The sequence below is a fragment of the Dolichospermum sp. UHCC 0352 genome, assembly GCF_009711925.1.
Taxonomy (GTDB): domain Bacteria; phylum Cyanobacteriota; class Cyanobacteriia; order Cyanobacteriales; family Nostocaceae; genus Dolichospermum; species Dolichospermum lemmermannii.
Map to the genome: position 1 here is coordinate 1 of NZ_VIKY01000027.1, position 41,958 is coordinate 41,958.

Below are 41,958 nucleotides of genomic sequence, written 5' to 3' on the forward strand. Positions count from 1 at the left end.
TCTCCAAATGCTTCGCCCGTACAGTTGTTAGTTGTAATAATTTTGCCTGTTCCCTGTTCCCTTTAGATATGAGCAATAGTGACACCACTACCACCATCGGCTTGTGCTGCTGGTTCGTAATGGGTAATTCTGGGATGTTGTTGTAAGAAAGCGTGAACTCCTTGCTTTAGTTTGCCAGTACCGTGTCCATGAATAATCCATAGGGGTCCAGCGGCTTCAGAAATGGCTTTGTCTAAGATATATTCGCCATCAGCTACGCGTTTTCCGCGCAAATCTACAGTATTTTGAGAGGTGCGAATGGCTGGGGCTGGTGGTGGTGTAACTACGGCTGGGGCTGGTTTTGTTTTAACTATGGGTTCGGGTTTTTGTCCATCTAATGATTCTATATCTTGGAGTTGGACTGTCATTTTCATGATGCCAAAACGAATGGCGAAATTGCCGTCAGCATCAGGAATTGTTAAGACTTCGGCGGTTTGCCCTAATTTGGGAATTCGCACGCGATCGCCGACTTTGGGCATAAACCCAGCTTTAGGTTTAGGTGGCGGGGCTGGCTCATATTTTTGAGCAATTTGACTTAGGGATGCGGTAGCTTGTTGGGCATCTTGGGCGTTAGGTGTGCCTTTTTGCAAGCGGCGGATAACTTGGGCAATTTCGCCTTTGGCTTGGGTAATTGCTTGTTGAACGGCAATTTCTTGGGAAGCCCGCAAATCTTTTTCTCTGGCTTCTAAAGCAGCGGCTTTGTCAGAAACTTCTTTATATAATCGTTCGGCTTGACGTAATATTTTTTGGGCTTCTGCGGCTTTGGTTTCTTGGTGGCGACGTTGGGCTTCTAAACCGGCAATGACTTGATTTACCTCGTCTGTGGCTTCTCCAACTTGAGTTTTCGCTTCTGCTACTACTTCTGGTTTTAACCCTAAACGCAAGGCAATACTCAAGGCGTTGGAACGTCCAGGAATCCCCCACAATAGCCGATAAGTGGGTGAAAGGGTGGTTTCGTTAAATTCTACGGAAGCATTTTCAAACTGAGGATTTTCATATTTTAAGGCTTTGAGTTCGCCAAAGTGGGTACTAGCCATTGTTAGCTGGGTATGATTGGCGAGATATTTGAGTAAAGCGATCGCTAATGCACTACCCTCAACCGGATCTGTGCCTGCACCAACTTCATCCAGTAATACGAGGGACTGGGGACTGGGGACTGGGGACTGGGGACTGGGGATTGGTAGTTTTATTTTTTCTTTTTCTTCCTCTTCCTCTTCCTCTTCCTTTCTCCTGACTTCTTCCTCTTCTTCTTTCTTTCTCCTGACTCCGTTCGACTGAGCGAAGTCGAAGTCTGACTCCTGACTCCTGACTCCTTTCTCCTCCAATGCTTCTAATATTCGACTAATGCGGCGAATATGTCCTGAAAACGTGGATAAACTCTGTTGTAAAGATTGTTCATCCCCAATATCAGCTAAAACTTGCGAAAACCACGGCATTTCTACGGGTTCACGGGCAGGAACAAATAAACCCACTTTCGCCATGATAGCCGCTAATCCCAAGGTTTTTAAAGTTACCGTTTTTCCACCTGTATTTGGTCCTGTGATGGTGACTACCCGAATTTGGGGACTGATCAGCAAATCTACCGGAATGACGGGATTTCCTTGTTCGTGCTGCTGTTGCCATACTAATAACGGGTGGCGCAGATTTCGCAAGGTGATAATTTCATTGTCTTGGCGATTGATAAAGCGCGGGGGGTTAGAACCTATCCACAGACTATAACGAGCTTTCGCAACTGCTAGATCTAAGGTAGTGACAATGGCTAATAACCTTTCTAAATCTGGGGTAACTGCGGCTACTTTCTCCGTCAAAGTCCGACGAATGGCTTCGGCTTCGGTTTGCTCTTTTCTGAAGATTTGCCGCAGTTGATTACCCAAGGGAACGACACTGCTAGGCTCTATATACAGGGTTGCGCCACTGGTGGAGGTGTCATGAACAATGCCGGGAATTGCGTCCTTTTGGGGGGCTTTGACGGGGATGACAAAGCGATCGCTTCTTTGGGTAATTAACTGTTCTTGAATTGCTCCCGATTTTGCTTGGATAATATTTTGGAGTTTTTGAGTAATTTGGCTGCGGATTTTCCGCAATTCTACCCGAATTTCCCCCATTTTCTGACTAGCGCGATCAGTTACTTCTCCCCGTTCATCAATACAACGGTGGATTTCCTGTTCTAATTCTGGGTACGTTCGTAATTGGGAAACTAAATCGTTTAAAACTGGGACATTTTCTTGATTATCAATGACACGGCGTAAATTTCTTGTCCCTGCCAGGGTGGTAGCGATCGCTAATAGTTCCTCTCCAGGTAAAATACTTTGAAGTATTGCCCGTTCTAGGGAATCACCGATATCTTGGATTCCTTCAAAGGATAATCCTGGATGTAAACGACTTTCCAGTTCGTAAACTTCTTTGGTTTGCGCTAATAACTGTTCACTTTCTACCTGGGTTTCAGGAATCGGCAAGTCACGCGCAACTATTGCCCCTAGCTTAGTTGCCGCAAAGGTGGAAAGGTGCTGGCACAAGCGAGGCCACTCTAGTAATTCTAAGGTTTCAGATTGAATCAAGGTTTCAACAACTAATCTGAAGTTATCGTAACAATTTTAGCCGCCATCAGACTAAATCTTCAAGGTTAAAATTTTTAGGTTCTTTTGTCACAAAAACGGTGACACTGGCTGAATGCTGCCATCTATCCTAGATAATTTTCTTTAATTGATCATATTTTCAAGTTAAAATCAAGGATTACAGCACCTTTGACACAGATCCAATTTACATAATGAACGCTACACAAGAACAACTAAAACTAAAATTAACACAGGCTTTAGTAGCTGCTTTTGGTACAGATTATACCAATACAGATCCAATTTTAGTTTCTGCCAGTAATCCTAAATTTGGTGATTATCAAGCTAATGTGGCTTTATCTTTAAGTAAAAAGTTAGGAAAGCAACCGAGAATTATCGCTGGGGAAATTGTCAGTAAACTAGATGTATCTGATATTTGTGAACCTCCAGAAATTGCAGGTCCTGGTTTTATTAACCTCAAATTACAAACTTCTTATTTAGAAGCACAACTTAACGCGATTCAGATAGATGCTAGATTGGGAATACCCACAGCAACAAATCCACAAAAGCAAATTGTTGATTTTTCCAGTCCGAATATTGCTAAAGAAATGCACGTCGGACATTTACGTTCGACTATTATTGGTGATTCCATTGCCCGAATTTTAGAATTTTGTGGTCATGATGTTTTGCGGTTAAATCATGTTGGTGATTGGGGTACGCAATTTGGGATGTTAATTACCTATTTGCGGGAAGTTTATCCAGACGCACTTACTACTGCAAATGCTTTAGATATTGGAGATCTAGTCAATTTTTACCGCAAAGCCAAACAGCGATTTGATGAAGATCCAGTTTTTCAAGAAACTTCCCGTCAAGAAGTTGTGAGATTACAAGCTGGTGCGGAAGATACACTTCATGCTTGGAAATTGTTATGTGAACAATCTCGACAAGAATTTCAAATTATTTATGATTTACTCAATGTTGAATTAATAGAAAGAGGTGAATCTTTTTATAATCCATTATTACCAAAAGTTGTGGAAAATTTAGCAACAACGGGATTATTAGAATCAAGCCAAGGGGCAAAATGTGTTTTCTTAGATGGTTTTACAAATAGGGAAGGTAATCCTTTACCTTTAATTGTCCAAAAAACTGACGGTGGTTATAATTATGCAACCACAGATTTAGCAGCTTTAGGTTATCGCATTCAAGAAGATAAAGCCAAGCGGATTGTTTATGTGACAGACGAAGGACAATCTAACCACTTTGCCCAATTTTTCCAAGTCGCAAGAAAAGCAAATTGGATTCCTGAAGATGTGGAATTAGTTCATGTTCCTTTTGGGTTAGTATTAGGAGAAGATGGCAAAAAATTCAAAACTCGTTCTGGGGATACTGTGCGGTTACGAGATTTGTTAGATGAAGCTATTAACCGCGCTCGTGCAGACATAGAAAATAGATTACAAGAAGATGAACGCACAGAAACAGAAGAATTTATGCAAAATGTTGCGGAAGTTGTGGGGATTAGTGCGGTTAAATATGCTGATTTAAGCCAAAATCGCACCAGTAGTTATGTCTTTAGTTATGACAAAATGTTATCTCTCAAAGGCAATACAGCCCCTTATCTTCTTTATGCTTATGTGAGAATTCAAGGAATTAGTCGTCAAGGGAATATTGATTTTACCAACTTAGGAATAAATCGCCAAATCTTGCTGAAAGAAGATGCAGAATTAACTTTAGCTAAACATCTGCTGCAACTTGATGAAGTAATTAAGGAAGTAGAACAGGATTTATTACCAAATCGTTTGTGTGATTATTTGTATCAACTCAGCGATAAGTTTAACAAATTTTATGAAAATTGCCCTGTTCTCAAATCAGAAGAACCTGCAAGAACTTCACGGTTAATGTTATGTGATTTAACTGCAAAAACTCTCAAGTTGGGATTATCTTTGTTAGGAATTAAGGTTTTAGAAAGGATGTAATATTAAGTCCTGACGATTATAAATCTCAGCTACACAGACAAAACCCACTTGAATCATGAAACTCTTGTAGTGCGGGCATCTTGCCCGCTACATAAGTACCTCATTAGAGCGAAATCTGCTGTAAGCATCGTCATACATATCATTAGCCAAAAAAACCAACTCCATAACCAGCAATTATGTCATCACGAAACCTCTACCTTTTCTAAATCTACACCCAGTCCTTGATCTAATTCTGGTAAGTTTTTACCCAAAATCAGAACAGATACCATCATTAATAAACTCGTCACCATAATCACACTGATCACATTCGGATCATCAAAATTACTCGTACCTATTAACAATGCTGCGGCAAAATTGCGTTGTGCAGTTCCTACTCCTAGAACTCTTTGAGTATCAATACCAGGACCACCCAAAAGATAACCCACAGTAAAAGAAAAGATAATAAAAATAGCACAAACAAAGACCACACCATTTGTCATTGACACTCTCAGGTCTAAAGACACTGAGATTCTGCGGACAGAATAGTTTTAGGCAAAACCCAAAGTCTAATTCTCGCTACGATTGTCAAGGATCGTCTACTGAGTTGATTAAGTGAAAGACCTAATCTTCCCGCTACTTTTCGCAAAATATTCGCTGCACCATTTAGATCAGCGTTAACAATTGAACCATTAGCTGACTGATACAATCCACGTTTAACGCGCTAACAGTAATGCTTTCCACCCTTCTGGTTTCTGACCATAAACGGGCAGGGAGTCTCCATCTAAGAAAGATGCTTTTGACGTATAAGATTCTTCAGTTTCTTGAAATCTAATCCCATGTAAATCACATAGTTGCTTTAGTCGGTCTTTAAGCTTTCCTAGAGGCATTTGAACAAACCTCTGATTATTCAATCTACCCATATTAGCGTTAGATTTAAAGCCTTCATTCCAGCCAATGACTAATGTGCCAATACCGTATTTTAGGCAGTGGTCAATAATTAGTTTTGCAGCTTTATTAACGCCATCTTTCATTTGATGGTTGCGTTTACGGGTTACTCGGTCTAACCAGTTATCCCAGTAAGCTTCAGGTTTCCCCTCTTTGCGAGTTGATACTTGTTTATTCCAAAGCTGGTTCATCGCTTTCATTGAACGAGAATCAATCAACAAGGAATTACCCAAAGTATCAACACAAGCTGCTAAATTGTCAGCAGTTCCCAAATCAATTGATAAAGCTTGATTGATGTCTAAATCATGTTTTTGTCTCTTGACTTCATAAGAAATTTCCAAGTAGAAAGCACCATTTTTAGGGAGGATAGTAAATTCTTTAACCTTTGAGTAATCAATGTTTGAAGGCATTGTCAGAAAGAAGTCAGAAATACCAAACCATCGCCTAACAGTTGTTCCTAATGAAAATCTAAGTTGTCCGTTAATTAATGTTGGAGGTTGTCCTCCTGAATTTGGATAAGCAACCTTAAAAAGTTTAGAACCTGTCAAGTAATCTGGTACTTTAGGTTTAAAGTGTAATTGTCCTTCGAGAAACAAAGAGCGCAATTCTTTAAAAGATTTAAAACCTTCTGCCACTGATATTAGAGTTTGCTGCATTGGAACTGATGGCATTGACTGGGCGACAAGTGATTTACTGATGGATTTTTCGTAAATCAAATCAAACTTGTTAGTTAATAACTTTCCAGTTTTGAAAAACGTCTGTCGAGCAAAGTAAACACCACTATTATAAATTTTGCCTGATTGCTGACAAAGATACTCTAATACCGCTTTTGTTTCGTTGTCTGGGGATAACAAAACTTGTTGAACTCCCATTAACTTTTTAGCCTTAGACATTGTTCGACCTGCAATGTTGTAATATTGTTAGTATATCAACATATTTACTAAATAGAAATGCCATTCCAGAAAAATAACAAATTAGGTTTCACAAGTAAACAGCCATTTGATAAAGACCCTGTTTGCTTTAAAGTGTTGCCTGGAGTCAAGGCAAAGTTAAAAGCCGTCCCAGACTGGCAAGAACGATTAAGAGAATTTACCGATAAGCTTATAGAAAAAATGAAGACTGAAGGCGAATAAATTCGTCTGTGTCGCTTATATCTCTCCGGCTAAAGCCACTGAGTTTTACGCTTACCAAGTTATCCTATAAAAAAGGGAAACAGAACTATATTTGTGTAAGTTTCTGCTTTTCTGGCAAGCTCAGTCCTAAAGGGACTGAGTTACTGACTGTGACAGAAGGGTAAATCCAGAAATTATTCCTCGACAATTTCCACTTCCCTTGGTTGTGCTGGTGCTTCAGCAGAAGTATTGGCTTCGGGACTGAGGTGATTTTTCAGTTTGAGTTTTAGGTCGTCTGAAATGGGCAAATCTTTAATTTCTTTGAGCAGAAATCTGACTGATTCGGTTTTGCTACGTTCTGTATATATAGCCTTGAGAATAGCTTCAATTCCATAGCCTGCTACAGTATCCCCTACAACTGTTGTCAGACCAAGCAGACCTATACCTCCGAGGATACCAAACGGTCCTCCCACAGATGTGAGGGTAGCAATAATAGCAGCATTACTACCTGCTGATGAAACTGCTAAAACCACGAGAATTATGCCAGGAAGACCCAGACCAGCCAATTTTTTAACGATTTCGTCCATTGTAATTACCTAAAATTGTGATACTTTTGCTGACAATCTTATCAATCTGTGATTTCAATTAATAACCGTTCGGCTGACGCACCCTAAATATGGGATATTTTTTATTTTGGCAGTCCCTAACTTGACAAGATACTACACAATTCATCGATTTCTTGATTTTTTTCTTGAATCAGTATATTCGCTAAAGTTTGTAATTGGCGCAGATTTTCTGGTTTGGCATTATCTATATCTTCGAGTTCACTTTTTAAGAATGGTTGAAACCGATAATAAGAAGTTTTATGACCTTTATTAGTAGCCTCAAACAACCGTTCTAATTCTCCAGCTACTACTTCACTCCCGCCGTCAAGCACCATATTTAACAGCGGCTTTGTCCATTGCAATAGTCCCCAATTTTTCACTTGGTCATAAGGGTAGACACTGGTCAGGGAACCGGTACCCAAGGATACTACCAAGATATCCTCCATATTCAGGGCTTGTTGATTTTCTTGCCTACTAATTTGCGCTTCTAAAATAGCCAAATTAGCGGGATTATTCGCAACTAATCCCCCATCCACTAATGTATAGAAGCCGTTGGTATTATGGGAACTGGAAACACGATAGGGAGCAAAATAAGTCGGAGTTGCACTAGTTGCCAATGCTGCATCTGTGAGCGTAAAACCTAGGCATAACTTGCGAAACTTTTTCGATTTAGTCTGTTGTTTTTCGAGCTTATTAGTAAAGAATATGGGAATTCGCTGCTCGATATCGTAGCTCGTTACGAAAACTTCTTTGAGATTATTTTCTAAAGGGCTGTCGCCAAAATATTGCTTGATAATTTCTTCTCTCCCCTCTGAAGAATATTTTGGTTGAACGAATATATCCTCTATCTGTCCGAGTAATTGTTCCCAGAATGGCTCGTAAAATATCTCAGCCCCATATTCCAAATATATTTGCAGAAGTTCTTCAGCGCTGTATTGGGCGACGGGTGGGCTATCAGATCCTGCTAAATCTAATCGCGGTTTAGTTAGTCCGAGTGCGAGAATTCCTCCGCTGGAACTACCTGCAATTAAATCGAACAAACTAAAAATCTGTTTTTGTGTCCGCTTTTCAATTTCAGTTAAGATGATTGCGGGGATAATACCCCGAATACCACCGCCATCAATAGCAAGTATTTTATATTTGGGATTTGCTGTATTATTCATAGTTTGTTTCGATTCCTCTTGAGAGGGTGTTTGCGCTTGTTCCTGTTGTTGAATATTGTCTGGGATTGGGTATTCGGTAGTTTGGGCGATTTCGGCTATCTCTGCAGGTGAACTACTTGGTCTGTGTCCCTCGCTGGATGATTGTGCGATCGCAAATAGAACTTGTGCTAAATTCCAACTGGGATCACCATACAAGGTTCCATTATGGGTATTTCCACTCTGGTCTTGGACAGTTGTTCCTTCTCCTTCGTTTAATCTCCAGTAGGCTACTAATCCTGGTTCATTTCCGACTAGAGGACTAGAGCGATGCGTTTGGATTTGGTCTTGAGTGCAGGGATAATTCCAGACGCTAATATTTGCCAACTGTCCTGTAAAGTATACATTATTGTGTAAAGTCGCCCCCATGGTTATAGGACTAGTTGCTTTGTTCAAAGAAGAACCTGTCAAAGACCCAGTATATTCATGGTCATCAAGATATATAGTCAGTTGACCACCATTAAAAACAATGGCAAAGAAGTGCCATTGTCCGATGGTTAATTCTCCATTGCCAAAGGTTTTAATAACATTGTCAATATTTTCATCAATGTATACATCTAAATTACCTTCTTCACTGATGCCAAATTCAAAATTATCACTGTATCGGTCTGAAGAACGGGCAAAAAATACATTGTGTGCCCCGTATGTAGTTGCTTTATTGGTGAGTTGATGCGGATTCACCCATCCGGAAATCGTAAAGGCTGAACTCCCCTGAGCAAACACACCACCAATATCATTTTTGCCAAAATTTATGTAGTCATCTTGACCATCAAATGTCAGAACTGATTGGGTATTTACTTGATTTGTCACAACATTTTCATCTCCAAATCATATAATTTGTAATTAATCAACGAACTATATACATAATTTATTTTTATCTATCAGGCAATATAGCTTGTTGGTAAATATATTGACTGTTGCTGCAATACTCACACTACAAGTGTCGTAGTTTCTAAATGCTGACTGATCATTCTTTCCTATAAGACTTGTACACTGATCCCAATGCTATGGTAGTTTTGTGCCAAAATCCCATAGGAGTCCCATATATTTTTAACTCCAACGCACTTAACCTAGACTTTTAAATAATCTCAGCTTTATCAAAAAAATGCAATAGATAGCAGGTAAGACTTATGCTTATCTATCTAACGGTGCATCTTTATATCCCACATTCCGCACCCTAACTGTCACATTGGTAAGGTGCATCAGACCGCAAAAATCTAGCAAATAAACAGATTGTTGATATCTGATGCACCCTACAATAGATTTTGGTGTGACACTTGCGTAAGTTCTAAGAGTGAGTCATAAATTGAACAAAATATATTTATAACTTACGCATTGACAAATGAGGGAAAATTCTTATACGGTAATCAGTTGTTGAACTCATACGTAAGCATTTTAAATAACTAAAATAGACAAAATAGTTAAAAAACTCGCTATTATGGCTAATCATCAAAATAAATTTAATTGCTTTATTATTGGCGAGGGAACTTTACCGATTCAATGTGCTGAAATACTGATCAATCAAGGTCACGTAATTTACGGCATTATCTCCGCAGATGCATCGATAATTAACTGGGCTGAGGGGAAAAACATACCTTATATTAAGCCAACAGATCATCTCGGAGAATTTTTAAGCCAGCAGCCTTTTGATTACCTGTTCAGTATTGTCAATAGGTATGTTTTACCCCAGGAAATTCTAGAGTTACCACGCCAATTTGCGATCAACTATCATGATGCCCCCCTACCAAGATATGCAGGAGTCAATGTCACTTCCTGGGCGTTGATGAATCAGGAGAAGACTCATGGGGTGACGTGGCATATAATGGCCGCTATGGTTGATGCGGGCGATATCCTGAAGCAGGTAATTATCGATATTGCTGATGACGAGACAGCTTTGACTCTGAATGGGAAATGCTATGAATCTGCTATTAATGCATTTGCTCAACTAGTTGATGAGCTATCCTCTGGTACATTTGTAGCAACCAAAGTAAACCTGAATCAGCGCACCTATTTTTCCCGCTTCAAAAGGCTGAGGGCAGGCGGAATCATCTCATGGAAGCGTTGTGCTTATGAGTTAGATGCCCTGATTAGGGCTTTAGATTTTGGTTCTTATCCCAATCCATTAGGTCGGCCTAAATTGGCTATAGACAGCAATTTGTTTATAGTCTCTAAGCTTGAGGTTCAGGGTAACTTGTCCAACTACCCTCCGGGAACGATCACAAACATTGAACCTACTTATATCACAGTTTCTACAGCAAGTTATGATATTGCACTACGTCAGGTACTGGCTATTAATGGTCAAGCACTATCAATTTCATATCTGGTGGAGAAATTTGGCTTGCAAGTCGGGTATCAGTTTTGTGATCTTGAGCCTAATCAGGTCAAGCAGATTGAGAAGTTTGATCAGTCAATTGTTAAGCATGAAGCTTTTTGGGTAGAAAGGCTAGGAATCTTAGAGTCCATCACTATTCCTGAGGCAAAGCAGACAGCATCATTACACCTGAAAGAACCACAGTATGCCAGTGCCAGGATGTTTGTACCCGATGAGGCAATTACCTTATGGTTACAACGCCATCCCCAATGGCACCGAAGTGATTTTCTCGCAGCTGCTTTTATTACTTATCTGGCTCGAATTGGTGGCAGCGGATGTTTTGATATCGGATTTAAAGATATTGAATTACAACGACAGTTGGTCGGACTCGAAAGCTTGTTTGCGTCAGTTGTTCCTTATCGGGTAAATATAGATTACGAGCAAAGTTTTGCGGCTTTAAAAAAACAGTTCGAATTTACCCAACTTCCCCTAACTTATGTCCGGGATGTGGTGACTAGGTATCCATCTCTTCGTTCGTTGTCCGATCGGGGTAGTGAGCAGTTTTTCCCAGTGGTTGTAGAGCGTGTGGAAAAACTAGAGGACTACCAAAGTCCGTTGGGAAGTGATCTAACTTTCATAATTTCCTCAGATGGGAAGAAATGTTGTTGGTTCTACAACACCGATATATTGAATAATGACAGTATTGCCAGAATGCAAGAGCAGTTTACTGTTTTTCTGCAAGGTATTCTCACCGAACCTGACCAGTGTATTGCTTACCTACCTTTGTTATCTGAGCAGCAGCGGCGGGAAATTTTGCTGGAGTGGAATGATACTCAGGTTGATGATCCCCAGGATAAATGTATCCATCAGTTATTTGAGTCGCAGGTAGAACGGACTCCAGATGCAGTGGCGGTGGTGTTTGAAAATCAACAACTTACATATCATGAATTAAATTGTCGAGCTAATCAGTTGGCGCATTACTTGCAGTCTTTGGGTGTGGGAACAGATGTGCTGGTGGGTATTTGTGTAGAGCGTTCTTTAGAAATGGTGGTGGGATTACTGGGTATTCTCAAGGCGGGTGGGGCTTACGTGCCGCTTGACCCTGAGTATCCAACTGAGCGTTTGACTTTTATGTTGGCAGATGCTCAAGTTTCAGTCTTATTAACCCAACAGCATTTAGTCGAGAAATTACCTGAAAACCAAGAGCCTGTCGTCTGCTTAGATACCGACTGGCTGGTGATCTGTGAATCTAGTCAGGAGAGTCCAATCACTGAGGTACAACCTGGTAACTTAGCTTATGTGATTTATACCTCCGGTTCTACTGGCACACCCAAGGGGGTAATGCTCTCTCACAGTAACCTTTGCAACCATATGTCCTGGATGCAAGCAACATTCCCCCTGACGGAAAAAGACAAAGTATTGCAAAAAACTCCCTTTGGCTTTGATGCGTCAGTTTGGGAATTCTACGCTCCATTATTAGCCGGTGGACAGTTGTTAATAGCTAAACCAGGAGGTCATACTGATAGTGCTTATCTGTTAAGGTTAATTGCCCAACAGCAGGTAACGATTGTTCAACTTGTCCCATCTTTGTTACAAATGCTTTTAGAGCAGGGAGGAATCGAAACTTGTCACTCCCTCAAACACGTCTTCTGTGGAGGTGAAGTCTTACCAGTTGCTCTACTTGAAGGCTTGTTAAGCAAGCTAGATGTGAACTTACACAATCTTTACGGACCGACGGAAACTTGTATCGATGCAACTTTCTGCAATTGTCAGCGAGAGATATATGCACAAATTGTCCCCATTGGTCGCCCAATTTCCAATACCCAAATTTATATCCTTGACCAAAATTTACAAGCATTACCCGTTGGTGTACCAGGCGAATTGCATATAAGTGGAGCCGGATTAGCCAGAGGCTACCTCAATCGCCCCGAATTGACACAAGAGAAATTTATCGCCAATCCCTTTAGCACCTACCCTGGTTCCCGTCTCTACAAAACCGGGGACTTAGCCCGTTATTTGCCCAATGGCAATATAGAATACCTGGGACGCATTGATAATCAAGTAAAAATCCGTGGTTTCCGGATCGAATTAGCAGAAATTGAAGCGGTACTGAACCAAAGAGATGATGTACAGGTAGCTTGTGTGATCGCCCGTGAAGACGACCCTGGGAATAAACGGCTAGTAGGCTACATTGTGCCGTCTTCCCAGATGACTTGTACTGTTAGTGAATTACCGCAATTCCTCAAGACAAAACTGCCAGATTACATGGTTCCCAATATCTTTGTGATGCTGGATTCCCTCCCCTTAACCCCTAACGGTAAGATAAACCGTGGCGCTTTACCTGTTCCCGATTTACAGGGTCAAGGGACGGACAAATACGTAGCTCCACGCACCCCCACCGAAGAAATCCTGTCACTAATTTGGGCACAAGTCCTCAAACTAGAGCAAGTAGGTATTCATGATAACTTCTTTACCTTTGGCGGACACTCCCTACTAGCAACCCAATTGGTTTCCCGTATCCGCACTAGCTTCAAAGTAGAACTACCGTTGCGTAGTTTATTTGCTGCACCGACAGTTGCTCAATTGTCGCCACATATTCAACGGTTGCAGCAACAAGAGTTAGAACTGACTTCCCCACCCATTTTACCAAGGGACGAGAATGCAGAATTACCCTTGTCTTATGCCCAACAGCGGTTGTGGTTTTTAGACCAATTACAACCGAACAGTTCCTTATATAATATCCCCATAGCTTTGCGTCTAGTCGGAACTCTCAATCAAGCAGCCTTAGCACAAAGCTTAGAAGAAATTATTCATCGTCACGAAGCATTACGCACCAATTTCATTACAGTTGATGGTACACCAAGGCAAGTCATTCAAACAGCAACAAATTGGACAGTATCAGTTGTTAACTTCAGGCATTTATCCACCAGCGCACAAGAAATAGCTGCACAGCAATTGGCACAAAAACAAGCTATTCAATCCTTTGACTTGGCAAGTGAAGTATTAATCAGAGTAACATTAGTAGTGCTTTCTGAGACAGAACACCTGTTGAATGTGTGTATGCACCACATTGTCTCTGATGGCTGGTCAATGGGTGTGTTTGTCGCAGAACTGGCAGCATTATACAATGCTTATTCAATAGGTCTACCTTCTCTGCCAGACGCTACGCGAATACCTTTAACTCCACTGCCGATTCAGTACGCAGATTTTGCAATTTGGCAAAGAAACTGGTTAGTCGGAGATGTACTGCAAAGCCAACTGAATTACTGGCAACAACAACTAAAAGATGCCCCAGCCCTGTTAGTGCTGCCCACAGACCGACCCAGACCTGCTGTGCAAACCTTCGTAGGCGCATATCAAGATTTTGCTCTTTCTGTGGAATTAACTCAAGGGTTAATGCAACTGAGTCAGCAACAAGATTGTACTCTGTTTATGACGCTGTTGGCAGCGTTTGATACCCTACTTTATCGCTACACAGGAACAGAAGACATTTTGGTAGGGACTCCAATTGCTAACCGCGATCGCAGTGAAATAGAAGGGTTAATTGGCTTTTTTGTCAATACTTTAGTGATGCGGAGTAATTTATCGGAAAATCCCAGTTTTGCGGAATTACTCACTCGTGTTCGGTCTATGGCTTTATCCGCTTATGCTCATCAGAATTTGCCATTGGAAATGCTGGTGGAAGCATTGCAGCCAGAACGCGACCTTAGTCATACACCCCTATTTCAGGTGATGTTTGCCCTCCAGAATCCTTACCTGTCAGAAGTAGAGTTGAGTGGGTTAAGTATTAGTTCATTGCCAATAGAAGGTGCAACGGCAAAGTTTGATCTTACCTTAGCAATGGAGAACACAGGTAATGGATTGATTGGGGTGTGGGAGTACAATACTGACTTGTTTGATGCCAGCACTATTGAGCGCATGACTGGTCATTTTCTGACACTACTTTCGTCAATTGTGGCTAATCCTCTGGAACAGATTTCCCAATTACCTTTGTTAACAGAACCAGAGAAACAGCAGTTATTAATTGAGTGGAATCATACTCAGGTAGATTATCCTGTTGATCAGTGTATTCATCAGTTATTTGAGCAGCAAGTCCGGCGGACACCGGATGCAGTGGCGGTGGTATTTGAAGAGCAACAACTTACATATCATGAATTAAATTGTCGAGCTAATCAGTTGGCGCATTACTTGCAGTCTTTGGGTGTGGGAGCCGATGTGCTGGTGGGTATTTGTGTGGAGCGCTCTTGGGAGATGATTGTGGGATTACTGGGTATTCTCAAGGCGGGTGGGGCTTATGTGCCCCTTGACCCTGAGTATCCACCTGAACGGTTGAGTTTCATCCTCACAGACACTCAGGTGAAAGTGCTACTGACCCAACAGCAATTAGTCAACAAGCTACCAGCCCATACTGCACAGCTTGTCTGCTTAGATACCGACTTAGAAAAAATTACCCAAAACAGCAACTCCAACCCTGTAAATACTGCCACATCGCCTAATCTGGCATACGTCATCTACACTTCAGGTTCTACAGGTCAGCCTAAAGGTGTTTTAGTCAACCACCATCATGTAACTCGTCTGTTTGCCGCCACAAACTCTTGGTATAAATTTAATTCTCAAGATGTGTGGACAATGTTCCACTCCTATGCCTTCGACTTCTCTGTTTGGGAAATTTGGGGTGCATTGCTTTATGGTGGACGACTGGTAGTAGTGCCGTATTTATTGACGCGATCGCCTGAATCGTTCTATAAATTATTATCTCAAGAGCAGGTCACAATTCTCAATCAAACGCCTTCAGCTTTCCGCCAGTTAATTCAAGCAGAACAGTCAATCGGAATGAGCAATTTGAACCTCCGTCTCGTAATTTTTGGTGGAGAAGCTCTGGAACTCGAGAGTTTGCAACCCTGGTTTGAGCGCCACGGCGACCAGAAACCGCAGTTAGTGAATATGTACGGGATTACGGAAACTACTGTACACGTAACCTATCGTCCATTGAGCCTTGACGATTTAAATCGCACAGCTAGTGTTATTGGTCGCCCGATTCCCGACTTACAAGTGTATGTGCTAGACCAGCATTTACAACCAGTACCGATTGGAGTTCCAGGGGAGATGTACGTTGGTGGTGAGGGGGTGACTCGTGGCTATCTTCATCGTGACGAACTCACAGGACAACGGTTTATCTCCAACCCCTTCCAAAGAAGTAAGGGAGGAGAACGCCTTTATAGAACAGGAGACTTAGCCCGTTATTTGCCCAATGGCGAGTTAGAGTATTTAGGGCGAATTGACCAGCAAGTAAAGATTCGCGGCTTCCGCATTGAGTTGGGCGAAATTGAAGGATTACTGGCACAACATCCAGCCGTTTGGGAAAGTGTGGTGGTAGTCAGGGAGGATGAACCGAGCAACAAACGTCTGGTAGCTTACGTAGTACCGCAAGTGGCACAAGCTCCCACAACAGCAGAACTGCGTAGCTTCCTCAAGAAAAAGTTACCAGATTACATGATACCAAATGCAATAGTCATCTTGGAGTCTTTACCCCTCACGTCCAATGGCAAAATAGACCGTCGCTCCCTACCGGTTCCAGAATCACGCGCAGGAATAGAAGAGAGTTTAGTAGCACCCCGCACTCCCGTTGAAGAAAAATTGGCACAAATTTGGGCAAAAGTCCTGAGAGTAGAGCAAGTGGGGATTCATGACAACTTCTTTGAACTTGGCGGACACTCGCTACTAGCAACCCAATTGGTTTCACGCATCCGCACTAGCTTCAAAGTAGAACTACCGTTGCGTAGTTTATTTGCGGCACCGACAGTTGCCGAATTAGCACCATTGATTCAGCAGTTACAGCAACAAAACATAGAAATAAAAGTACCACCCATCTTACCAAGGAAAAAGAATGCAAAATCATAATGAAGAATTACCACTATCTTATGCTCAACAGCGTTTGTGGTTTTTAGACCAGTTACAGCCGAACAGTCCCTTATACAACATACCTTTAGCTTTGCGTCTAGTAGGAACTCTCAATCGAGCAGCCTTGGCACAAAGCTTAAAAGAAATTATTGATCGTCACGAAGCCTTACGCACCAATTTCATGACAATTGATGGACAACCAGCACAAATCATTCAAACAGAAATAAATTGGACAGTATCAGTTGTTGACTTGCAGCATTTATCTACACTTGTACTGAGCGAAGTCGAAGTAACCGAACAAGAAAGTGCTTCACAGCAATTGGCACAAAAACAAGCAATTCAACCCTTTGATTTAGCAAGTGAATCGTTAGTCAGAGCGACATTAGTCGTACTATCCGAGACAGAACACTTACTATTAGTGTGTATGCACCACATTGTCAGTGATGGCTGGTCTATGGGTGTGTTTGCTCATGAACTAGCGGCACTGTATAATGCTTATACTCAAGGTCAGCGAACACCGTTAGAGCCATTACCAATTCAATACGCAGATTTTGCAATTTGGCAAAGAGAGTTGTTGCAAGGGGATTTGCTGCAAAGCCAATTGAGTTACTGGCAACAACAACTAAAAGAGGCACCAGCGTTATTATCCCTACCCACAGACAGACCCAGACCTGCTGTGCAAACCTTCGTTGGCGCACATCAAAAGTTTGCACTTTCAGTTGAGTTAACTCAAAAGTTGACAAAACTGAGTCAGGAGCAGGAAGTAACACTATTCATGACATTGTTGGCAGCATTTGATACCCTACTTTACCGCTACACAGGACAATCAGACATTGTGGTAGGGGCTCCTATAGCCAACCGCAATTACGGTGAAATAGAAGCATTAATTGGCTTTTTTGTCAATACATTGGTGATGCGTACCAACTTGGAAGGGAATCCTCGATTTAGTGAATTACTGACTCGTGTTCGGTTAATGGCAATGGATGCATACTCTCATCAGGATTTACCTTTTGAAATGCTAGTTGAGGCATTGCAGCTAGAACGGGATCTCAGCTATACACCGCTGTTTCAGGTAGTGTTTGGCCTTCAGAATGCTCCTAACTCTCAAGTAGAGTTGACTGGATTAACTGTTAGTCCATTGGTAGTAGAAAGTGTAACTGCCAAGTGTGATCTTACCTTAGCAATGGAGAACACAGGTACTGGACTAATTGGTGTGTGGGAGTATAACACTGACTTGTTTGATACAGGCACTATTGAGCGGATGACTGGTCATTTTGTCACCTTACTTGAGGGAATTGTGGCGAATCCCCTTGAGCGAATTTCCCAATTACCTCTGCTGACAGAAGTTGAGCAGCAGCAGTTATTGGTAGAGTGGAATGATACACAAGTAGACTATCCCCAAGATAAGTGTATCCATCAGTTATTTGAGGAGCAGTGTTTGAGGACACCCGATGCTGTGGCGGTGGTGTTTGAGAATCAACAACTTACATATCACGAGTTGAATTGTCGCGCTAACCAGTTGGCACATTACTTGCGCTCTCATGGAGTGGGAGCAGATGTATTGGTGGGTATTTGTGTAGAGCGATCGCTAGAGATGATCGTGGGACTATTAGCCATTTTCAAGGCGGGCGGTGCTTATGTGCCACTTGACCCAGAGTATCCACAAAAGCGGATTCAGTTCATGCTAAAAGATTCTGGGACATCGGTGTTACTCACCCAAAGTTTCCTCCTAGACCAATTACCTATAGCTGAACAGCAAAATCCCTACCAAGTAATTTGTTTAGATCAGGAAAGTTTTAGTTCGGAGTTAACCGATAATCCCAATCCTCAAAGTACACCTAATAATTTAGCTTACGTCATCTACACCTCTGGTTCGACAGGACGACCTAAAGGTGTAATGATTGAACATCAGGCACTGGTAAATTTAAGCTTGGCTTGGTGCAAAACTTTTCAAGTTCAATCCCAAAGCCGTTTGCTTCAGTTTGGGTCTTTTAGCTTTGATCTATCTGTGGCTGAAATTGCTACTACCTTCGTCAGTGGTGCTTGCTTGTATCTTCCAAACATTGAAACCTTGTTACCAAGTCAAGTCTTGGTTGACTTTTTAGCTGATCACAAGATTTCCCATAGTTTTTTATCTCCTTCGGCGTTGTCTGTCTTACCTCAAGCGACCTTACCCGATTTGCAATATCTAAGCGTTGGTGGTGAAGCTTCCTCAGCAGAATTAGTAGAACGGTGGGGAACGGGACGGCGTTTTTTCAACGCCTACGGACCTACGGAGTCTACGGTTGCAGCGACGATAGCAATTTGTCAACCCAATGGAAGAAAACCGCCCATCGGTCGTCCAATCGCCAACGCGCAAATCTACATTTTAGACGAATATCTGCAACTAGTTCCCGTTGGTGTACCAGGAGAATTGCACATCGGTGGTGCGGGGTTAGCACGAGGCTACCTCAACCGACCTGAATTGACACAAGAGAAATTTATCCCCAATCCCTTTGACAATTCAAAATTTAAAATACCCTACAGAAACGCCAAAGACGTACAAAATTCAAAATTATATAAAACTGGGGACTTAGCCCGTTATCTACCAGATGGCAACATTGAATACCTGGGACGCATCGACAATCAGGTAAAAATTCGTGGCTTCCGCATTGAATTGGGAGAAATTGAAGCAGTACTAAGTCAACTAGGCGATGTCCAAGCATCTTGCGTCATTGTTCGCGAAGATATAACCGGGGATAAACGCCTAGTTGCTTACATCGTGCCACAAAAAGAGGTGACACCGACAGTTACTGAACTGCGACAATTCCTAAAAGCCAAGCTACCAGAATATATGGTACCTAATGCTTTCGTCATTTTAGAATCTCTGCCACTAACTCCCAATGGTAAAATCGACCACCGCGCTTTACCCACACCAGATTTACACAGCGAACTCAAACACAAATATGTAGCCCCGCGCACTCCAGTTGAGGAAATACTGGCACAAATTTGGGCGCAAGTGCTGAAAGTAGAGCAAGTGGGGATAGAAGATAACTTCTTTACCTCCGGAGGACACTCACTCCTAGCAACACAACTGGTTTCACACATCCGCAACATTTTCCAAGTGGAACTACCATTGCGGGAGTTATTTGCTGCACCGACAATAGCCGAATTGATGCCATTGATTCAGCATTTACAACAACAAGACTTAGAACTAACTTCCCCACCCATCTTACCAAGGGCAGAGAATGCAGAATTACTATTATCATTTGCTCAAAATCGGCTGTGGTTTTTAGACCAGTTCGAGCCGAACAGTGCCTTATACAACATACCCATAGCTTTACGTCTAGTCGGAACTCTCAATCAAGCAGCCTTAGAACAAAGCTTACAAGAAATTATTCATCGCCACGAAGCCTTACGCACCAATTTAATTACAGTTGATGGACAACCAAGACAAATCATTCAAACAGCAACAAATTGGACACTAGCAGTTGTTGACTTGAAGCATTTATCGACAACTGCACAAGAAATAGCTGCACAGCAATTAGTACAACAACAAGCTCTGCAACCCTTTGACCTAGAAAAACAGGCATTAGTGAGAGCGACATTAGTAGTGCTGTCTGTGACAGAGCATCTATTTTTAGTGTGTATGCACCATATTGTCTCTGATGGCTGGTCTATGGGGGTGTTTGTCCAAGAACTAGCGACCCTGTACAATGCTTATTCAATAGGTCAACCTGCCAATCTCGCACCACTGCCGATTCAGTACGCAGATTTCGCCTTATGGCAGAGACAGTGGTTAGCCGGGGATGTATTACAAAACCAATTGAATTATTGGCAACAACAACTAAAAGATGCACCAGCCCTATTATCACTCCCCACAGACCGACCCAGACCTGCGGTGCAAACCTTCGCCGGCGCATATCATGAGTTTGCACTCTCTGTTGAGTTAACTCAAAAACTGACAAAACTGAGTCAGGAACAAGGGGTGACGTTGTTCCTGATGTTGTTGGCAGCCTTTGATACCCTACTTTATCGCTACACAGAACAATCAGATATTTTAGTGGGGACACCAATTGCTAACCGCAATCGCAGTGAAATAGAAGGGTTAATTGGCTTTTTTGTCAATACTTTAGTTTTACGGACTGATTTATCAGGTAATCCCAGTTTTGCGGAATTACTCACTCGTGTTCGGTTGATGGCGATGGATGCTTATGCTCATCAGGATTTACCCTTTGAAATGTTGGTGGAAGTATTGCAGCCAGAACGAGACCTCAGCCATGCACCACTGTTTCAGGTAGATTTTCTCCTCCAAAATGATCCCCTATCGACCGTAGAGTTGACTGGGTTAACTGTCAGTCCATTGCCAATAGAAAGCGCAACGGCAAAATTTGATCTTACATTAGGAATGCAGAACACAGGTAATGGACTAGTGGGAGTGTGGGAGTACAACACCGACTTGTTTGACCATAGCACCATCGAGCGCATGAAGGGTCATTTTGTCACAATGCTGGAAGCAATTGTAGCGAATCCCCAAGAGCGAATTGACCAATTGCCAATGCTAACAGCAGTTGAGCAACAGCAGTTATTTGTAGAATGGAACGATACTCAAGCCGATTATCCCGAAGATAAATGTATTCATCAGTTGTTTGAAGAGCAGGTTAAGTTTAGCCCAGATGCAGTAGCAGTAATATTTGAAAATCAACAATTAACTTATGGTGAGTTGAACACCCAAGCCAATCAATTAGCACACCACCTACAATCTTTAGGTGTCAGACCAGAGGTTTTGGTGGGGATTTATTTAGAGCGATCGCTATCCATCATCGTCACATTGTTAGCCGTCCTCAAAGCCGGTGGCGGTTATGTCCCCCTCGACCCTGATTATCCCCAGCAGCGTTTAGCTGACATATCTGAGGATTCACAATTTTCTGTGCTGATCACACAGCAAAAATTGCTCAATTCTCTACCAGTACAAGGAGTAAAAGTCATTGTCTTAGATACAGAATCTGAGATGCTGACGAATCAAAGTCTAGCAAATCCGGTCAGTGAGGTCAAACCAGAAAACTTAACTTGTCTATTGTACACTTCTGGGTCTACCGGCAAACCCAAAGGCGTGATGCTGACTCATGCTGCTTTAGTTAACCATAGCAGTGCAATTAGTGAAGTATTTGCCCTAACTAGCGCAGATCGTGTGTTGCAATTTGCGTCCTTCAGCTTTGATGTAGCGGCGGAAGAAATCTTCCCCACTTGGTACAAAGGCGCAACGGTGGTATTAAGACCCACACAAATGTTCCCTGACTTTGCCAGTTTTGCCCAATTTATTGCCCAAGAAAGTCTCAGCGTCTTAAATATTACTCCAGCCTATTGGCATGAATGGGCAGTAGCTGTATCTCAAGACAATGCAACTGTACCGCCAAGTCTGAGGTTAGTGGCGGTGGGTGGGGATGCAGTTCTCCTGGAAACAGTGACAATATGGCGACAAGTAGTAGGCGATCGCGTCAATTGTCTAAATGTCTACGGTCCAACCGAAGCATCTGTAACAGCCATAGTCCATGACCTACTCCATCCTCAATCAGAAACAGCCAACTCAGTGCTGATTGGTCGTCCCATTGCCAATACACAAGCCTACATCCTTGACCGTCATCTGCAACCCGTACCAGTGGGAGTCAAAGGTGAACTGCACCTGTGTGGTGTTCGTTTAGCAAGAGGTTATCTCAACCGCCCAGAACTGACGGAGGAAAAATTTATTCCCAACCCCTTCAGTGGCAGCAGAGGGGCAGAAATTCTAGCTAATTCCCAGTCCCCAGTCCCCAGTTCCCGACTTTATAAAACCGGGGACTTAGCCCGCTATTTGCCAGATGGTAACATTGAGTGCTTTGGACGCATCGACAATCAAGTAAAAATTCGGGGATTCCGCATCGAGTTGGGAGAAATTGAAGCGGTACTAAACCAATATATTGATGTGCAAACATCTTGTGTGATCATCCGCGAAGATACCCCAGGGGATAAATATTTAGTTGCCTACGTAGTACCATATCCCGAAAAAATACCCACAATTAGCGAACTGCGTCAATTCCTCTCTAGGAATCTGCCTCTTTACATGGTGCCCCAGGCTTTCGTATTTCTGGACTTTCTCCCACTAACACCAAACCGCAAAGTAGACCGTCGCGCCCTACCAGCACCAGATTTATCCAGCAACAGAACAGACAAATATGTTCCCCCACGCACCCCCACCGAAGAAATGCTGGCACAGATTTGGGCGCAAGTGTTGAAAGTGGAGCAAGTCGGCATTCATGATAACTTCTTTGAACTTGGGGGACACTCCCTACTGGCAACGCAATTGGTATCCCGCATCCGTTCCCACTTCCAAGTAGAACTACCATTGCGAAGCCTGTTTGCAGCAGCAACAGTTGCCCAATTAGCTGATCTGATTGGGCAGTCACAGCGACAAAACTTAGAAATAACAGTACCACCAATTTTACCAAGGGCAGAGAATGCAGAATTATCATTGTCTTATGCCCAACAACGGTTATGGTTTTTAGACCAGTTACAGCCCAACAGTTCCTTATACAACATACCCTTAGCTTTGCGTCTAGCAGGATTTCTCGAAGTTGCAGCCCTAGAACAAAGCTTAGAAGAAATTATTTATCGCCATGAAGCGTTACGCACCAACTTCATCACCATTGATGGAAAACCCACTCAAATCATTCAAACAGTCAGGAATTGGCAACTATCAGTAATTGAATTGCAACATCTGCCAAGATTGGAGCAAGAAACATCTGCACAGGAATTGGCAATTACACAGGCTATTCAACCCTTTGACTTGGCCAGCGGTTCCCTACTGAGAGCAACATTAGTCGTACTGTCCGAGACAGAACACATATTGTTAATTTGTATGCACCACATTGTCAGTGATGAATGGTCTATGGGGGTGTTTATTCAGGAACTGGCAACATCTTATAATGCTTATGCTCAAGGTCAGTCTGCCAATACCGCACCACTACCGATTCAGTACGCCGATTTTGCAATTTGGCAAAGACAGTGGTTAGTCGGGGAGGTACTACAAAGCCAATTGAGTTACTGGAAACAACAACTAAAAGATGCACCAGCTTTATTGTCCCTTCCCACCGACAGGCCCAGACCTGCTGTGCAAAAATTCCTGGGCGCGTATCAAGAGTTTGCACTTTCTCTGGAATTAACTCAAGGCTTAATGCAACTGAGTCAGCAACAAGGGGTAACTTTGTTCATGACGCTGTTGGCAGGGTTTGATACATTACTTTACCGCTATACCGGACAATCAGATATTTTGGTGGGGACACCAATTGCTAACCGCAATCACAGCGAAATAGAAGGGTTAATTGGCTTTTTTGTGAATACTTTAGTGATGCGGACTGATTTATCGGCAGATCCTAGTTTCTCATCATTACTGGGGCGTGTTCGGGAAATGGCGCTGTCCGCCTACGCTCATCAGGATTTGCCGTTTGAAATGCTGGTGGAAGCATTACAGCCCCAAAGAAACCTCAGCCATACACCCCTGTTCCAGGTGGCATTTGTGTTCCAGAATGCGCCTAACTCTCAAGTAGAACTGACTGGGTTAACTGTTAGTCCACTGGTTGTAGAAAGCACAACTGCCAAGTTTGATCTTACCTTAGCAATGGAGAACACAGGGACTGGACTGGTGGGAGTGTGGGAATATAACACTGATTTGTTTGATAGCAGCACCATCGAGCGGATGGCGAGTCATTTTGTGACACTACTTGAGGGAATTGTAGCGAATCCCTTTGAGCGAATTTCCCAATTACCTCTGTTGACAGCAGTTGAGCAGCAGCAGTTATTAATTGAGTGGAATGATACACAAGTAGACTATCCCCAAGATAAGTGTATCCATCAGTTATTTGAGGAGCAGTGTTTGAGGACACCCGATGCTGTGGCTGTGGTGTTTGAGAATCAACAACTTACATATCACGAGTTGAATTGTCGAGCTAATCAGTTAGCGCATTACTTGCAGTCTTTGGGTGTGGGTGCGGATGTACTGGTAGGGTTGTGTGTAGAGCGATCGCTAGAAATGATCGTGGGACTACTTGCAATTCTCAAAGCCGGGGGCGCTTATGTTCCCCTTGATCCAGATTATCCAACTGAGCGTTTGAACTTTATTAAAGAAGATGCTCAAGTTTCAGTCTTATTGACTCAACAGCATCTAGTTGAGAAATTACAACAGCATCAGGCGCATATCGTCTGCTTAGATAGCGATGGAGAAAAAATTGCTCAACACAGCAACTCAAATCCTCTCAATATCTCCACACCAAGTAACCTAGCTTATGTCATCTACACTTCAGGTTCTACAGGTAAGCCCAAAGGCGTTTTAGTCAACCACTCTCATGTAGTGCGTCTGTTTGCAGCTACAGACTCTTGGTATAACTTTAACTCTGAAGATGTGTGGACAATGTTCCACTCTTATGCATTTGATTTCTCTGTCTGGGAAGTTTGGGGTGCATTGCTATATGGTGGACGACTGGTAGTAGTGGGATATTTAGTAACGCGATCGCCCAAATCCTTCTATGAATTACTATGTCAAGAGAAAGTTACAATTCTCAATCAAACACCATCAGCTTTCCGTCAGTTGATTCCAGCAGAACAGTCAATTGCAACTGTTGGAGATTTGAACTTGCGCCTGGTAATTTTCGGAGGAGAGACTTTAGAACTCAATAGTTTGCAGCCTTGGTTTGACCGACACGGCGACCAGTCGCCCCAGTTAGTGAATATGTACGGGATTACAGAAACCACTGTACATGTAACTTATCGTCCATTGAGCAAAGCCGATTTGCATGGTAAAGCAAGTGTAATTGGTCGTCCGATTGGGGACTTACAGGTGTATGTGCTGGATGAACATTTACAGCCAGTGCCGATTGGGGTTGCGGGTGAGATGTACGTTGGTGGTGCTGGGGTGACTCGTGGCTATCTCAATCGCGCCGAACTGACAGCACAACGGTTTATCTCTAATCCCTTTAATGGCAACTCCGAGCAGCTACTATATAAATCCGGTGACTTAGCTCGTTATCTGCCGAATGGCGAATTGGAGTATTTAGGGCGAATTGACAATCAAGTAAAAATTCGTGGCTTCCGCATTGAGTTGGGCGAAATTGAAGCTGCGCTGTCCCAGCTAAGAGAAGTACGGGAAGTAGTGGTCGTAGCACGGTCAGACCAACCGGATAACAAACGCCTGGTAGCTTATGTTGTACCGCAACAGAAAAACCTCGAATCATCAAAGAAACCAGAAAAATTATCAACAGACAAAGTAGAGCTATGGCCATCTATAGCTGAATACTATGTCTATGACGACTTGCTGTATTACGCTATGACCAATGACCATCGACGTAACGATAGTTATAAAGTCGCTATTAATCAATTGGTCAAAGATAAAATAGTCGTTGAAATTGGCACAGGTAAAGATGCAATCTTATCCAGATTTTGTGTCCAAGGGGGTGCCAATAAAATTTATGCAATTGAAAGAAATGAGGAAACCTGCCGCCAAGCAAGAGCTTGTATTGAAAAGTTAGGTTTAGCAGACAAAATCACAGTCATTCATGGAGATGCAACTTTAGTTGATATCCCAGAACTCGCTGATGTCTGCGTTTCCGAAATCGTGGGAGCAATTGGTGGCTCTGAAGGAGCAGCAGTAATTATTAATAACGCGAGAAGATTTCTCAAGCCTGATGGTTTGATGATTCCTGAAAGAAGCATTACTAAGATGGCGGCTGTCACTCTCCCAGATGAAATATTACACAATCCTAAATTTGCTGAAATTCCGGCATATTACACCAAAAAAATCTTTGAGGAAGTCGGATATCCATTTGACTTAAGGGTATGTATTAAGAAATTTTCCCAAGCAAATGTTCTATCCACTGTGGATGTTTTGGAAGACTTGAACTTCAATGAATATATTAGCCCAGAATTTTCCCATGAAGTTCAATTGGAAATTCACAAAAATGGGCGAATGAATGGATTTTTGGTATGGCTGAATTTGCATACTATTGCCGGAGAAGAAATAGATATTCTCGAACATGAATATTGCTGGCTTCCTGTTTATTTACCATTATTTGAACCGGGGATTGAGGTTGAGTACGGTGATGTCATTCAAGCAGTTTGTTCCAGGACACTTTGCGAAAATAATCTCAACCCAGATTATGCAATTAAAGGTCGTCTGCTGAAAAAGAATGGAGAAAATATTAACTTTGAATATGTCTCCTATCACTATAAAAATAATTTCCGGCAAACACGTTTCTATCAACGATTATTTGCTGATTATGGCAATGTAAAAAATAATTACCCCGATAATTTAGCTCGATATTTGAGAGCTAATCTTAAGAAACTCTTGCCCGACTACATGATACCCTCCAGCTTTGTGGTGCTAGAGAACTTGCCCTTAACACCAAACGGCAAGATAGACCACCTTGCCCTGCCAAAACCAGAGCTAACTGTTCTAAGTGAAGCTGATTATGTCATGCCAAATACAGAAGCAGAAAAAATCATTGCTGCTATTTGGCAAAAAATACTACAAATAGAAAAGGTGGGTCTTGAGGATAATTTCTTTGAACTTGGAGGACATTCTCTACTAGCAACTCAGGTAATCTCTCGCTTGCAGGAAGCTTTTGGAATTTCGTTGCCGTTACGCTATATCTTTGAATCACCGACAGTTGCCCAGTTAAGTGAGGTGATATTAAGTCAGCTAGAAACTGGTTCAGGTTTGACGGTGCCAGCCATCGCACCTGTTGACCGAGACAGAGACATACCTCTATCGTGGGCGCAGGAACGCCTGTGGTTTGTAAATCAGTTGGAAGGTGAAAGTAGTGCTTACACAATAGATTTCACCATGCGGCTGGTGGGGAATCTCAATGTCAAAGCTTTAGAGCAAGCTTTTGCGGCGATCGGGCAACGTCATGAACCGCTGCGGACTCAGTTTAAGATTAAGGATAATAAGCCGGTGCAGGCGATCGCACCCAGTATGACCATCACCCTACCAGTGGTGGATTTACAAAATCTCCAAGACCCCACCAAACAAGTAGAGGAACTGGCGACAGCAGAAGCCTGTAAACCCTTCGATTTGGCTAATGGTTCAGTGCTGCGAGTCAAGCTTTGGCAAGTTGCGCCCGACGAGTATGTATTGCTACTAGCGATTCACCATATTGCAGCTGATGGTTGGTCAATGGGCATTTTGATCGATGAACTCTCAGCCTATTACCGCAGCTTTTCAACGGGTAGTTCTGTTGAATTACCAGAATTATCCATACAGTATGCCGACTTCGCTGTCTGGCAGCGTCAGTGGCTGACAAATCAAGTATTAGAGTGTCAATTAAGCTACTGGAAGCAACAGTTAACAGGTGCGCCACCTCTATTAGAATTACCCACAGACCGCCCCCGCCCAGCTATACAAACTTTCCGAGGCGGTACAGAGCAACTGCAACTAGATAGCCAGCTAACCCAGCAGCTGAAAAAGCTCTCTCAAAAGTCTGGAAGCACTCTGTTTATGACACTGTTGGCGGGTTTTGTAGTGTTACTGTCTCGTTACAGTGGACAAACAGATTTGGTGGTTGGCTCACCGATCGCTAATCGCAATCGCCAAGAAATCGAACCATTAATTGGCTTTTTTGTCAATACATTGGCGCTAAGATTCGATCTTTCCCCAGAACCGAGCTTTGAAGCCTTACTAGCGCAGGTGCGAAAAGTTACTCAAAACGCCTACGAGCATCAGGATTTACCCTTTGAAATGTTAGTGGAAGAGTTGCAACTGGAGCGGAACTTGGATCGCAATCCCTTGACGCAGGTGGTATTTGCCCTCCAGAATGCGCCAACTGCGCCTTGGGATTTTCCTGGTGTCAGGGTCCAGGATATGCCTTCAGGACTGGACTCGGTTCGAGTTGACCTAGAACTTTACTTGTGGGACGTACCAGAAGGTCTGGGAGGCTTTTGCTCGTATAACAGGGATTTGTTTGATGGGACAACTATTGCCCGGATGATGCAAAATTTTGTAACTTTATTAGGGGCAATTGTTGACAATTCCCAACAATCGGTGGCTTTACTACCCTTGCTAACAGAGGGCGATCGCCATCAACTATTAAAGGAATGGAATGATACCCAAACCGATGATCCCTACCACAAGTGTATTCATCAATTAGTAGAAGAAAAGGCAGAACAGACTCCCGATGCAATCGCAGTAGTCTGTGGAAATCAACAACTGACCTATGCACAGTTGAACAATCGCGCTAATCAGTTAGCTCATTACCTGCGGTCTTTGGGGCTAGAAACCGAGCAGTTGGTGGGGATTTGTGTAGAGCGATCGCCCTTAATGCTCGTGGGAATTTTAGGAATTCTCAAAGCAGGCGGTGCTTACGTGCCGCTTGACCCTGAGTATCCCCAAGAACGTCTGAGCTTGATGTTAGAGGACAGTCAAGTTTCGTTACTGCTGACCCAATGGACACTCATTGAAAAATTACCCCAACATCCAGCCAAACCTGTATTTTTAGATGAAATTTGGCAACAAATTGCCCAAAACAGCCAAGAAAATCTCACGGGAATCGTCACTGCTGCTAACTTAGCCAATGTAATTTATACTTCTGGGTCTACAGGTAAACCGAAAGGGGTAATGGTTGAGCATCAAGGATTGTGCAACCTAGCTCAAGCTCAGATTCAGGCTTTTGGTTTGCATTCTGATAGTCGAATTCTCCAGTTTGCTTCCTTGAGTTTTGATGCTTGTATATCAGAAATTTTGATGTCCTTGGGATCGGGAGGGACACTTTATCTAGGAAGCAAAGATTCTCTAATGCCCGGTACGCCCTTAATTGAGCGATTACGAGATTATGCCATTACCCATATCACCCTACCACCATCGGCATTAGCTGTTCTGCATAAAGTCGAACTGACTACCCTGCAAACCATAATTGTCGCGGGAGAAGCCTGTGCGGTTGAACTTATCAAACAATGGTCAGCGGGGCGCAATTTCTTTAATGCTTATGGACCGACAGAAGGAAGCGTCTGTGCAACTCTGGCAAAATGCACCCCTTTCGACCCAAAAGTTACCATTGGTCGTCCCATTGCCAACGTCCAAGTTTACATTTTAGACTCCCAGTTACAGCCTGTACCGATTGGTGTACCAGGAGAATTACATATTGCTGGCGTTGGGGTAGCCAGAGGCTATCTCAACCGACCAGAATTAACCCAAGAGAAATTTATCTCCAATCCCTTTGGCCCATCAAAATTGTATAAAACCGGGGATTTAGGTCGTTATTTAGCGGATGGGACGATTGAATACCTGGGACGCATCGACAATCAAGTGAAGATTCGGGGTTTTCGCATAGAACTGGGTGAAATTGAAGCAGTTGCAAGCCAACACCCCTTAGTACAGGAAAGTGTCGTCATAGCAAGAGAAGACATCCCTGGTGATAAACGTCTGGTGGCTTATTTAGTTCCGGCTCTCCAGGGTCAAGTTTTACCAGAACAGTTGGCGCAATGGCAAGGCGAGTATGTTAGTGATTGGCAAAAACTCTATGAACAATCCTATAGCCAACAGCAAACCCCAACAGATGACCCCACCTTCAATATTAGTGGTTGGAACAGTAGTTATACTGGCAAAGCCATTCCCGATTCAGAAATGCGGGAGTGGGTTGAGAGTACGGTGAGCCGAATTTTGCTAGGGAAACCGCAGCGAGTGTTAGAAATTGGTTGCGGTAGTGGGTTATTGCTATTTCGCGTTGCTCCCCATTGTCAAGAATATTGGGGAGCGGATTATTCCTCAGCAACTATTCGCAATCTGGAGCGATTATGTGGGGAGATCCAGGGTCTAGAAAATGTCCGCCTGCTACACAAAACAGCAGATAACTTTGAAGGTATCCCCCAAGGAGCCTTTGATACGGTGGTTGTGAACTCAGTAGTACAGTATTTTCCCAGTGTGGACTATCTGTTACAGGTTTTAGAAGGGGCAATGACAGCGATCGCCTCTCAAGGTAAGATATTCGTGGGGGATGTCCGTAGTTTACCCTTGCTCTTGCCATACCATGCCGCCGTACAGTTAGCCCGCGCCGAGTCTGACAAAACCGTTGAACAATGGCAACAGCAGGTACATCAGACTGTGGCTGCCGAAGAAGAACTACTCATTGATCCCAGATTTTTCATTGCTCTACAACAACGTTTTCCCCAGATTACTTGGGTAGAGATTCAACCTAAGCGCGGTCATGCTCAAAATGAGTTAACCCAATTCCGCTATGATGTCACTCTGCATCTAAGTACTAATGTGGAGAAAAGGGCAGTTCCTTGGTTAAATTGGCAACTTGACCAACTTTCGTGGACACAATTACAAGATCAGCTCAAGTTGGTTCAGCCAGAATGGTTAGGAATCAGAGATGTACCTAATCAACGGCTACAACAGGCGCGGCAGGTTTTAGGCTGGTGGGAAAATCCTCCTGCCGCCTCTACGGTGGGAGAACTGCGACAACGGTTAGCCGCACAGCCAATGGTGGGGATCAATCCTGAGCAAATTTGGCAGATAGGAGAGGAGTTAGGCTACACAGTCCACCTCAGTTGGTGGGAAAGTAGTCAGGATGGTTGTTTTGATGTGGTATTGAGCCGTAACAGTTCAACGCCAGTTTCTGATATACAATCATACCCAAGTTTTTGGGAGCATGAGACAATTACAACTAAACCCTGGACTGACTATACGAACAATCCCCTCTATGGTAAGTTAGTCCAGAAGCTTGTGCCGCAAGTGCGGGAATTTATCCAACAAAAGCTACCCAATTACATGATTCCTCAAGCTTTTGTCCTGCTAAATGCTTTACCCTTAACTCCCAATGGTAAAGTAGATCGTCGCGCATTACCTACACCTGATACAGCTTCCAGAAATCTGGGAACGGGTTTTGTCTCACCTCGCACTCCTATTGAAGCTCAAATGGCACAAATCTGGAGTGAAGTTTTGGGATTGGAACGCATTGGGGTTAAGGATAATTTCTTTGAACTAGGCGGACATTCTCTATTAGCCACTCAGGTGATCTCTCGTTCCCGCGATATTTTCTCGGTGGAATTGTCCTTACAAAATTTGCTGGAGTATCCAACTATCGTCAATTTAGCCCAAATGATTGAGGTACTTGGGGTTAGTCAAATATCTATTACCGAAACCCCAGAAGATTACGAAGAGGGAGAATTATAGAAAAATTTCCCCGCTTTCAAAGTAGGTAGCTCATCACTTTGTTGCGAAAATCAAAGCCCAAAAAGCTGATAATTTCGTAGGGTGGGCACTCAGGGGGAACGGTAGAGGGCAATACGGCTCAGATAGGGTTGGGGAATGTGGGGGGTGTGAAAGAATAATTGTTGGTGCGATTCGTTGTTATATTTTTATAAAATTTAAACCGATGAAAACAGTTAATTTTTTGTCTCATCTCAATGATTTAGGAATAAATGTCTGGGTGGAAAATGATAAGCTGCGTTATCGTTCACCCAAGGGAGTAATAATTCCAGAATTACTGCAAGAGTTAAAAGAGCGTAAAGAGGAATTAATCGCTTTCTTGCGCCAACAAGCGGAGGATTTAAATCAAGCAGAAACCTATGATGTCGTAATTTGTGGTGGTGGATTAGCGGGTTTAACTTTAGCAAGACAGTTAAAATTGCAAAAGCCTAATATGGCGATCGCCGTGCTTGATAAAATGTCTGGTCTTTCACCAGAAGCTAGTTTTAAGGTGGGAGAGTCAACGGTTGAAGTGGGAGCTTTTTATTTAGCGAATACTCTGCAATTAACCGATTACTTTGAAGAACAACATTTAGTTAAACTGGGATTACGATATTTCTTTAACAATAGTGCTACCAATTTCCAAGAAAGACCAGAACTAGGACTATCAGAGTTTCATGCTCCCAATTCTTATCAAATAGATCGGGGAAAATTGGAAAATGATTTGCGCCAGTTTAATATGGAAGCGGGAGTAGAATTACGGGAAGGTTGTTTAGTTAATGAAATTGCTCTCGCGGAAGGATTACAGCAACATCATAAAGTTGTTTATACCCAAGGTGATGGAGATAATAGAAAAAACAAAATCATTAAAGCAAGGTGGGTAGTTGATGCAATGGGTCGCCGTCGATTTCTGCAAAGGAAACTGGGTTTAGATAAACCTAATAATGATAACTTTGGTGCTGTTTGGTTTCGGGTTAATGGTCGCTTTGATATCGGCGATTTTGTCCCTAGCAGTGAAGAAAAATGGCATAATCGTGTTCCCAACAAAAATCGTTATTATTCTACGAATCATTTATGCGGTGAAGGCTACTGGGTTTGGACAATTCCTTTATCTACTGGTCATACCAGTATCGGGATTGTGGCTCGTCAAGACATTCATCCTTTGAAGAATTATTATAACTACGAATTGGCTTACCAATGGTTACAGAAAAACGAACCTGTTTTGGCTTGTCACTTAAAAGATAAAGAGCCTGAAGACTTTAGGAAAATGCCCAAATATAGCTACTCATCTAAACAAGTATTTTCCTCGAATCGTTGGGCTTGTGTGGGTGAAGCTGGAACATTTCCCGATCCATTTTATTCTCCAGGTACAGATAATATTGGATTTGGTAATTCATTAACGACCCAGTTAATCGCACTCGATTTGGAAGATAAACTTACCAAAGAAAAGGTTGAAGATGCTAATTATTTTTACATAAGCTATAGCGATGGGGTCACGTTAAATATTCAAAATGCCTATAACTGTCTGGGAAATGGGATAGTAATGGCGACAAAATTCATCTGGGATACTTTGTCAGGATGGACATTTAGTGGTTTGATGATGTTTAATTCTATCTTCCTTGATCAGGATTTTAGAACAAGAGTTCAAGAGATAAATAGCAAATTTTTCCCCCTTTCCTATCGGATGCAACAGTTATTTAGAGATTGGGCGAATAAATCTTTAAATCGGGTTAACTTTGAATTTATTGATTATTTAGCGATTCCTTTTGTTGATGAACTGCGAACCCGTAATTTAAAATCTAACAAAACTAAGTCGGAAATCATTGAAAATTATCTCAGTAGCCTCAAATTATTGGAGGAAGTGGCGCAAGTTATGTTTCACTTAGCCCTAGAAGATACCATGCCAGATATGTTATCTAAAGTTAACTCTAATTCATGGTTAAATGCCTGGGCAATTAGTCTAGATATTAGTAAATGGGAGGCGGATGGACTTTTTACTCCTAAGAGCGAACCGCGCAATTTAAACTTGATTAAACAACAGCTTTGGGAGGCAATTGGCAAGTGAAAGTAGTAGAGTTTTTATCTTATTTAAATAGTTTAGATATCAAAGTTTGGCTGGAGGAGCAGAAGCTACGATATCAGGCTCCCAAGGGAGTAATGACATCAGAAATTAAGCAAGCAATCGGGACTAGAAAATCTGAAATTCTGGACTTTTTAAAACAAGCAAAAACGCCGACGAATACTGCTGAATTAGCGATTATTCCTGTCTCACGGGATGAAGATTTACCCCTATCTTTTGCCCAACAGCGGCTCTGGTTTCTGCACCAGCTATCACCGGACAGCACTGCTTACAATCTGTTGGAGGCGTTGCGGCTAGAAGGTGCGCTAAATTTAGTGGCTCTGGAACAGAGTTTGACTGAACTGATTCGTCGTCACGAGATATTAAGAACTACTTTTCCCATGGTAGACGGAAAACCTATCCAGCGAATTGCTCCGCCCTCAACAGTAACCTGGCAAATCGAGGATTTACAGGGGTTATCTACAGAAGAACAAACGGCGCAATTTCGACAGATGGCGATCGCTGCTGCATTAAAACCCTTCGATTTGGCAGGAGAACCCCTAGTACAGTTTACGTTACTGAAACTGAGTCCCTATTCGTATATACTGCTGTTGAAGATGCACCACATTATCTACGATGGTTGGTCATTGAGTATTTTCTTCGGTGAATTATCTCAGTTATATGAAGCTTTCACTCAAGGTTTACCCTCCCCTCTAGCTGAATTACCGATCCAGTACGCGGATTTTGCCGTTTGGCAACGTCAGTGGCTCACAGGTGAAGTCCTAGATCGCCAACTGAATTACTGGCGAGAACAATTAGCAGGGTTAACTCCCATCTTGGAACTGTCAACGGATTATCCCCGTCCCCCAGTTCAGACTTTTCAAGGTGGGGTTGAGTGTTTTCAACTGGATCGCCACCTGACGCAACGCCTCAAGCAGTTGAGCCAGGAGTCAGACGCTACGCTGTTTATGACCCTACTAGCAGCTTTTTTGGTCTTAATTTCTCGTTATAGTGGTCAGTTGGATCTGGTGGTTGGCTCCCCCATTGCCAACCGCAACAGCAAGAGTGTCGAGCCGCTCATGGGGTTTTTTGCTAATACCCTAGCATTCAGGGGTAATCTCTCTGGAAACCCCAGCTTTCGAGAATTCCACGAGCAAGTGCGACAAACAACATTGTCCGCCTATGCTCACCAGGATTTACCCTTTGAAATGTTGGTGGAAAAGTTGCAGCTAGACCGCGATTTGAGTCGTAATCCCCTGGTACAGGTGCTGTTTTCTCTCCAGAATACCCCCCAATCTTCTAGCAATTTGTCAGGTTTAATTATCGAAAATATGCCCTTACCACTTGATGTCAGGGCCAGATTTGACTTGGAAGTGAACTACTGGGAAATTCCAGGAGGTCTGGAGGGTGTTTGGTGCTATAACTCTGATTTATTTGATGCAACCACAATTACTCGTATAGGGGAACATTTTCAAACTTTACTCCAAGCAATTGTGGCAAATCAAGAAATGCGAATTTCGGAATTACCACTGTTAAGTCCAGCCCAGCGTCATCAATTATTGGTGGAGTGGAATGATACACAAGTAGACTATCCCCATGATTTGTGCATTCATCAGTTGTTTGCGGAGCAGGTAGAGCGCAACCCGGATGCTGTGGCGGTGGTATTTGAAGAGCAACAACTTACATATCATGAATTAAATTGTCGAGCTAATCAGTTAGCGCATTACTTGCAGTCTTTGGGTGTGGGTGCGGATGTACTGGTGGGTATTTGTGTGGAGCGCTCTTGGGAGATGATTGTGGGATTACTTGGTATTCTCAAGGCGGGTGGTGCTTATGTGCCCCTTGACCCTGAGTATCCAACTGAGCGGTTGCGCTTTATGTGGGCAGATGCTCAAGTTTCAGTCTTATTAACCCAACAGCATTTAGTTGAGAAATTACCTGAACATCAAGTGCCTGTCGTTTGCTTAGATACCGACTGGCTGGTGATCTGTGAATCTAGTCCGGAGAGTCCAATCACTGAGGTGCAACCTGGTAACTTAGCTTATGTGATTTATACCTCCGGTTCTACTGGCACACCCAAGGGAGTAGTCGTCAATCATCAGGCTGTAAATCGACTCGTCAAAAACACTAACTATGTACAGTTAACACCTGATGACTGCGTTGCTCAAGCGGCAAATATTGCTTTTGACGCCGCAACCTTTGAAATTTGGGGAGCATTGCTCAACGGAGCAAAGTTAGTGATGATCACTAAATCTGTCTTACTTTCCCCTCAAGAATTTGCTGCCAATATCCGCGATCGCGAAGTCAGCGTCTTATTTTTAACCACAGCTTTATTCAATCAGTTAGCTAGTTTTGTACCACAAGCATTTAGTTCTCTTAGATATCTACTATTTGGTGGTGAAGCGGTTGACCCCCAATGGGTGCAAGAAGTCTTAGAAAAAGGCGCTCCAAAACAACTGCTCCATGTCTATGGTCCTACAGAAAATACCACTTTTTCTTCTTGGTATTTGGTAGAGGAATTAACAACGATCGCCACAACAATCCCCATTGGTCGGGCAATTTCTAATACACAAATCTATTTGTTAGACCAAAACTTACAACCAGTTCCCGTAGGTGTACCAGGAGAGTTACACGTTGGTGGAGCAGGTTTAGCACGGGGCTATCTCAACCGACCAGAGTTAACACAGGAGAAATTTATCCCCAACCCTTTTGATAATTCAAAATTATATAAAACCGGGGACTTGGCACGCTATTTACCTGATGGCAATATCGAATACTTGGGACGCATTGATCATCAAGTTAAAATTCGTGGCTTCCGCATTGAATTAGGCGAAATTGAAGCCGTACTTAGTCAACATGAGGATGTTCAAATATCTTGCGTCATTGTCCGCGAAGATACCCCAGGTGAGACTTGTACTGAGCGTAGCCGAAGTAAGCAGTTAGTCGCCTATATTGTGCCGCAAAAAGATGTCACACTCACAACTAGCGAACTGCGTCAGTTTCTTGGCAATAAACTACCTGGATACATGATACCAAGTGCTTTTGTGATGTTGGACTCTTTACCACTTACTCCTAATGGTAAAATAGACCGCCACGCCTTGAAAGCACCTGCTCACACCAGTAACTCCGATAGATTTATCGAAGTGCGTAATCAATTGGAATTGAAACTGCTGCAAATCTGGTCGAATATTCTTAAAGTTGACAAAATTGGGGTACAGGATAACTTTTTTGATTTGGGTGGTCATTCTCTTTTAGCTCCCTATTTAATGACTCAAATTAAGCAGCAGATTGGTAAAGATATTCCTGTAAAAGACCTGTTTCAAAACCCCACAATAGAACAGTTAGCAGCAATTATCCAAAAAGAATCCGATGATTCTTCTCCATCTTGTTTAGTAGCAATTCAGCCCAATGGTTCAAACTTACCTTTCTTCTGTGTTCCCGGTGCAGGGGGTAGACCTTTTTACTTCTATCACTTAGGACGTTGTTTAGGAGATGATCAACCGTTATACAGTTTTGAAAATAATCTGTATCAGGAATTAGGTGCGATTACTCATATTGAGGATATGGCTAGTATTTACATTGAAGCCATGCAAGCTGTTCAGCCACAGGGACCATACTTTTTAGGCGGACATTCTTATGGGGGAAATGTAGCTTTTGAAATGGCTCAACAGTTGCGTAACCAGGGACAGGAAGTTGCTTTGTTGGCAATAGTTGATTCTTCAGCACCAACCTATAAAGATAAACAAATGCTGATTGATTATATTAATTGGGATCATGCGAGGTGGTTAGTTGAAGTGAGCAAAGGCATAGAAGTTTATTTAGAAAAGAATGTGGATATTTCTTATGATACTCTGCAATCTTTGACTGTGGATGAGCAACTAAAATACGTTTTACAGTATTTCAAAATGGCTAATATGCTGCCTCCAAATGCTGAAATTACCCAGTTGACAAATATCGTCCAAGCTTATAAAAATAGTTGTTTATGTCTAGTTGATTATGTACCAAAACAGCCTTATTCAGGTAAATTGACAATTCTCCGCGCTAATGAGGATCTACCAGAAGACCCTAATGGTTATTTAAATGCTGAGGTTTCACAGGATTTATCCTTGGGCTGGAGTGAGTTTTCTAGCGAGCCAGTGGATATTCATTTTGTCCTCGGAAACCATATCACAATTATGGTTGAACCCCATGTCCAGGTTTTAGCCGAAAAGTTGAAAGCTTGTATTCAGCAAGCACAAACAAACATCTAAATGATGAGTGGGGTTGATCACAATGAAAACCAATATAAACAAGTGTGAGTAAAAATGGATAAAAACGAATTTATCAGTATATTTGACAGTTTAATTTTCAATACCTCGACTAGAGATTACTATGGTGAAAAAGAGTTTTTCAATGTGGGTTATTGGCACTCTGATACTCAAAATCAGCATGAAGCCTGTTTTAATCTGATGGAAAAGCTGTTAGAATTTATTCCAAGAAAGCAGGGAAATATCCTCGATGTTGGTTGCGGTTTGGGAGCAACTACCAGTCATCTCCTTAACTATTATTCCCCTGCGGATGTTGTGGGCATTAATATTTCCAGAAAACAAATCGAAAGAAGTATAGTTAATGCGCCAGGCTGCAAATTTATTTGCATGGATGCTGTGCAGATGGAATTTGAGGATGATTTTTTTGATAACATTATCTGTGTGGAGGCTGCTTTTTACTTTAACACAAGAGAGAAGTTTCTGAAAGAGGCAATGCGAGTATTGAAGCCAGGGGGAAATCTGATCCTCGCCGATCTCATTTTCGACACTACAAAGTATTTTGGTGATTTGATTGTTCCTGAAAATATTGTCAAAGATAAAGATATTGAAGATTATAAACGTCTTTATCAACAAGCAGGATTTCAGCCAATAGAATTTGTGGAAGCGACAGAGGTATGCTGGAAAATACACTACCGAGATTTAAAATCTTCGATTATAGAGGAATTTAACACAGGAAAGATAGATGAAGAAACTTATAATTTCAATGTGGTTGCTATAGATGCTTTGCTAGATTCTTCATCTATAGATTATTTGTTGGTTTCAGCAAAGAAGCCAGTAAACTTACTGTAATATTTTGTTCTGTTTTTATTTGATGAGGTAAGACAATGTTTCAGTTGCTATCAGGCAAAAAAGTGGTGATTATTGGTATAAGCTCAGGGATTGATTTGGCGATCGCCAAAAAAATGGTAGAAATGGGGGCAAAAGTTGTACTTTCCCACTCATCTCAAGAGAAATTAAATGAGGCGATGGCGTTGATTTCTCTGGGAATTGAGGGTAAAACTGTTGATTTGTTGAATGAGGATGCAGTCAATGGTTTTTTTGAGCAGATCGGCAATTTCGATCATTTGATTGTAACGGCGATGGGAGACAGAAATATGCCGCGCTCGCTTTTAGCAGAGATGACCACCGAAACGGCTCAAGGTGCGATGGATAAATTCTGGGGGACGTTCTTGGCTGTGCGTGGATCGTTGAAAAATATAGCGCCTGACGGCTCTATTACCCTCACATCCAGTGTCAGTATCTTCAAATCTTCAAAAATGGGCGGTATTTCCGCGATCGCCGCAGCGAATGGTGCTGTTGCGGTGTTTGGGCGCTCACTGGCCTTAGAAATTGCACCGATTCGGGTCAACGTGATTGCGCCTGGACTGATAGAAGATACAAGTATCTGGAGCAGTCAAAGCGAATCTGAACGCTCAGACCTGACAAAATGGGCGATCGCCGCCTTACCTGTCGAGCATCTTGGTCAACCTGAAGAAATCGCGCAAGCAGTGTTAAGTGTAATTACTAATCCCTATCTCACAGGGGTGATTTTGCCTGTGGATGGTGGTGTAACTTTACTTTGAATTGTCAGTAACCCAGCCCTAAAGGGACTGGGCTTGTAAGAGAAATCAAGCAAGCTGTACTGACCAGACCACCCTGAGCGGAGTCGAAGGGAGTCCACGGGTAGCCGTTATTTGAATGATTAATTTTTCATATTCAGCATTCATAATTTATCTTATTTCTAAAATATGCCAACCCAAGTTGTTCAAGCTCAACCCATAACAAATGCTTTTTCAGATTTTACTCAATTTTTGGCAGGTGTAAAAGCGATTGCGGCACCTTATTGGTATCCAACAAAGCAAGGTGAAAGAGCATTCTCAGACGTGATTCGTTCATGGGGAATGCTGATTCTCCTGATATTACTAATAATCGCGCTTGTGGGTATGAATGCTTTTAGTAGTTTCGTTAATCGTTATTTGGTCGATACTCTGATTCAAGAAAAAGATTATTCTAAGTTCATTAATACCTTATCAGTCAATATTGTTGTACTTGTTTTTGTAACGCTTTTAGTAGGATTTTCTAAATTTGTCAGAAAACAAATTGCTCTTGATTGGTACAACTGGCTCAATTATCATATTTTAGATAAATATTTAAGCAATCGTGCTTATTATAAAATTAACTTTAAAGCAGATATTGATAACCCAGATCAGCGTTTATCCCAAGAAATTGAACCTGTTACCACTAAAGCTCTGAATTTTTCGGCTACTTTACTGGAAAAAGTCCTGGAAATGGGGACTTTTTTCATAATTATCTTGTCAATTTCCCAACAGATTGCGGTTATTTTGCTTGCTTATACAATTATAGGTAATTTTATTGCCATTTACTTAAATCAAGAATTGACTAAAATTAATCAAGAGGAACTCGTATTTAAAGCTGACTACAATTATTCCTTGACGCATGTTAGGAATCACGCTGAATCGATAGCTTTTTTTCAAGGAGAACCCCAAGAATTAAATATAATTGCGAAGCGATTTAATCATCTTTTCAAAAATACCCAACGCAAGATAGGTTGGGAGAGAGGGACGGACATTTTTAGCAGAGGATATCAATCTATTATCCAAATATTCCCCTTTTTAGTACTTGCACCTTTATATATTAGAGGTGAAATTGATTTTGGACAACTGGGACAAGCCGCTTTAGCTTCTAATATGTTTGCTATTGCAATGGGTGAATTAATCAGTGAATTTGGGACTTATGGACAATTTTCTAGTTACGTTAAGCGTTTAACTGAGTTTTCAAATGCTTTAGAAGCAGTTACTAAAAAACCAGAGAATGTCAGTACCATTAAAACAGTAGAAGAAAACCATATCGCTTTTGATCATGTCACTTTACAAACACCCGACTATGAGCAGGTGATTGTTGAAGAATTATCACTTTCTGTCAAAGCAGGAGAAGGTTTATTAATTGTTGGCCCTAGTGGTCGAGGTAAAAGTTCTCTGTTGAGAGCGATCGCTGGTTTGTGGAATGCGGGGACTGGTCGTCTGGTGAGACCACCCTTAGAAGAAGTCTTATTTTTGCCGCAACGTCCTTATATAATCTTAGGAACTTTGCGCGAACAGTTACTTTATCCTAGTACAAATCGTCAAATACCTGACGCAGAACTGAAAGATATTTTGCAACAAGTTAATCTGCAAAACTTACTAAGTCGAGTCGATAACTTCGATACAGAAGTTCCTTGGGAGAACATATTATCGCTGGGAGAACAACAACGCCTTGCATTTGCACGACTGTTAGTTACTCATCCTAGTTTCACTATATTAGATGAAGCAACGAGTGCTTTAGATTTGAAAAATGAAGGTAATTTATATCAACAATTACAAGAGAGAAAAACAACATTTATTAGTGTGGGACATCGGGAAAGTTTATTTAATTATCATCAATGGGTTCTGGAACTTTCACAAAATTCCAGTTGGCAACTTTTGACTGTACAGGATTATCGGCGACAAAAAACCACAGAAATTGCCACTACTAGTTCTTTGACCCTTATTAAGAATAATGCTTGAAAAGGCTCATACTACATTATGAAGTGCAACTTTAGTTTCTTATCTGTTCCTTGTTCCCTGTTCCCTTTTTTTGTAAGATTGAAGAGGATGTTGGAAAAGTTTATGGCTAAGAGGTTGTTTGAAAAGTATTATATGAAACCCATAATCTCCAAAAACCTAACCCCCCTACCCCCCTTCCCTACAAGGGAATGGGGGTTTTAAAGCCTCTCCCCTGCAAGGGGAGAGGTTTGGAGAGGGGTCAGTC

13 protein-coding genes and 1 pseudogene are annotated in these 41,958 nt (G+C 42.2%); 9 read left to right on the plus strand and 5 right to left on the minus strand.

Annotated elements, in window-relative coordinates; genetic code table 11:
- Window positions 1-62: 62 nt before the first annotated feature.
- Window positions 63-2,597 (minus strand): endonuclease MutS2, encoded by a 2,535-nt coding sequence (locus FJR06_RS01665; protein WP_015079732.1) that lies wholly within the window; start codon window positions 2,595-2,597, stop codon window positions 63-65.
- Between the two features lie 209 nt (window positions 2,598-2,806).
- Here FJR06_RS01665 and argS point away from each other — a divergent pair, with 209 nt between their 5' ends.
- Window positions 2,807-4,564, plus strand: a complete 1,758-nt coding sequence (argS, locus tag FJR06_RS01670; RefSeq protein WP_015079731.1) for an arginine--tRNA ligase — start codon at window positions 2,807-2,809, stop codon at window positions 4,562-4,564.
- Window positions 4,565-4,746: 182 nt separating this feature from the next.
- Here argS and FJR06_RS01675 read toward each other — a convergent pair whose 3' ends face one another.
- Both FJR06_RS01675 and FJR06_RS01680 read right to left on the minus strand, forming a co-directional pair.
- Window positions 4,747-5,043 (minus strand): hypothetical protein, encoded by a 297-nt coding sequence (locus tag FJR06_RS01675; protein ID WP_235081995.1) that lies wholly within the window; start codon window positions 5,041-5,043, stop codon window positions 4,747-4,749.
- A 14-nt stretch (window positions 5,044-5,057) separates the two neighbouring features.
- Window positions 5,058-6,360: pseudogene (locus tag FJR06_RS01680) on the minus strand (RNA-guided endonuclease InsQ/TnpB family protein).
- Between the two features lie 78 nt (window positions 6,361-6,438).
- Between FJR06_RS01680 and FJR06_RS01685 the strand changes: the two are divergent.
- Window positions 6,439-6,621: a hypothetical protein gene (locus tag FJR06_RS01685; protein WP_015079730.1), complete on the plus strand. Its 183-nt coding sequence runs from the start codon at window positions 6,439-6,441 to the stop codon at window positions 6,619-6,621.
- 173 nt (window positions 6,622-6,794) lie between these two features.
- Here the strand turns inward: FJR06_RS01685 and FJR06_RS01690 are convergent, their stop codons facing one another.
- Both FJR06_RS01690 and FJR06_RS01695 read right to left on the minus strand, forming a co-directional pair.
- Window positions 6,795-7,187, minus strand: a complete 393-nt coding sequence (locus tag FJR06_RS01690) for a hypothetical protein (RefSeq protein ID WP_015079729.1) — start codon at window positions 7,185-7,187, stop codon at window positions 6,795-6,797.
- A gap of 116 nt (window positions 7,188-7,303) precedes the next feature.
- On the minus strand, window positions 7,304-9,214 hold the full coding sequence (locus FJR06_RS01695) for a patatin-like phospholipase family protein (RefSeq protein ID WP_168650495.1): 1,911 nt from the start codon (window positions 9,212-9,214) through the stop codon (window positions 7,304-7,306).
- 628 nt (window positions 9,215-9,842) lie between these two features.
- Here FJR06_RS01695 and FJR06_RS01700 point away from each other — a divergent pair.
- From FJR06_RS01700 to FJR06_RS01730, 7 genes are all read left to right on the plus strand, one after another.
- Window positions 9,843-16,616, plus strand: coding sequence for a non-ribosomal peptide synthetase (locus FJR06_RS01700; protein WP_168650497.1), 6,774 nt, complete (start codon window positions 9,843-9,845; stop codon window positions 16,614-16,616).
- Window positions 16,603-31,791: a non-ribosomal peptide synthetase gene (locus FJR06_RS01705; protein WP_168650499.1), complete on the plus strand. Its 15,189-nt coding sequence runs from the start codon at window positions 16,603-16,605 to the stop codon at window positions 31,789-31,791. The genes FJR06_RS01700 and FJR06_RS01705 overlap by 14 nt, the downstream gene beginning before the upstream one ends.
- 202 nt (window positions 31,792-31,993) lie before the next feature.
- Window positions 31,994-33,871, plus strand: a complete 1,878-nt coding sequence (locus FJR06_RS01710) for an FAD-dependent monooxygenase (RefSeq protein ID WP_015079725.1) — start codon at window positions 31,994-31,996, stop codon at window positions 33,869-33,871.
- The gene (locus FJR06_RS01715; protein ID WP_168650502.1) at window positions 33,868-38,115 is read left to right on the plus strand and encodes a non-ribosomal peptide synthetase; all 4,248 of its coding nucleotides are present in this window, start codon (window positions 33,868-33,870) and stop codon (window positions 38,113-38,115) included. The genes FJR06_RS01710 and FJR06_RS01715 overlap by 4 nt, the downstream gene beginning before the upstream one ends.
- Window positions 38,116-38,169: 54 nt before the next feature.
- Entirely contained in the window at window positions 38,170-38,961 is a 792-nt protein-coding gene (locus FJR06_RS01720; RefSeq protein ID WP_168650504.1) for a class I SAM-dependent methyltransferase, read from the plus strand.
- A 35-nt stretch (window positions 38,962-38,996) separates the two neighbouring features.
- Window positions 38,997-39,734, plus strand: coding sequence for an SDR family oxidoreductase (locus tag FJR06_RS01725; protein ID WP_168650506.1), 738 nt, complete (start codon window positions 38,997-38,999; stop codon window positions 39,732-39,734).
- A 165-nt stretch (window positions 39,735-39,899) separates the two neighbouring features.
- Complete coding sequence (locus FJR06_RS01730; protein ID WP_015079721.1) at window positions 39,900-41,714, plus strand: ABC transporter ATP-binding protein/permease; 1,815 nt, start codon at window positions 39,900-39,902, stop codon at window positions 41,712-41,714.
- Window positions 41,715-41,958: the final 244 nt, after the last annotated feature.

Bases quoted from the DNA above. Each gene is read 5' to 3' on its own strand.
- FJR06_RS01700 (WP_168650497.1), top strand. From the start codon at position 9,843: ATGGCTAATCATCAAAATAAATTTAATTGCTTTATTATTGGCGAGGGA.
- FJR06_RS01725 (WP_168650506.1), top strand. From the start codon at position 38,997: ATGTTTCAGTTGCTATCAGGCAAAAAAGTGGTGATTATTGGTATAAGC.
- FJR06_RS01705 (WP_168650499.1), top strand. From the start codon at position 16,603: ATGCAAAATCATAATGAAGAATTACCACTATCTTATGCTCAACAGCGT.
- FJR06_RS01720 (WP_168650504.1), top strand. From the start codon at position 38,170: ATGGATAAAAACGAATTTATCAGTATATTTGACAGTTTAATTTTCAAT.
- FJR06_RS01730 (WP_015079721.1), top strand. From the start codon at position 39,900: ATGCCAACCCAAGTTGTTCAAGCTCAACCCATAACAAATGCTTTTTCA.
- FJR06_RS01710 (WP_015079725.1), top strand. From the start codon at position 31,994: ATGAAAACAGTTAATTTTTTGTCTCATCTCAATGATTTAGGAATAAAT.
- FJR06_RS01675 (WP_235081995.1), bottom strand. From the start codon at position 5,043: ATGACAAATGGTGTGGTCTTTGTTTGTGCTATTTTTATTATCTTTTCT.
- FJR06_RS01685 (WP_015079730.1), top strand. From the start codon at position 6,439: ATGCCATTCCAGAAAAATAACAAATTAGGTTTCACAAGTAAACAGCCA.
- FJR06_RS01690 (WP_015079729.1), bottom strand. From the start codon at position 7,187: ATGGACGAAATCGTTAAAAAATTGGCTGGTCTGGGTCTTCCTGGCATA.
- argS (WP_015079731.1), top strand. From the start codon at position 2,807: ATGAACGCTACACAAGAACAACTAAAACTAAAATTAACACAGGCTTTA.